We start from the raw sequence: 56,717 nt of genomic DNA on the forward strand, positions 1-56,717 counted from the left end.
ACATCCCGTATCCGTACGTCCACCAGCTCCACGCCCTGGAGCGGCTCGGGCTCGGGCAGGCCTGGCTGCGGGCGGTGTGCCACGACAACGGTGCCCGGCTCTTCGGCCTGGGCGCGAGCGGGGAGTCGTCGGCCTCCTGAGGCCCCGTACCTCCCGGGGCCGGGAACGGGAACGGGGAACCGGGAACCGGGAACGGGGAACGGGGAACCGGAGTTTCTCAGGGAAATCACAGACTTCCGCAAGGGCGCTCTCAGAGGTCCCCGCGACGGTGTGGAGCATGACCACGACCTCGCCCCAGGGGCGCGCCGAACTGCTGAGGACGGACGGGAGTCCCGTCCGGGTGCTTGTGGTGGACGACGAGCAGTCGGTCACCGCACTGCTGTCCATGGCCCTGCGCTACGAGGGCTGGCAGATCCGCAGCGCGGGGGACGGCCAGGGCGCCGTCCGTGCCGCGCGCGAGTTCCGGCCCGATGCCGTCATCCTGGACATGACGCTCCCGGACGTGGACGGGCTGTCCACGCTCGGGCGGCTGCGCCGCGAGCGGCCGGACGTCCCCGTCCTCTTCCTCACCGCCAAGGACGCCGCCGAGGACCGGGTCGCGGGCCTGACCGCGGGCGGCGACGACTGCGTGACCAAGCCGTTCGGCCTGGAGGAGGTCGTCGCGCGGCTGCGCGGGCTGATCCGGCGCTCCGGCGCGGCCGACCGCCGGCCGGAGTCCGTGCTGATGGTCGGCGACCTCACCCTCGACGAGGACAGCCACGACGTCACCCGGGGCGGGAAGCACATCCACCTCACCGCCACCGAGTTCGAACTGCTGCGCTTCCTGATGCGCAACCCGCGGCGCGTGCTCAGCAAGGCACAGATCCTCGACCGGGTCTGGTCCTACGACTTCGGCGGGAAGGCCAACGTCGTCGAGCTGTACATCTCGTATCTGCGCCGGAAGATCGACGCGGGCCGGGAGCCGATGATCCACACCCGGCGCGGCGCCGGGTACCTGATCAAGCCCGCGGTCGTGTGAGCGGACGGCGACGACCGCGCCCGCGCACCCCGGGGACGCGGCGCGTCGTCGGTTCCGTGCGTCAAGAGCGGTGGCCGGCACCGTGACCCCGCGCGCTTCGGCCGGACTCGGACCGCCCGACTGTACGCCGTATAAGGGGTGTTCTACGGTGTACGGCATGACGACGTCCCCGTCCCCCCAGGAGCAGACCCCCGACCGGGTCGCGGACGACCGGGTGCCGCGCACCCAGGGGCACCCCCGGCGCTGGCTGATCCTCGGTGTCATCTGTCTCGCGCAGCTCACCGTGCTGCTCGACAACACCGTCCTGAACGTGGCGATCCCCTCGCTCACCCGAGAGATGGACGCGTCGACCGCCGACATCCAGTGGATGATCAACGCGTACTCGCTCGTGCAGTCGGGTCTGCTGCTCAGCGCGGGCAACGCCGCGGACCGCTACGGCCGGAAGAAGATGCTGGCCACGGGCCTGGTCCTGTTCGGCGCCGGTTCGCTGGTGGCCGGACTGGCCGATTCGTCGGGCCAGTTGATCGCGGCGCGGGCCGGAATGGGGATCGGCGGCGCCCTGTTGCTCACCACCACGCTGGCCGTGGCGATGCAGATCTTCCCGCCCGAGGAGCAGACCAGGGCCATCGGCATCTGGAGCGCGGTCAACGCGCTCGGCTTCGCCACCGGCCCGCTCCTCGGCGGCTTCATGCTGAACCACTTCTGGTGGGGCGCGATCTTCCTGATCAACCTGCCGATCGCGGCGCTCGGCCTGGTCGCCGTCGTGGCGCTCGTCCCGGAATCGAAGAACCCGGAGGGCGAGCGGCCCGACCTGCTCGGCGCGCTGCTCTCCACCGTCGGCATGGCGGCCCTGGTGTACGCGATCATCTCCGGGCCCGAGCACGGCTGGACCTCGGCCCGCGTCCTGATGACCGCGCTCAGCGCCGTCGCCGTTCTCGGCGTCTTCGCCTGCTGGGAGAGCCGGATCCCGTACCCCATGCTCGACCTGAACTTCTTCGGGAACCGCCGGTTCACGGGCGCGGTCGCCGGGGCGACGCTGATCACCTTCGGCATGGGCGGCGCGCTGTTCCTGCTCACCCAGCATCTGCAGTTCGTGCTCGGCTACGGACCCCTGGAGGCCGGCCTGCGGACGGCTCCGCTGGCCCTGGCCGTCGTCGCGCTCAACTTCACCGGACTGGCCGCGAGGGCGACGGCGAGCATGGGTGTGCCGGTCTCCATCGCCCTGGGCATGACGCTGATGTCCGGCGGGCTGGTGTCCATCGCCACCCTCACCGCACACGGCTACCCGGGCACCCTGCTGGGACTGGTCCTGATCGGGGTGGGCACCGCGATCGCCAACCCGGTCATGGCCCACGCGATCATGAGTTCCATCCCCCAGGAGAAGGCGGGCGTCGGGGCCGGGATCAACGGCACGCTCGCCGAGTTCGGCAACGGTCTGGGGGTCGCCGTACTGGGCGCGGTGCTGGGCGCCCGTTTCGCCGCGCTGATCCCGGTGGAGGCCGGCTCGCTCCCGGCGGCGCTGGCCGCGGCGGACTCGGCGAGTGAACGGGGCCGTGTCACCGAGGCGTTCTCCTCAGGACTGGAGACCAGCCAGCTGGTGGGGGCGTCGGCCGTGCTGCTCGGCGGGCTGCTGGCGGCGGCGCTGCTGCACCGGGCGGGCAGGGCGGACGCGGGGGCGAAGGCCGGACAGGACCCCGCGTGTGCGGGGCCCTGCGGGGACCCGGACAGGACCTAGCATGAAACGGCTTCGGAAAGTCGAGGAAGGTGCGCCATGGCGAGGGCAGCCCAGCGGTCCGGGGGCTCGGCACGCCCCAGCGTCTGGCTGACGGACAGGGCCCGGCACGGCGGACGCGGCGGCGGACAGCCGTCGGGGCTGGACCGGGAGCGGATCACGGAGGCCGCCGTGCGGCTGCTGGACGCCGAGGGCCTGGACAAGTTCTCCATGCGGCGGCTCGCGGCCGAGCTGAACGTCACGGCGATGTCCGTCTACTGGTACGTCGACACCAAGGACGACCTGCTCGAACTCGCCTTGGACACGGCCTACGAGGGTCTCGCCCTGCCCGCCCCGGACGCCGACGAGGACTGGCGCGACCAGGTGCGCGCGCTGGCCGGGGAGTACCGGGCCATGCTGGTGCGCCACCCCTGGCTGTCGCCGCTGGCCGGGAGGTTCCTCAACATCGGGCCCCGATCGCTGTCGTTCTCCGGGGCCGTGCAGCAGGTCATCCGCAGGACGGGGCTGCCGGCGCACGGCATCACCGGTGCCATCTCGGCCGTCTTCCAGTTCGTGTACGGATACGGCACGATCGAGAGCCACTTCCACACCCGGGTCGCCGCGACCGGGATGACCCCCGACGCATACCACCGGCACGCCATGACCGAGGTGGCGCGGTGGCCGGGTGCCGCCGGGGTCATCGAGGAGTCGACGAAGGCCATGGAGGCCCGGGGCGGCGACACGGTCGAGGAGATGATGGAGCGGGACTTCGCCTTCGCCCTGGACCTGCTGGTGGCGGGTATCGAGGTGATGGTGGCGCGGAGCCGGGACTGACCCGCCTCCGCGCTCTCCCCTCGTGCTCCCGGCTCCTTACTGCTCGCCCTGCTCGCCCTGCTTCCCTTCGACCAGCCGCGCCGGGAATCCGCCCGTCGCCACCGGCCCCCACCGCTCGGGGGTGATCCGGATGACCGACTTGCCCTGCTTGACCATGGCCGCCCGGTACTCGTCCCAGTCGGGGTGTTCCCCGGCGATGTTCCGGTAGTACTCCACCAGCGGCTCCACCGACTCGGGCAGGTCCACGACCTCGGCCGTGCCGTCGATCTGCACCCAGGGCCCGTTCCACTCGTCGCTGAGGACGATCAGGCTCACCCGGCTGTCCCTCTTGGCGTTGCGCGTCTTGGCGCGTTCCGGGTAGGTGGAGACCACGATCCGGCCCGAGTCGTCGACCCCGCAGGTCAGCGGGGAGCCCTGGGGACCGCCGTCGGCCCGCCGGGTCAGCAGGATCGCGCGGTGCCGGGGGCGTACGAAGTCCAGCAACTCGTCGAGCGAGACACGGGTGTTCGTCGCGATGTTCGGTGCCATGGGGGCAGCCTAGGCGGATTCGGGGTCCGGGGAGCGGCGCGACTCCGGGCCGGGGGCCTCGACCGTCGCCGCCGTGGTCGGAGCCGTCCCCGGTCCCGTCGCCGCCGCGGTCGTCGCCGGTACCCGGGCCTCGACGGCCTGGGTCAGCGCGCCCGTGGTCCGCAGCGGGACCTCCTTGATGAACAGGGTCACCAGGAAGGCGAGGAACGCGACCGGGGCGACGTACAGGAAGATGTCGGCGATGCCGTGTCCGTAGGCGCTCTCCAGCCAGGTGCGGATGCCCGCGGGCAGCAGGTCCATGTCCGGCAGTTCACCGGAGCCGAGTGCCTTGGCGGCACCGGCCTGCTCCTGCGGGCTCAGCGTGCCGATGGTCTCCTCGGCGTAGTGGCTGATCCGGGTCGTCATCACGGAGCCGAGCACCGAGACGCCCACCGCGCCGCCGAGCGACCGGAAGAAGGTGACGACCGAACTGGCGGCACCGAGGTCGCTCGGGGCGACCTGGTTCTGGGTGGCCAGCACCAGGTTCTGCATCATCATGCCGACGCCGAGGCCCATGAGCGCCATGAAGACGCCGATGTGCCAGTACGGGGTGTCGTAGCGCATGGTGCCGAGCAGTCCCAGGCCGGCGGTCAGCAGCGCACCGCCGGAGACCAGCCAGGCCTTCCACTTGCCGGTCCGGGTGATGATCAGACCGGAGACGGTCGAGGACACGAACAGGCCGGCGATCATCGGGATGGTCAGGACGCCCGACATGGTCGGGGACTCGTTCCGCGCCAGCTGGAAGTACTGACTGAAGAAGATGGTGCCGGCGAACATCCCGATACCGACGAACAGCGAGGCGACCGAGGCCAGCGTGATGGTGCTGTTGCGGAACAGCCGCAGCGGGATGATCGGCTCGGAGGCCTTCGTCTCGGTGAAGAGGAAGACCAGGGTGAGCAGGAACGCGCCCCCGAGCATCACGTACGTCTGCCAGGACAGCCAGGCGAACCTGTTGTCCGCGAAGGTGACCCAGATCAGCAGCAGGCTGACGGCCGCGGTGATGAAGAAGGCGCCGGCCCAGTCGACCTTCACCTTGCGCCTGGTCTCCGGCAGGTGCAGCGTCTTCTGCAGGACGACCAGGGCGATCAGCGCGAACGGCACACCGACGTACAGGCACCAGCGCCAGCCGAGCCAGGAGGTGTCGGTGATCACGCCGCCGACCAGCGGGCCGCCCACGGTCGCGACCGCGAAGACCGCGCCCAGGTAGCCGGAGTAACGGCCGCGTTCCCGGGGGGAGATCATCGCGGCCATGATGATCTGGGCCAGCGCGGTCAGCCCGCCGGCGCCCAGCCCCTGGACGACCCGGGCCCCGATCAGCATGCCGGAGTTCTGCGCCATGCCGGCGAACACGGAGCCCAGGAGGAAGATCACCAGGGCCAGCTGGACCAGCACCTTCTTGCTGACCAGGTCGGCCAGCTTGCCCCACAGGGGGGTGGACGCCGTCATCGACAGCAGCGCGGCCGTCACGACCCAGGTGTAGGCGCTCTGGCCGCCGCCGAGGTCGGTGATGATCTGAGGCAGGGCGTTGGAGACGATGGTGGAGGACAGGATCGCGGCGAACATGCCGAGCAGCAGGCCCGACAGTGCCTCCAGGATCTGCCGGTGGGTCATCGGGGCAGTGCTGTCCGTGGAGCCTCCCCCGTGCTTGGCATGATCCCGCACACCGGTCGGTGTGGTCGTTGCCATGGGCTTCCTTCTCTTAGACGTGCGCGGGCGTGTACGTGGTCTCCGCGGGGCCGGGAGGCGGCGTCGCACGGGGCGTGGGGCGGCAGTCACCGAAGCTGTCCCTGAGCCGGGCCATGAGCTGGGTGAGCTGTCCGATCTCCTCTTCGGACCAGTGGTCCAGGCGCTCGGCGAGCAGGTGCGTGGTCTGCCGGAACAGCTCGTCGAGCCGGGCGTGGCCCGCCGGGGTGACACGCAGGATGCGGGAGCGCTTGTCGGCCGGGTCGGGGGAGCGCTCGATCCACCCGCGCTCGACCAGATGGGCGACGTGGCGGCTGGTGACCGACAGATCGAGGACGAGCAGCTCGGCGAGCCTGCTCATGTGCATGTCGCCGTGGCGGCCGAGTGCCGTCAGCACGGCGGCGGAGCCGCTGTGACAGTCGGCCGGCATGTTCCGGCGGAGCTCCCGCTTCACCGCGCTGAAAGCACTGAGCTGCCGTACGAGCTCCTCGTACTGCGCCTGCCCGGCCATCACACCTCCCATTTGTTGCTTAGGGCAACGATAGAAGTGGATGGTTGCCACAGACAAGTAAAACGGGGGTCGGGCGCCTTAAAACTTGGCAAAGGCAAGTATTGCGAATCGTAAACCTGCAGGTGAGTGCCCTGTCGCCGCGTGCTCAGGAGCGGGCGTCCCCCGCCCGAGGCCGGGCCGGCCGACGGCGGACGCGGTCAGGCGCGTTATGTACGCCCCCACTTGGGGCCCGCGTCGGCAATTCGCTAGTGTCTCGGGCCATGGCTAACTCCCAGGCCCCCCAGGGCAACCACGACCCCGCCGGCAGCACGCAGATGTTCCGCGCGTTCGTCGACGACGCCCCTCAGGGGCAGCAGGCCGCCGCGACGAGCGGTGGCGGTCCGCGTATCGGCCTGATCATCGGTGTCGTCGCCGTGGTGGCGATCGTCGCGGCGGTGGCCTGGCTGGCACTGACCTGACGACCGGACACGCGGAGGCCGCCGTCACGCCCGCGAGGGGCGTTCCGGCGGCCAGAGGTCCGCGTTCCCGGGGCTGAGGCTCCGGGACGGCGCGGCGGCGGTCGCCGACGCGCCGCCGACCGGTGGCTCAGCCGTGCTCAGTCGTACTCAGTCCGAGATGAGGCCCTCACGCAGCTGGCCCAGGGTCCGGGTGAGCAGCCGGGAGACGTGCATCTGGGAGATGCCGACCTCCTCGCCGATCTGCGACTGGGTCATGTTGGCGAAGAACCGCAGCATGATGATCCGCCGCTCGCGCGGCGGCAGCTTGGCGAGCAGCGGCTTGAGCGACTCCCGGTACTCCACGCCCTCCAGTGCCGTGTCCTCGTAGCCGAGGCGGTCCGCGAGGGAGCCCTCGCCGCCGTCGTCCTCGGGGGCCGGGGAGTCCAGTGAGGACGCCGTGTACGCGTTGCCGACCGCGAGGCCGTCGACGACGTCCTCCTCCGACACGCCCAGCACCGCGGCGAGTTCGGGAACCGTCGGGGAGCGGTCGAGCTTCTGGGAGAGCTCGTCGCCGGCCTTCGTGAGCGCCAGGCGCAGCTCCTGCAGCCGGCGCGGCACCCGTACCGACCACGACGTGTCGCGGAAGAACCGCTTGATCTCGCCGACCACCGTCGGCATCGCGAACGTCGGGAACTCCACGCCCCGCTCGCAGTCGAAGCGGTCGATCGCCTTGATCAGCCCGATGGTGCCGACCTGGACGATGTCCTCCATCGGCTCGTTGCGCGAGCGGAAGCGCGCTGCGGCGTACCGCACCAGCGGGAGGTTGAGTTCGATCAGGGTGTCCCGGACGTAGCCGCGCTCCGGGCTGTCCTCGTCGAGTGCGGCGAGCCGCAGGAACAGGGAGCGGGACAGGGTGCGGGTGTCGATGGCCGCCGTGTCCGGAAGCTGTGGAGCGGGCGCGGCCGCGAGGGCCGGGACGTCATCGATGGGGCCGAGTGAGTCGAGAGCATTGGGAGCTGTCTCGCTCTCCGCGAGCGTGAGCACCTTCGAGCTGCCCTGGTCTGCGGACATGCCACCCCCTTTGGGTCGCGGGACGGTCGGGGCGAACGTTCCCGTCCGAGGAACGCAGCCCTCACCTGAATACCGGAGCCGGAGCCTCGGCAAACGCGCTTCCCGCAGAATGTCACATGTCGGCAACGCGCTGTAGTGACATGTCGACATCCGAGTGACGAACCAGCCCTGAAAACAAGGGAACTGGCGGTGTTTCAGCCTGGAAGCGACCGGATGGGCACTAGTGAGCGATTGTCCCCTTTGGGGTTACGCGTCGATCCTGTTCGCGGACCGCAGCCGCTGAAAGCTGCGCGCGAGCAGCCGGGACACGTGCATCTGCGAGACGCCGAGCTCCACACTGATCTGCGACTGGGTGAGATTGCTGTAGTACCGCAGCAGCAGGATCCGCTGCTCCCGCTCGGGCAGTTGGACGAGCAGGTGCCGGACGAGGTCGCGGTGCTCGACGCCGTCCAGCGCCGGATCCTCGTAGCCGAGCCGGTCCAGCAGGCCGGGGAGTCCGTCGCCCTCCTGTGCGGCCTCGAGGGAGGCCGCGTGGTACGACCGCCCGGCCTCGATGCAGGAGAGCACGTCCTCCTCGCTGATGCGCAGCCGTTCGGCGATCTCGGCGGTCGTCGGGGAGCGTCCGAAGGCGGTCGTGAGGTCCTCGGTGGCGCTGTTGACCTGCACCCACAACTCGTGCAGCCGGCGCGGCACGTGGACGGTGCGGACGTTGTCGCGGAAGTACCGCTTGATCTCGCCGATCACCGTGGGCATCGCGAAGGTCGGGAACTGCACGCCCCGCTCCGGGTCGAAGCGGTCGATGGCGTTGATGAGCCCGATGGTGCCGACCTGGATCACGTCCTCCATCGGCTCGTTGCGGGAGCGGAAGCGGGCGGCGGCGTAGCGCACGAGCGGCAGGTTGGCCTCGATGAGCGCCGTGCGCACCCGGGTGTGCTCCGGCGTGCCCGGCTCGAGATCCTTGAGCTGGGCGAACAGCACCTGGGTCAGGGCCCGGGTGTCGGCACCGCGACGCTTGGCTGGCGACAGTGCGGGCGCGGGCGGGGCTGCGGGGGGCTGCGTGGAGGGGGGAGTCGGGTTCGGGGCCGGGGCGGTCGAGTCCGGGGACTGAGCCGGAGCCGGGGTCAGGGCGGACACCTGGTCCTGGGGCGGCGCAGTACTGGCCGACACGGTCAACGCCACCTCTTCATCGGTCGACTCATCCGTCAAAAGCGGTCATAGCATCACAAGACATGCTCACTGTGTGCAAGCACCGCATATTCCGTGTTGAGGGGCGGTTCATTCCCAAGGGCGCGCAAAAGCCCTCCACCGTCATGGTGGAGGGCTTTCGGGGCGGAGGCTCAGAACGCGTAGTCGGCGATCACCCACGTGGCGAACTCGCGCCACAGCCCGACGCCCGCCTGATGCTTCGGGTGCTCCACGTACCGGCTCAGCGCCTCGGCGTCCTCGAACGCCGAGTTGATGGCGAAGTCGTAGGCGATGGGCCGGTCGCTGATGTTCCAGGCGCACTCCCAGAAACGGATCTCCGGGATCTCGCCGTCGAGCGAACGGAACGCCTCCACGCCCCGCACGACGCGCGGATCGTCGCGCTCGACGCCCTCGTTCAGCTTGAAGAGGACCAGGTGGCGGATCATCAGCCTCCTCCGTTCGCGATCCAGGTCATGAAGTCACCGACGGCGTTCGCGGCGTCGGAGACGCCCTCGAACGCTATCCGGACGTAGTCGACCGCCTTGTCGGTGTCCGTGATGATCACATACAGCGCGAAGACCGCGAGGACATAGACGGCGATCCTCTTCGCGTTCACCGCCATCGCGGCCCTCCCCCTGTCACTGTGGTGCACCGGCGTCACCCGTACGCGCCGAGCGGGCCCATGATCGCACGAAGGGCCCCGTCTGACGACGGGGCCCTTCACCGGCGGTAGCGGTGGGATTTGAACCCACGGTGACTTGCGCCACACTCGCTTTCGAGGCGAGCTCCTTCGGCCGCTCGGACACGCTACCGAGGGAGACCTTACAGCACGGGGCGCGATGGTTTGAAATCGGTATTCAACGGTTCCGGAAGAACGCCGTGAGCAGGTCGGCGCACTCCTCGGCGAGCACTCCCTCGACGACTTCCGGCCGGTGGTTGAGCCGCCGGTCGCGGACGACGTCCCAGAGGGAGCCGACCGCGCCGGCCTTCTCGTCCCGGGCGCCGTAGACGACCCGGTCCACCCGCGACTGCTGGATCGCGCCCGCGCACATCGTGCACGGCTCCAGCGTCACCACGAGGGTGCAGCCGGCCAGCCGCCACTCCCCCAGCTTCGCGGCGGCCCGCCTCAGGGCGAGCAGTTCCGCGTGGGCCGTGGGGTCGGGGCCGGCCTCGCGCTCGTTGTGCCCGGAGGCCAGCACGGTGCTGCCGTCCGGTGCCAGCACGACCGCGCCGACGGGCACGTCCCCGCCCCGGACGGCCAGTTCGGCCTCGTCCAGGGCGAGCCGCATCGCGGCCCGCCAGGGGTCGCGCACCGGGTCGGTCGGGCGGGTGTTCCCGGTCAGCGGACGGTCTCCAGGACCTCGGAGACACCCAGGACCTCGGCGATCTCGCCGAGCGCGTCCCCGGACAGCGAGCGCAGCTCCTTCTCGCTCACGCCCAGGTCGTCCAGGACCCGGGCGTCGCCGACCGGCCCGTGCGGCACGGGCTCGCCGGAGCCGGAGTCCGCGACGGCCTCGTCGGCGCTGTCAGCGTCGTCGGCGTCCGGTTCACCGTCCTCCGTGCCGTCGAGGTCGAGGGCGTCCAGGTCGGGGCCGTCGTCGCCGGGCTGCCGGCCGAGCAGTTCGTCGGTGAGCAGGATCTCGCCGTAACTGCTGCGGGCGGCGGCCGCGGCGTCGGACACGTAGATGCGAGGGTCCTCCTCGCCGTCCACGCGGACGACGCCGAACCAGCCGTCCTCCTGCTCGATCAGTACGAGCACCGTGTCCTCGTCGGGTGCGGCCTGCCGGGCCAGGTCGGCCAGATCCGACAGGGTCTCCACATCGTCGAGTTCCGTGTCGCTCGCTTCCCACCCGTCTTCGGTGCGCGCGAGCAGTGCGGCGAAGTACACCGTGACTCTCCCACTGGTCTTAGGTGTGCCGGTCGGGGGTCCCCCCGGCGGAGGTTGCGGACGGGGACTGCTCTTCGAGCCCGCCCCCGCCCACTCGGAATCGTGGCAGAAACAAGGCCGTCAGGGGATGTCTTCGGCCCCCTGTGTCCGGCAGTTTTGCACCCACGCCGCCGAGGTGTTCCCGCAGGGAACCCGCCGACGTGCTCGCCCTCGCCATACGCGGATCGTACGCGGCTCTGCCCGTCCAGCCCGTAGGGCCACCGCGGTAAACACCCGCATGCATCGTGCGCTTCCCGCACCCGGCTCACCCGTTCGGTGCCGTGCCCACCGGGGGGCCTGGCGGGGGATCCCCTGCGGGGGCGCTACCAGCGGAAGGAGCGCATGCGCATCGCGTGCCGCAGCCGGGCCGCCTTGGCGCGGCGCGGCTGGACCCGGTTGCGCAGTTCCTTGGCCTCGGCGAGTTCGCGCAGGAACCGGGCACGGCGCTGCCGCCGCTCGGCCTCCGTCTCGTCCGCCCCGGGCGGGCCGGTCATGCCGGGTACCCCGGACACCCCGGACACCCCGGACACGTGGGACCCCTCCGATCCGCCGGCCGTACCGGTCATGCCGGATGCGCCGGATACGCCGCGCGTGCTGCCGGCTGCCCCGCCGCTTCCGCGCGTGTCGGATGTACCGGGTGCCCCGGGTGCCCCGGGTGCCCCGGGCGTTCCGGATGGTCCGGTTGTCCTGCGTGTCGACGGCTCGTCTCGGGAATCCCGCTCAGGCATTGCTTCATCACCCCAGTCCGTCCCTCCCACTTTCCCCCGGACAGGCGGTTTGACGCCAGCGAAGGAGTGGTGGCGGGCCGAAGGGCTTGCCCCCACGGGGAACAGGGCCCGGCTCGGCCCGGTTAATGTGGGGACATGCGTCTCCACGTCGTCGACCACCCCTTGGTCGCACACAAGCTCACCACGCTGCGCGACCAGCGCACCGACTCCGCGACCTTCCGCCGCCTCGCCGACGAGCTGGTCACCCTGCTCGCCTACGAGGCCACGCGTGACGTGCGCACCGAGCAGGTCGACATCCGGACGCCGGTGCAGCCGACCACGGGTGTCAAGCTGTCCCACCCGCGCCCGCTGGTGGTGCCGATCCTGCGGGCCGGTCTCGGCATGCTGGACGGCATGGTCCGGCTGCTGCCGACCGCCGAGGTGGGTTTCCTCGGCATGATCCGCGACGAGGAGACGTTGCAGGCGGCGACGTACGCCAGCCGGATGCCGGAGGACCTGTCCGGCCGCCAGGTGTACGTCCTGGACCCGATGCTCGCCACCGGCGGCACGCTGGTCGCCGCGATCCAGGAGCTGATCAAGCGGGGCGCGGACGACGTGACCGCCGTGGTGCTGCTGGCCGCGCCGGAGGGCGTCGAGGTCATGGAGCGCGAGCTGGCCGGCACCCCGGTGACCGTCGTGACCGCGTCGGTCGACGAGCGCCTCAACGAGCACGGCTACATCGTGCCGGGCCTCGGCGACGCGGGGGACCGGATGTACGGGGCGGCTGAATAGCCGGACAGCCGAATCCAGACCGGGCGGTGGCCCGGTGGCACGCGTGGACCCTCGTCGGTACGCGCGTGGGTCCCTGCACCGCGGCCGTCCGGGAGCCGCTGCTCCCGTGCGGCCGCCGCGGTTTCAGCAGCTCTTCTTCGCGGTGGGCGTCGGCTTGGGGGCGGTCAGTGCGGTCAGGGCCCGGTCGGCGTCCGCTGTCGCCGTCAGCCGGGTGAAGCCGTCGCCGATGATGAGGTCGAGCTCGCCGCCCTTGCGGGAGGCCTCGGTACGGCGTTCGGCGTCGGTGAGCTGAGCGCCGAGCACCGGCAGCGAGGACGTGAGCGCGGACGTGGGTCCGAGCAGCACACCGGTGCCCTTGACCTTCTTGTCGTACTTCTCGGTCGCGTTGCCGATGTCGCCGATCTTGAAGCCGCGCTTCTTCAGCTCGTCGGCGGTCTTCTGGGCCAGGCCGCTGCGGGTCGTGGCGTTGAGGACGTTGACCGTGATCCGGCCGGGTTCGGGGAGCGCGGTGCTGCGGGCGGGGCTCGGGCTCGGCGAGGGGCTCGCCTTGGGGACGCAGCCCGCCTTGACGCCGACGGCGGAGGCGGGGTTTCCGTCGCCGGTGAAGACGTCGAAGAGCTGCAGTGTGCCCCAGCCCGCCACGCCGAGCACCGCGACGGACGCGGTGGTCAGGGCGACGAGCCTGCCGCGGCGACGGGGTCGGCGCATCCGCGGGTACCTGTCACCCCGGATCCGGTACTGGCCGCCCATGCCGGGAGGAGTCAGCATGCTCATGGGCGCAGCGTAGTGCGCTCCGACGGTAATGCCTACCAGATGATCATCGGATGCCGCACAGTCCAACCCGAAAGGGCCAAAGCGGGCTCGGCCAGGTTTCATCCGGGAACGCGGGCGGGTCGAGCGCGGGCGGGTCGACCGGGGGAAGCCGAAGGGGCCCGGCGGCACACCGCGGGCTTCCGGGCCGGGGCCGGCTCCGTACGGACGGACCGGCGGGGATCCCCTCCGGCTGGAGTCCGGGGAGGGTCAGTTCAGCTCGAGGACGCGGGCGTGCAGGACCTGGCGCTGCTGGAGCGCCGCCCGCACCGCGCGGTGCAGTCCGTCCTCCAGGTAGAGGTCGCCCTGCCACTTCACGACGTGCGCGAAGAGGTCGCCGTAGAAGGTCGAGTCCTCGGCGAGGAGGGTCTCGAGGTCGAGTTGCTGCTTCGTCGTGACGAGCTGATCGAGGCGGACCGGGCGCGGCGCGACGTCCGCCCACTGCCGGGTGCTTTCCCGGCCGTGGTCGGGGTACGGCCGGCCGTTTCCGATGCGCTTGAAGATCACACGGAAAGCCTACCGGTCGAGACGTTCCGGGCGCAGCCTCACGGCTCGGACACGTGGGCAAGTCCGGGCGGGTCATGGTCGATTTCCGTCAAAGGGGGTGGGTGTGGCCGGGTTGCCGACACGTTTCTCCCGCGGATGCTCCCCGTGATACCCGTCACCTGGGGCGGGGCGCGCGGCTGACGCCGTGACCACGCCGCGGTCGCCTTCGCGGACTCCGCGGTCCCACCGGCCCTCCCGGCCCCGCCCTCTCGTGTACTCACCCTTCGCGTACGATTCCGCCCACGGTTTACTTAGGGAAGCCTAACCTTAAGAGAATGGGGGCGCGGTGACCGGTGAGATCTTTCGGGACGATTGGGGAATCCCGCATCTGCGCGCGGACGACGCGGTCGAACTCGCCCGTCTCCAGGGCCGGGTCACCGCCCTCGACCGGGCCTGGCAACTGGAGGTCGAGCGGCACAGGGCACAGGGCACCTCGGCGTCCTTCCTCGGCCCCGAGGCCCTCCCCTGGGACCGCTTCGCCCGTCGTGCCCGCCTGGCCGACACGGCCCGCCGCTGCTTCGCCGAGCTGGAACGGCGGGAACGGCGGGAACGGCGGGACACAGGGACGGCGCACTGGCTACGGGCGTACGTGGCGGGCGTCAACGAGGGGCTGCCTTCCGCCACCGCCCCCGAGTTCGCCCGGGTGGGCCTCACGCCCGGCCGCTGGGAGCCCTGGACACCGCTCGCGGTCTGGATCGCCACGCACATCCTGTTCGCCGGCTTCCCCGCGAAGCTCTGGCGCGAGCGGGTCGCCGCGCACCTCGGCGCGGACGCCGTCGGACTGTTCGCCGCCGACGGCCCCGGCACCTCCGGCAGCAACGGCTGGCTGGTCGCGGGGGAGCGGACGGTGACCGGGCGGGCCGTCATCGCGGGGGACCCGCACCGCTTCATCGAGGAACCCGGCGTCTACCAGCAGATCCACCTGTCCTGCCCGGAGTTCGACGTCGTCGGCCTCGCCGTGCCCGGTGTCCCCGGCATCGCCCACTTCGGTCACACCGGCACGGTCGCCTGGGCGATCACCAACGCCATGGCCGACTACCAGGACCTCTACCGGGAGCAGCTGCGGCGCACCGATGGGGGTGCCCCCTGCTCGAGCGAAGCCGAGAGCTTGGGGGACGGGGTGGAGGCGCTCGGTCCGGACGGGGTCTGGCGGCGGGCCGCCCGGCACACCGAGACCATCGAGGTCGCCGGCGAGGAACCGGTCGGGGTCGAGGTGATCGAGACCGATCGCGGGCCGGTGGTCATCGGCGGTCCCGAGGGCCTCGACGACGGCGTGCCCGAGCCCGGCGCGCCCCCGGTCGCCCTCGCCCTGCGCTACCCGCCGCGGGTCACCGGGGACCTCGGCTTCGGTGCCCTGCTGCCGCTGCTGCGGGCCCGCCGGGTCGCCGACGTGGACCGGGCCGTCGACCTGTGGGCCGAGCCCGTCAACGTGATCCAGGCCGCCGACACCGAAGGCGGCACGCTGCACCGGGTGGCCGGCCGGGTGCCGGTCCGGGCCGAGGCCAACGGGATCCGCCCGGTGCCCGCGTGGGAGCCCGGCCACGACTGGCGGGGATGGCACGAGCCGCCGCGCGCCGGGCTGACCGACGGTGTCGCCGTGATGGCGAACCAGCGCGGCCCGGCCTCCCCCCTCGGGGTCGAGTTCGCACCGCCGCACCGCGCCGACCGCATCGCCGCCCTGCTCGCGCGGAAGGAGCACTGGTCCGCGGCCGACATGCCCGCCCTCCACAGGGACACCCACCTTGCCTCCGCCACCGCCCTGCTGGACCACCTCGCCGCCCTCGACGGCCTGAGTGGACCGGCGGCCGGTCTGCGCGACCGGCTGCTGCGCTGGAACCGGCGGATGGACGCGGACAGCGCCGACGCGGCCGTCTTCGCCGCGGTGCGCGGCGCGGTCGTACGGCGGCTCGCGGAGCACCCCGCGTTCGCCGCACTGACCACGCCCCCGGCCTGGCCGGAGGTCTTCCTGCCCTGGCTGGCGCTGCTCCCCCGCATCGGCTTCGCGCTCGAACACCTCCTGACCGCAGAAGAGTTGTACGGCGTCGACCGCCCGGCCGCGGTCCGCGCGGCACTGGAGGAGGTGGCCGTCCGGCCCCCTGCCGGTACCTGGGGCGACACCCACCGGTCGGCGCCCTGGCGGGCGTTGCCGCCCACGACGCCGTACGACGAGCCCGGTCTGTCGGGCGACCACGACTGTGTGCTGTGCACCTCCTCCGTGCCCGGTCTCACCGACCTCGCGGCGCGCGGCCCGGCCGCGCGGTACGTCTGGGACCTGGCCCGCCGTGAGGACAGCCGCTGGGTGGTGCCGTTCGGCGCCTCGGGCGTCCCGGAATCACCTCATCACCGAGACCAACTGGCCCTGTGGCTCGCGGGAGATCTCGTCCCGGTCGTCACCGACTGGGCGCGGTTGCGGAAGGAGACCGATGTCTGACCCGTACGACTCCCGTGCGGCCGTCCACGAGCAGGTGGTCGACGGCTTCGGCGCTCTGCGCGTCCTGCCGCTCGACCCGTCGGCCGACGCGCCCGTGCTGCACCGCTGGGTGAGCGGGGAACGCGCCGTCTTCTGGGGCATGAACGGCCTCACCGAGCGGCAGGTGGCCGAGATCTACGCCCACATGGACACGCTCGACACCCACCACGCGTACCTCCTCGTCAAGGACGGTGAGCCGGCCGCCCTGTTCCAGACCTACGAACCGGAGGCCGACCGGGTCGGTGAGTGCTACCCCGTCGAACCCGGCGACATCGGCCTCCACCTGCTGCTCGCCCCCGCCTCCCCGGGAGGCGCGCGCTCCGGGTGGACGGCCGCGCTGCTCGCCACCGTCGTCGGGTTCGTGCTGCGGGGCCCGGACCGCGAGCGGGTGGTGGTCGACCCGGACGTGGCCAACGAGAAGGCGATCACCCGCTTCCTGCGGCAGGGCTTCACGGCCGGCCCCGCGGTCGTCCTGCCCGAGATCGACCTGCCGGACGTGTACCTGCCGGAGAAGCGGGCCCGACTCGCCTTCCTCACCCGGGAGGCGGCCTTCGGCGGGTGACGACCCCGCCCGTACCGTGGTGATCTCTGCCGGGGAGGTGAGTGTTCGGTGCCTCCCCTCCGTACTCAGTCTGAAGCCGGATTGCCGGAAGGCGGGAAAACGACGTGCAGCGACGGCGCAGTGGAGCGGCGGGCGAGGGCGGACGCGACGGAGGAACGGTCCGCGGAACCCGGCGACTTCAAGGGCTGGTGCTGCTGGGCACCGTGCTGGTCCTGCTCCTCCTCGGCAGCGCCGGCCCGGCGAGCGCGCACGCGGCCGTCCGCGAGGCCGTCCCCGAGGACGGAAGCGTCGTCAAGACCGCCCCGCAGCACGTCACCATGACCTTCACGGAGTCCGTCGCCCTGCTCGACGACTCGTTCCGGGTCTACAGCCCCGACAACCACCGGGTGAAGCTGGGCGAACCGCGGCACGCCGACGACAGGTCGGACACCGCGCGGGTCGACCTGCCCGACGGGCTCGACGAGGGCACCTACACGGTCGCCTGGCGGGTGGTCTCCGCGGACAGCCACCCCGTCTCCGGCGCCTTCACGTTCTCCATCGGCAAGCCCTCGCCCTCCGCACCCGCCGCGCCCGAGGACCCGGCGGAACACCCGGTCACCTCGAGCCTCTACAACACCGGCCGCTACCTCGCGTACGTCGCCGCCGCCCTGCTCATCGGCACGGTGGCGTTCGCGGCCCTGTGCCGCCCGCCGGACACCGCCCCGCTGCGGATGCCGCTGGTCACGGGCTGGTGGACGCTGCTGACGGCCACCCTGGCCCTCCTCGTCCTGCGGGCCCCGTACGAGAACGGCTCGGCGCCCACGACGGCGTTCGACCTGGCGGCCTTCACCGGCATCCTCACCGGGCGGCCGGCCATCGCCCTGCTGGCCCGGGTGGCGCTGCTGGCACTGACGGCGGCCGTCCTGCTGCGGCTGTCCCGCGTCGCGCACCGCGGTGAGCCGGATGTCGGCGACGGCGAGCCGGGCGACCGGACACCGCCCGCCCAGCTCGCCGTGGGCGGCGTCCTGGCCGTCGCGCTGGCGCTGACCTGGGCGGCCGCCGAGCACGCCTCGGCCGGTATCCAGGTCCCGCTGGCGATGACGTCGTCCGTGCTGCACCTGCTGGCGACGGCCTGCTGGCTCGGCGGCCTCGTGGCCCTGCTCACCGTCCTGTTCAGCGCCGGGACCCCGCTGCCCGTCGCCACGGTCGTCCGCTTCTCCCGCCTCGCCTTCCTCTCCGTGACGGTGCTCGTGGTCACCGGCGTCTACCAGTCCTGGCGGGGCCTCGGCTCCTGGACGGCGCTCGGGGACTCGGCGTACGGGAGGGTCCTGACCGCCAAGCTCGTGATGACGGTCGTCCTGCTCCTGGCGGCGGCCCTGTCCCGCCGCTGGACCATCCGCCTGGCGACGACGGCGGCGACGCCGGTTGCGGCGGACGCGGCGGACGCGGCGGACGGGGAGACAGAGGGTACGGCGGGGGCTGCGGTTGCGGCTGCGGTTGTGGGGAAGGCGTCGGCGGCGAGCCGGCAGCGGGTTCCGGAACTCGTGACCGCCCCCGTCCCGGGCGAGACACCTCCCGCGCCCCCCGCACTCCTGCCCCCCGACACCCGGACGTCACCCGAACCGGCTGCCCCCGCCCCTGAGACATCCGCCTCCGAGGCGTCCGCTCCCGACCGCTACCGGCGAGGTCTGCGCGTCTCCGTCCTGGCGGAAGCGGCCGTGGCGGCCGTGGTGCTGCTGATCACGTCGGTGCTGACCAGTACCCTCCCGGCCCGTGCCGAGGCCGAGGCGGCAAAGGCGGCCGAGAGCGCCCCGATCGCCGGACTGCCCGCGGCGACGGTGATCACCATCCCCTACTCCGTCGGCATCCCCGGCGGGAGGGGCAGCGTGCAGATCACCCTGGACCCGGGCCGGGTCGGGGAGAACGGCATCCAGGCGGTGGCGTTCGCCCCCGACGGCGCCCTGGACTCGGTCCCGGAGCTCCGCCTGTCCTTCACCCTCGAGGAGAAGGACGTCGGCCCCATCGACGCGGGCCTGACCGACCGTGGCGGCTACTGGGCCACCAGCGATCTCACCCTCCCCCTTCCCGGCACCTGGACGATGAAGGCGACCATCAGGGTCTCGGACGTGGACCAGGTGACCGAATCCCACTCCCTCCGTATCGACCCCTGAGGCACCCTCGCCGGGACCGCACCGGAACCGCACCGGTGACGGGAAGGGGCCTGCACGGCACCGGCGAGGAAGCCGGGAGGCCCCGGGCTTCCGCCCGGGGAGCCGGTCAGAGCTTGCTCATCTTGGCGTACGGGCTCAGGATCCGTTCCTGCGCCGAACCGAAATCCACGAGTGCGGCGATCCCGTCCTCGATGCCGATCACGCGGCCGAGACCGTACATGTCGTGTGTGACCTGGTCGCCCACCGTGAAGTGCTTGGGGGGCGGCGCGACCGGTGCTTTGAAGGGGCTGGTGGGCAGAATGCGCTTCGGTGCAGCTGGCTTTGTCATCACCACCAGTATGGGCCTGCGCGCCCGTTCGGCATCGCGCCCGGTGAGCAACTGCCCGAGGCGGACGGCACCAGAACCGCAGCCGCCGGAACCCAGCCCCTGCTCACGCCCTGTGCCGGGCGCTGAGCAGTTTCCCGGGGCCGTACGCCGCCTGGAGTCCGGAGGAGCAGCTGATCCCGTTGCGGGAGACCGCCACGAGCGGTACCGGCTCGTCGGTGATCGCCGCCCGGTGCTTCCGCAGCGCGGCCAGGTCGTGACCGTCGAACGTGGAGCTCTCCGGCCGTTCGCCCGAGCCGAGGAAGAGCAACCGCCGGGCCACCGGCTGCCGGTCGGCGCCCACCAGGTCGATCTCGACGTCGTTGCAGCGGGTCCGGTACCCGCCGATCGCCGGGGCGGCGGGCCGGAGCCCGTCCGGTAGGAGACGGGCGAGGGATTCCCGGACCAGGGGCTCGATCGCACGGACCCGCCGGCTCGTCCACCGCTCCTCGATCCGGCTCAGAGTGGGATCCCCCCACATCCGCTCGATCTCCGCCGTGTGCGGATCCGGAAACGCGAGCCAGAACCGCAGGCAAGGGTCGGCGACCCGGTGGCGGCGTTCCCCGGCGCGCCGAGCAACAAGGCCGGGAGCGGCGTCGGAAACGTCGAAGGGCCCCACCGCGAACGGTGGGGCCCTTCGACTTCGTGCCCGGTGAGGCACTGGCGGAGGATAAGGGATTCGAACCCTTGAGGGGTTGCCCCCAACACGCTTTCCAAGCGTGCGCCCTAGGCCACTAGGCGAATCCTCCGCGAGGAACATTACATGACCGGGAGGAGTGCTCGCGAACTCGTTCTCTCCCCGCGACATGGGGTAGCCTTTGCGCAGCCCCTCACGCGGCGCTATCTGACTGAACTCCCCCAGGGCCGGAAGGCAGCAAGGGTAGGTCGGCTCTGGCGGGTGCGTGGGGGGCGCTCGCGTTTCCGGCTCGCACGTGTGGGGGCGCCCCGAGGGCGGGGCCCGATGTCGGTGGACGCCTATAACCTCGTAGGTGTGTCGTCTCTCGCGCTGTACCGCCGCTATCGCCCGGAGTCGTTCGCCGAGGTCATCGGGCAGGAACATGTCACCGACCCGCTGCAGCAGGCGCTGCGGAACAACCGGGTCAATCACGCGTACCTGTTCAGCGGTCCGCGAGGCTGCGGCAAGACGACCAGCGCGCGCATCCTGGCCCGGTGCCTGAACTGCGAGCAGGGCCCCACGCCGACGCCGTGCGGCGAGTGCCGGTCCTGCCAGGACCTCGCGCGCAACGGGCCCGGCTCGATCGACGTCATCGAGATCGACGCGGCCTCCCACGGTGGTGTGGACGACGCCCGTGACCTGCGTGAGAAGGCGTTCTTCGGGCCCGCCCACAGCCGGTACAAGATCTACATCATCGACGAGGCCCACATGGTCTCCCCGCAGGGCTTCAACGCCCTGCTCAAGGTCGTCGAGGAGCCTCCGGAGCATCTGAAGTTCATCTTCGCGACCACCGAACCCGAGAAGGTCATCGGGACGATCCGCTCGCGCACGCACCACTATCCGTTCCGGCTGGTGCCGCCCGGGGTCCTCCGGGAGTACCTGGGCGAGGTGTGCGACAAGGAGAGCAGCTCCGTCGAGGACGGCGTGCTGCCGCTCGTCGTGCGGGCCGGTGCCGGATCCGTGCGTGACTCCATGTCCGTCATGGACCAGTTGCTCGCCGGCGCCGGACCCGACGGTGTGACGTACGCCATGGCGACCTCCCTGCTCGGGTACACCGACGGCTCGCTGCTCGACTCCGTGGTCGAGGCGTTCGCCACGGGGGACGGTGCTGCGGCCTTCGAGGTCGTCGACCACGTGATCGAGGGTGGCAACGACCCCCGGCGGTTCGTCGCCGACCTGCTCGAGCGCCTTCGCGACCTGGTGATCCTCGCCGCGGTCCCGGATGCCGCGGAGAAGGGGCTCATCGACGTTCCCGCCGATGTCGTCGAGCGGATGCAGGCCCAGGCCGGTGTCTTCGGCGCCGCCGAACTCAGCCGCGCCGCCGACCTCGTCAACGAGGGGCTCACCGAGATGCGGGGCGCCACCTCGCCCCGGCTCCAGCTCGAGCTGATCTGTGCCCGCGTGCTGCTGCCTGCCGCGTACGGCGACGAGCGGTCGGTCATGGCCCGCCTGGACCGGATCGAGCGGGGCGTGAACTTCTCGGCGGGCGCTCCCGCCGCCGGCCTGCCGACCATGGGGTACGTGCCGGGGGACGGCGCCCATGGGGGGGCCGAGAGTGCCCCGGTTCCGCCGGGGGGCGGTCCGGCCGCGGCCCGGGCCGCGGCGCGGGGGCAGGTCCCGCCCTCGCTCCCGCCTTCGCCGGTGCAGCCGCCGGCTCCGGTGCCTCCGGTGCCTCCGGTCGCCGCGCCACCGGTCGCCGTGGCTCCGGTCCAGGCCCCCGTTCAGCCTCCGGCCGCGGCTTCGGTGGCTCCGCCCGTTGCGGGGCCGGGCGAGCCCGTGTCCGGTGCCCCCGCCCCGGGGGCCTGGCCCACCGCGGCCTCCGCCGGAGGCGGTCGCCGGCCCGGTGGCTGGCCCACGGCCGCAGCGGCGGGCGGCGGGCGGCCCCAGGCCGCCGCTCCGGGCGCTCCCGCCCCCGCTCCCGCTCCCGTTCCCACGCCTGCTTCTGCGCCCCAGGCACCCCAAGCGCCCCAGGCGGGCCCCGGGCCCTCCGGTGGCGGTGGCGGCGGGCTCGATCCCCGCACGCTCTGGCCGAACATCCTCGAGGTGGTCAAGAACCGCCGTCGATTCACCTGGATCCTGCTCAGCCAGAACGCCCAGGTGACCGGTTTCGACGGTACGACCCTCCAGATCGGCTTCGTGAACTCCGGCGCGCGGGACAACTTCCTGAGCAGCGGCAGCGAGGACGTGCTGCGGCAGGCCCTGGGTGAGCAGTTCAACGTGCAGTGGAAGATCGAGGCCGTCGTCGACCCGTCCGGGGGCGGTGCGGCGGCCCCGGCCCCCGGTGGTGGCCGGAGCGGTGGGGGCGCTGCGGGCTACGGCGCGGGCGGCGGCGGTGGCTCGGGCGGTGACGGTGGTTACGGGGGTGCAGGCGCCGGTCAGCGTTCCGGGGCCGCCCAGCCGTCGGGGATGTCCGGCCCGTCCGGTTCCTCTGCGTACGCCTCCACGCAGCAGGCGCCCTCCGTGCCCGCACCGGCACCGGCGACTCGGCCCTCCGCTCCGGAGCCGCCCCCCGTCTCCCCCGAGGACGACGTCCCCGAGGAGGACGACCCCGACCTGGACGAGTCCGCCCTCTCCGGCAAGGAGCTCATCGTCCGGGAACTGGGTGCGACCGTGATCGAGGAGCTCACGAACGAGTAGGAGCGGACGAGCGGAAGCGAGCGAGCGCACCCGGACGAGCGCACCCGGACGGATGGAGCGGCCGGGCGGGTTGGAGGAACGCACGAACCCGCCCGGCCCGCTCCTTCGGAAGCCCGCACAAGGCGAACGCCTCCGGTCCCGTTAGGCTGACCCCGTGAAGGTCCTCGTCATCGGCAGCGGTGCCCGCGAACACGCCCTGTGCCGTTCTCTGTCCCTCGATCCCGACGTCACCGCGCTCCACTGCGCTCCCGGCAACGCCGGTATCGCCGAGGTGGCCGAGCTGCACCAGGTCGACGCCCTGGACGGCGCGGCCGTGTCCGCGCTGGCCGCACGGCTCGGCGTGGACCTCGTGGTGGTCGGCCCGGAGGCCCCGCTCGTCGCCGGTGTCGCCGACGCCGTGCGCGCGGCGGGCATCGCCGCCTTCGGCCCCTCCAGGGAGGCCGCGCGGCTCGAGGGCTCCAAGGCCTTCGCGAAGGACGTCATGGCGGGGGCGGGCGTGCCCACGGCACGGGCATACGTCTGCACCACCCCCGCCGAGGCCGCCGCCGCCCTCGACGCCTTCGGTGCTCCCCACGTCGTCAAGGACGACGGGCTCGCCGCCGGCAAGGGTGTGGTCGTCACCGACGACCTCGAGGCGGCCCAGGCGCACGCCGAGGCGTGCAGGCAGGTGGTCATCGAGGAGTACCTGGACGGCCCCGAGGTCTCCCTCTTCGCCGTGACCGACGGCGAGACCGTGCTGCCGCTCCAGCCCGCCCAGGACTTCAAGCGCGCGCTGGACGGCGACGAGGGTCCCAACACCGGCGGCATGGGGGCGTACTCCCCGCTGCCGTGGGCCGATCCGAAGCTGGTCGACGAGGTCACGCGGTCGGTCCTGCAGCCGACCGTCGACGAGTTGCGGCGGCGCGGCACCCCCTTCTCCGGCCTGCTCTACGCCGGTCTCGCGATCACCTCGCGCGGTGTGCGCGTGATCGAGTTCAACGCCCGGTTCGGCGACCCGGAGACGCAGGTCGTGCTGGCCCGGCTGAAGAGCCCGCTGGCCGGGCTGCTGATGGCCGCCGCCACCGGGAACCTCGCCGACCTGGAGCCGCTGCGCTGGAGCGAGGACGCCGCCGTCACGGTCGTCGTCGCCTCGCACAACTACCCCGGCCCTCCGCGCACCGGCGACCCGATCACCGGCCTGGACGAGGTCGCCGCCCAGGACGCCCCGCACGCGTACGTGCTGCACGCGGGGACGAAGCGGGTGGGCGAGGAGACCGTCAGCGCGGGCGGCCGGGTGTTGTCCGTCACGGCGACCGGCGCGGATCTCACCGAGGCCCGCGACCGTGCCTACCGCGCGGTCTCCCGGATCCGCCTCGACGGCTCCCAGCACCGCACGGACATCGCGGCGGAGGCGGCCAAGGGCGCATGAGCCCACGCCCCCACCGATGAACCCCACGGGCCCCGATCCGCCTCAGGATCCGGGGCCCGAACTTTGCCGTCCGTCACTCACCTTTGCCCTGAGCCATTCCATCGAGTGACCGATACGCCATCCGGCTGACGAGGGCCGGGGCCCCAACTAGGGTGCCGCGCAAGCGTTCCGGCATGCTCCGGCACTTGGCTCACCGGCATTGCGATGTCAGTGACGGGTGTCACAGTGGGGAGTGGGCAACGCCAGGAGAGCGTCCGGACCGTCGGGAGGGGGTGAGGCAGGGACATGAGCATGAGCGGAGGTGTCATGGGCAGGGACGCGGGTGCGCAGTCGGCGCGTTCACGGGCACTCGCGGTGCTCCGCCTGCGCAGCAGGGCACTGGCCGTCGCCCTGCTGCCCGCGGCCGTCGCGGTGATCCTGCTCGTCGGCGGCTCCACCGGCCATTTCGTCGGCACCGGCTGGGACGTCGTCCGCTGGACGCTCACGCCGCTGGCGGTACTGGCCCTGCTCGCCGCCGCCGGAGTCGCCCTGGTCGTCGCCCGCGCCCGGCCCGCCATGAGCCCGACGGTCCCGATCGCCGAGCGGGCGGCCCCGGACCTGTACCGGATGGTGCGCGACCTCGCCGACCGGCTCGACGTCCCCGCTCCGTCCGCGATAGCGCTCACCCCGGACTGCGACAGTTGGCTGGAGGACCGCACCCACCCGGCGCACGGCCCCCCGCCCCTCGAGGAGCCCGCCGAGGAGCACGGGGACACAGCGGGCTCGGGCCGGCCTCCGCACCGCCGGACGACCGTCGCCGCGCCCGTGCTGGTGATCGGCTCCCCGTTCCTGTGGTGGATGCGGGTCGGCGAGTTGCGCGCGGTCCTCGCCCCGGTCGTGGCCGGTACGGGACCCTCGGCACACCCGGACATAGCCGCCGCCCGGCGTTTCGTCCGGGGTCTCGACGCCGCGGTGGCCGTGACCTCGGAGCCTCGGCGCGGACCGGTCTTCCGGGCGGTGTTCGCCGGCGTCGGCTGGGTCGCGCGGTCGTTGCTGCGCGGCTGCCGGGTGCACACCGCCGAGATGGAGCGCGGGGTCGCCGCGGCGGCGGCCGACCGCGCCCAGGCCGTGGACTACGGGCTGAGGATCGTCGCCCAGGAACAGGTGGGACTGGCGTACGCGGGCTGGGACCGGCTGCTCACCCGGGTGGCGCTGCCCGCCTGGCGGATGGGCCGCTGGCCCTCGCGGCTCAACGCCGGGGTGGTGGCCGCGCTCACCGAGCTGTCCCGCCGGGACCGGCTGGCCGAGGGGTTCGCCTCCCGCCTCGGTGAGCGTCCCGCCTGCGACCTGCTCGAAGAGCCCGGAGCGGTGGATGAGGCCACCTCCCTCCTCGCCGCCCGCCTCTTCCACGGCGGCCCCGCCGGGAGCGGGCCCGAGTGGTCGCCGGTCCACTGGGGCGACTACCCGGAGGAGGTCGTCGACCGCAAATGGCGTACGGACGCGGCCCGGCTCCACCGCGTTCTGGACGCCCTCGGCGTACGCCCCGCCGACAGCGGGGAGGGCCTGGGCTCCGACGGCCCGACCCTCTCCCGCGTCCTCGACCACCTGACGGACCCGGTGCCGGTCCCACGCGCGGAACCGCCCGTGCACACGGGACCGGGAAACGGTGCCGACGCCGTCGGCCATGACGAGGACTCCGACGACGAGGAACCCGACGACGAGGACCTCTCCGGAACCACCCCGCGCAGTGCCGCCCTGGCCGCCCGGATCAGCGCCGAAGTGGCCCGCGAGGGCGCCGCGGCCACCGAGCGGGCCGCGTCCGCCTCCATATCCATACCTGCCTCATCCATACCCGCTTGCGGAACCGCCTCGGCCGAGAGCGCCCCGAGCGCTCCCCCCGCACCGGCCGACCTCGCCTCCCTCTGGGACGACAGGGCGTTGCCCCTGCTTCCCCTCCAGCCCCCGCGCACCGGCCGCGAACTGCTCGCCGACCACATCATGGCGATGGTCTGCTGCGCGGCCATGGACACCGCGGGCGCGGCCCCCGGGCTCGACTGGCTCGACGGCCCGGCCCTCCTCATCGGCGGCGTCCGTGTCACGGACCTCCCCGCCCAGGTCATGACGCTGATCGAGGACGGCGACCCTGCGGCCCTGCGCCTGTGGCTGACCCGGCAGGGCATACGCCCGGAGAAGCCCGTACGGCTCGTCTGAGCCGGACTTCCCCCACCTCCTGCCCCCTCACCCGGAGTTCCGGCTTCCGCTTTTGACCGGTTCGCGACGAAGGGTGATGGAATGCGTGCTCCATGTGATGTGCTTGGCCTGTTCGTGCTCCGTGACCAGGGCTTGCGCCGTACGACAAGCGCATCGCCGCCCGTCGGCAACGGGGCCGGCAGGGCCAGTGGGGCCAGTGGGGGCCGACGGGGCCGGGGAGGGGAGCGACCATGGGGCCGGAGCAGGGCCGCCGCCGGATCGAGGGGTTCAGTTCCACCGGCGGGGTGGCACCCGGAGGGACGATCGACTTCCACGTCTCCGTCGACCCGCCCCAGGAGTTCGGCGTCGACGTCCACCGCGTCGGCCACTACGACGGGCGGCGCACCGCCCGGATCGCGTCCGGCCCCCGCCTGGCGGGCATCGCACAGCCGCCGCCGCTCACCGCCGACCGTACGGTCTCCTGCCACCACTGGTGGCTGTCCTGGCGACTGCGGGTCCCGTCGGACTGGAGCGTCGGCGCCTACGTGGCCGTCCTGACCACCGCCGACGGCCGCCACCGGTCCCACATCCCCTTCACGGTGCGCGACGACCGCCCGGCGGACCTGCTCCTGGTGTTACCCGACATCACCTGGCAGGCCCACAACCGCTACCCGTGGGACGAGGACGGGCAGCCGCTCGACGAGGCCGACGCGGCGGCGACCACCGTCTCCTTCGACCGCCCGTACGCGGACACCGGCCTGCCGCCGTACGCCGGTCACACCTACGACGTCATCCGCTGGGCCGAACGCTACGGCTACGACCTCGCCTACGCCGACGCCGGCGACCTGCACGCCGGCCGGGTCGATCCCACCCGCTACCGGGGAATGGTCTTCCCCGGACCCGACGTGTACTGGTCCCAGGCCATGCGCGGCACCGTGGAACACGCCCGCGAGCACGGCACCTCCCTCGTCTTCCTCTCCGCCCGCACCATGTACGGGCAGGTGGAGCTCGCCCCCTCCCCGTCCGGAGCCCCCGACCGTCTGCTGACCCACCGCAGACGCCGGGCCCCGGAACGCCGGACTCCGGGCAGACCGTCGCTGTGGCGGGAGACGGACCGCGCCGAGCAGCAGCTGCTCGGCATCCAGTACGCCGGTCAGGTCCCCGCACCGCATCCGCTGATCGTGCGCAACGCCGACCACTGGCTGTGGCAGGGGACGGGGGCGTCCGAGGGCGACGGGATCGAGGGGCTGGTCGCGGTCGGGGCCGACCGTTACTTCCCGCGCACCCCGCTGCCCGAGCACGAGGAGCGGATCCTGCTCGCGCACTCCCCGTACACCGACCGGGCGGACGGCAGACGGCACCAGGAGACCTCCCTGCACCGGGCGCCCTCCGGCGCGTGGGTCTTCGCGTCGGGGACGCTCGCCTGGTCCCCGGCCCTGGACGGCCCCGGCCGGAGCGACCCCCGCATCCAGCGCGCCACGGCCAATCTCCTCGACCGCATCTGCAAACACGTCTGACCGGCTCCGGCCCGTGGCCCCCGCGGCCGCCCCCGAGCGGCGGGGGCGGCCGTCCGTACGGGACAATTGGCGTCACTGTCCCGCCGTCTCCCCCGCCGTCCTGCGCGAGTGGAGCGAGCCCCGCGGGGTGTCCTGCTGTTCCGAGCCACGCGGAGGAACCGTGTCCGGATTCGTCGAGAAGCCCGAGCCGATCCAGGTTCCGGGCCTGGTGCACCTGCACACCGGAAAGGTGCGCGAGCTGTACCGGAACGAGGCCGGCGACCTCGTCATGGTCGCCAGTGACCGCATCTCCGCCTACGACTGGGTGCTGCCGACCGAGATCCCGGACAAGGGCAGGGTCCTCACCCAGCTCTCCCTCTGGTGGTTCGACCAGCTCGCCGACCTGGTCCCGCACCACGTCCTGAGCACCGAACTCCCCGCGGGCGCCCCCGCCGACTGGGCGGGCCGCACACTCGTCTGCACGTCCCTGCGGATGGTCCCCGTGGAGTGCGTGGCCCGCGGCTACCTCACCGGTTCGGGCCTCGCCGAGTACCGGGAGTCCCGTACGGTCTGCGGCCTGGCCCTCCCCGAGGGGCTGGTGGACGGATCGGAACTGCCCGGCCCGATCTTCACCCCGGCCACCAAGGCCGCCGTCGGCGAGCACGACGAGAACGTCTCCTACGAGGAGGTCGCCCGCCAGGTCGGCGCCGACGTCGCGGCGCAGCTGCGGCAGACCACCCTCGCCGCGTACACCCGTGCCCGGGACATCGCCCGCGACCGGGGGATCATCCTCGCGGACACCAAGTTCGAGTTCGGCTTCGACGGCGACACCCTGGTCGTCGCGGACGAGGTGCTCACCCCGGACTCCTCCCGCTTCTGGCCGGCCGATCAGTGGGAGCCGGGCCGCGCACAGCCGTCGTACGACAAGCAGTACGTGCGGGACTGGCTGACCTCCGCCGAGTCGGGCTGGGACCGTGCGAGCGAGCAGCCCCCGCCGGCGCTGCCGCAGCCCGTCGTCGACGCGACCCGGGCGAAGTACGTGGAGGCGTACGAGCGTTTGACGGGCATGAGCTGGAGCTGAGGGAACGGCGAAGGCCCCGGTCGATGACCGGGGCCTCGGTGTGGAGCGGACGACGAGGTTCGAACTCGCGACCTCAACCTTGGCAAGGTTGCGCTCTACCAGCTGAGCTACGTCCGCATTGCGCCGTGGCGCGAGGCCAACTATACCCAACCCCGCTCGCGGGCGAGGCGTACCGCGGCATGACGGTTCTCCGCACCGAGTTTCGAAGCGGCCGACGACAGGTAGTTGCGCACGGTCCCCTGGGACAGCGCGGCCCGCTCCGCGATCTCCGCCACGGGCGCCCCGTCGGCCGCGAGTTCCAGCACCTCGGCCTCGCGCACGGTCAGCGGCGAGTCGCCCGCGGCGATCGCGTCGGCGGCCAACTCGGGATCCACGTAACGGTTTCCCGCGTGCACCGCGCGGATGATCTCTGCGAGGCGCTGTGCGCTGACGGTCTTGGGGACGAAGCCGCGCACCCCCGCCGCGAGCGCCCGCTTCAGGTGTCCGGGCCGTCCGTGGCTGGTCACGATCAGCACCCGGCAGCCGGGGAGTTCCGCCCGCAGTGATGTGGCGACGTTCACGCCGTCGGCGCCGGGCATCTGCAGATCCAGTACGGCGACGTCGGGGACGTGCGCCCGGGCCATCGCCAGTGCCTCCGGACCGGAGGCCGCCTCGGCGACGACCAGGAGGTCGTCCTCCAGGGACAGCAGCGCGGTGAGCGCACCCCGGATCAGATGCTCGTCGTCGGCGAGCAGCAGCCGGACGGGGTGCGCGGGCCGGGGTGTCGTCACGGCGTGACCTCGCTCACGTTCGTACGGGACGCGGGAGCCGCGGTGGACGTGGCGGACACGGGGGACGCGGTGGGTTCCCCCGAGGGGAACGTTCCGGAACCGGCGGCCGACGGCAACGGGACCTCGGCCGTCAGCAGGAACCGCCCGTCCCCGGTCGGGCCGGCCCGCAGGGTGCCGCCGATCTCGGCCAGCCGCTCACGCAGCCCGACCAGTCCGGCCCCCCGGCCCGAGCCGCCGTTCTCCGGCACACCGTCGTTCTCCACCGTCAGTACCGTCCGCACCGTCTGCCCCTTCAGCACCCGTATCCCCACCGCACACCGCCGTGCGTCCCCGTGCCGCAGCACGTTGGTCACCGCTTCCCGTACGACCCAGCCCAGCGCGGACTGCACCTGCGCCGGGAGCCCGGTCGCCGAACCGGTGACCGCGCAGTCGATGCCGGCCGCTTCCAGGACGCCCTTGGCGCCCGCGAGTTCGCTGCCCAGGTCGGCCTCGCGGTAGCCGCGGACGACCTCGCGCACCTCCCGCTGCGCCTCGTGCGCCAGCCGCTGCACCTCGACCATCTGCGTCACCGCCTCCGGCCTTTCCCGCTGGGCCAGTTGGACGGCCAGCTCGCTCTTCAGCGCGATCACGGCGAGGTTGCGGCCCATGACGTCGTGCAGATCCCGTCCGAACCGCAGCCGCTCCTCCGCGACGGCGAGCCGGGTACGGGTCTCCCGGGCCTCGTCGAGTTCGTACACGGTGTGGAGCAGCCAGGACGAGATCACCGAGGTGAAGGCCATGACCCCGCAGCCGACCAGCATCACCACCGCGAAGAGCAGCGCGTCCGGGGCGGGCACACCGAAGGACAGCGACACCAGTCCCGTGCCCACCGCGAAGCCCACCACCCAGCCGAACACCCGCGGTCGGCTGCGCACCCCGAGCGCGACGATCCCGACGCCGAAGCACGGGAGGAACAACAGGATCCCGGCGACCGCTTCGGCGACGTCGCTGCTCGCCGGCCCGTGCTCGACGATCGCCATGGCCGCCACCGTGACGGCCGCGGAGACGGCCCCGAGCGCCCACAGCAGCCGGAGCGGCTGCTTCCGCTGCCCGCGCACCCAGTCCAGTGCCCGCGAGGCGGTCACGGCGCACAGCACGCAGTGCACGGCGATCACGAGCAGCAGGGGAACAGCGAGCCTCGGCCCGAGGTGCCCGAACCGCCCGACCATCGGGCTGCCGGCCGCCATGAACTCGACCAGGGCGAAGGAGTGGAACGACCACCGGGTGTACGTCTCCACCTTGTCCGGGGTGCTCTTGCTCCCCCACCAGCCGCCCGGCCTGCCCGGGCCACCGCCTCCCGCCGTCGGCACGTCAGCGCCTCGGGTCCCAGCGGAACCACCGGCGGACGGCGAACACCGACAGCAGCGCCCAGGCCGCGCCGGTCGCCAGGGCGAACAGTGTCTCGGAGCCGGACAGGCTGCCGGTGAAGCCGCCGCGCAGCAGGGTCATCACGGGGGCGAGGGGCAGCAGTGCGCAGAAGGAGGCCAGCCGGTCGGGCAGCACCTCCAGCGGGACCATCACCCCGGAGCCGGCCATCGACACCAGGATCACCGGCATCGCGGTGACCTGCGCGCTCTCGGTGGTCCGGGTGAAGCCCGCGGTGACGGCGGCGAGCGCCGCGCACAGCCCCAGGCCCAGCAGCAGCCCCAGCACGGACAGATGGACGGCTTGCGGCGCGGCCATGTCCAGGAGCAGTGCGCAGCCCCCCGCCAGCAGCAGCGACTGCACCAGCCCGATGGCGACGGACGGGAGCGAGGCCCCGCAGAGGATCTCGGCGTCCCGCAGTTCCCCGGTGCGCAGCCGCTTCAGCACCAGTTCCTCGCGCCGGGTGACGAAGACGCTGACGAGCGACGTGTAGACGGCGAACAGCAGAGAGAAGCCGATCGCGCCGGGCAGGACCACCGCGCCGAGATCGAGACCCACCTCGTCGAGGTCCATCCCGTCGGCCACCGAGTACAGGCTGAGCGGAAGCACCAGCGGCACGAAGAGCGCGGCGAAGAGCGTGCCCCTGCTGCGTCCGAGCAGCGCCAACTCGGCTCGGGCGAGGGCCCGCATGCGTCCCACGGGGGTGCTTGCCGCGGTGTTCCCGCCGCTCACGGCCTCCGCCGTTCCCCCGGTCGACCCCTCGGCCGAATTCTTGGTCGTGCTGACCGTCCCGCTCATGCCGCGTACTCCTTTCCCATGGTGGTGCTCTCCCCCTGCTCGAGGGTTTCGCGCGCGGAGGCTTCCCGGGCTATACCCAGGAACGCCTCCTCCAGCGACGCCGAGCGCACGTCCAGCCCCTTCAGTTCCACACCGGCCTGCTCCGCCCACACCAGCAGGCCCGTGGCCGCCCGTTGCAGCTCACGGGTGTGCAGCCGGACGACCTGTCCGTCCAGTTCGTGCCCGGTCACGCCCAGGTCGTCGAGCGGCGGCAGGTCACCGGGGAAGTAGCCGTGGGGCAGTTCGAAGGTGATCCGCGACGGCTGTGCGGCGGTCACCTCGGCGGGGGTGCCGGTGATGGCGATGCGTCCCTTGTGCATGATCGCGAGGCGGTCGGCCAGGGACTCGGCCTCCTCGAGGTAGTGGGTGGTCAGCAGCACGGTCGTGCCGTTGTCGCGCAGGGCCCGCACCAGACGCCAGGTGTCGCGGCGCCCTTCGGCGTCCAGGCCGGTCGTCGGCTCGTCGAGGAACAGCACCTCGGGGTCGCCGAGCAGCGCGAGGGCCAGGTCGAGGCGGCGCCGCTCACCCCCGGACAGCTGCTTGACCCGTACGCCGTCCTTCCCGGCCAGTCCGACCAGGGGCAGCACCTCCTGCGGGGGACGGGCCCCGCTGACGGTGCCGGCCCACATCCGCGCGGTCTCCATGACGGTCAGGTCGGAGGGGAAACCGCCCTCCTGGAGCATCACGCCGGTGCGAGGCCGCACCACGGCGCGGTCGGTGTACGGGTCGTGACCGAAGATCCTGACCTGCCCGCCGGTCGGCACCGCGAGGCCCTCCAGCAGTTCGACGGTGGAGGTCTTGCCCGCGCCGTTGGTGCCCAGCAGCGCGAAGACCTCCCCGCGCCGTACGGAGAAGTCGATCCCGCGTACGGCCTCGAACCCGCCCCCGTACACACGGCGAAGGTCGGTGACCTCGATCACGTGCTCATGTTCGTTTCCTCGCATGCCCCGATCATTCAGGATCGACCGGCCGGACGGCCGTGCGGGCTGTCACCACTGGGCGTGACAAATGTCAGAACGGCGCCCAAGTCGTCTCGTACGGGCACCGAGAGGGGCACGGCAGCACGAAAAGACCCCGGTCCGATGGACCGGGGTCTGATTCCCGAGCGGACGACGAGGTTCGAACTCGCGACCTCAACCTTGGCAAGGTTGCGCTCTACCAGCTGAGCTACGTCCGCACTGCTCCCGACCGGCTTTCACCGATCGGTGCGAGCACCAGCCTACCTGATCGGATGCGCCGATCGGTACGACTACGCAGAGCGGGTGACAGGAATTGCACACTGCGCCTTCCCCCTGGAAGGGGGATGTTCTACTACTGAACTACACCCGCATGTACTCCGTGAGCTGGGCTTTTCGGCCTGGCCTCGCGGCGTGCTCCAGACTCTAGCTGATCAATAGGGGTGTTGTGCAAGTCGGCTGTCCCGGGCGCCGGGCGGCCGGAGCCCGGATGACCGGGACCCGGACGGCCGGGCGCACCCCGCCGCGCCGCGCGCCCCCTCACGCCCGCCTCGTCACACCCGCCTCACCGTGCCTGCCTCACCGCGCCTGCCTCACCGCGCCGCGGCGAACGCCTCGTAGATCCGCTTGGGGATCCGTCCGCGCGCGGGGACGTCCATCTGGTTCGACAGCGCCCAGGCGCGCACGGCCGCAGGGGCGGGGGCGACCTCCGTCTGCCGGTACGCCCGGCCCGAGCGGGAGCGTTTGCGGCCGGCCTGCACGTAGGGCGCGAGCGCCTTCCGCAGGTCGTCGGCGTTGGCTTCGTTCAGATCGATCTCGTACGACTTGCCGTCGAGTCCGAAGGCGATCGTTTCCGCCGCTTCCGAGCCGTCGATGTCGTCAAAGAGAGTGACCACGACCTTCTGCGCCACGAATAATCGGTCCCTTCGTGCGACGCTTCCGTGTTGACGTCGGTGATGACGCCCCGGGTGTCGCGAAGATGTCGGCGTCCGCCTGTAAACGGGCAAACCATCTGCTAATGACAATTCATTTGTACAGTGCTCGGCAATGCATTGTGAAGTTCGACTAAATCTGCCCGCGTGTCCGGTGCGCAATAGCGATACGTGACAGATCGCGGATCTTTCCCGGATCTTTTCCCGGGCGCCTCCCCCGCGGCGTCGAATCGTGATCGGGGTCACGTAGATTCCTCCAACTCTACTCGCGTAGAAATTTTGTACGGGTAGTCTGAAGGGACCTGCTCAGCACCACACACCGGGAGTGCCAGTGGCACGCGTCGTAGTCGACGTCATGCTCAAGCCGGAGATCCTCGACCCCCAGGGCCAGGCGGTGCAGCGCGCACTGCCGCGGCTGGGTTTCGAGGGGATCTCGGACGTCCGTCAGGGAAAGCGATTCGAACTGGAAGTTGACGGGCCGGTCGACGAGGCCGCGCTCGCCCGCATTCATGATCTTGCGGAATCCTTCCTCGCCAACACCGTGATCGAGGACTTCACCGTCAGGGTCGAGGAAGTCTCGGAGGCCGTGAAGTGACCGCTCGTATCGGCGTCGTCACTTTCCCCGGCAGCCTCGACGACCGGGACTCGCAGCGCGCGATCCGGCTCGCGGGCGCCGAACCCGTGGCGCTCTGGCACAAGGACAAGGACCTCAAGCAGGTCGACGCGGTCGTGCTGTGCGGCGGATTCTCCTACGGCGACTACCTGCGCGCCGGGGCCATCGCCCGTTTCTCGCCGGTGATGGACACCGTCATCGAGCAGGCGAAGGCGGGTCTGCCGGTCCTCGGCATCTGCAACGGCTTCCAGATCCTCACCGAGGCGCACCTGCTCCCCGGCGGCATGCTGGGCAACGACCACCTGCACTTCATCTGCCGTGACCAGAAGCTGCGGGTGGAGAACGCGGAGACCTCCTGGACCACCGACTACACGGCCGGCCAGGAGATCCACATCCCGCTGAAGAACATGGACGGCCGCTACGTCGCCGACCAGTACACGCTGGACGAGCTGGAGGCCGAGGGCCGCGTCGCCTTCCGGTACCTCGACTTCAACCCCAACGGCTCGCTCAACGACATCGCCGGCATCACCAACGCGGCGGGCAACGTCGTCGGTCTGATGCCGCACCCCGAGCACGCCGTCGAGTCACTGATCGGCACCGGTCGCACCGACGGCCTCCCGTTCTTCACCTCGATCCTCAAGAAGCTGGTCAACGCATGAGCCGGACGCCTCTGGACACGGTCGAGCACGCGGCGAAGACCCCCGACGTCGAGCTGCCCTGGGCCGAGCTCGGCCTGAAGAAGGACGAGTACGAGCGGGTGGTGGAGATCCTCGGCCGCCGCCCGACCGGCGCCGAGCTCGCCATGTACTCGGTGATGTGGTCCGAGCACTGCTCGTACAAGTCCTCCAAGGTCCACCTCCGCCAGTTCGGCGAGAAGGCCCCCGAGTCCGACGCGATGCTCGTCGGCATCGGCGAGAACGCCGGGGTCGTCGACGTCGGCCAGGGCTACGCGGTCACCTTCAAGGTCGAGTCGCACAACCACCCGTCGTACGTCGAGCCCTACCAGGGCGCGGCCACCGGCGTGGGCGGCATCGTCCGCGACATCATCGCGATGGGCGCCCGCCCGGTCGCCGTCGTGGACCCGCTGCGCTTCGGCGCCGCCGACCACCCCGACACCAAGCGCGTCCTGCCCGGCGTCGTCGCCGGCATCGGCGGCTACGGCAACTGCCTCGGCCTGCCCAACATCGGCGGCGAGGTCGTCTTCGACGCCTGCTACCAGGGCAACCCGCTGGTCAACGCCGGTGCCATCGGCGTGATGCGGCACGAGGACATCCACCTCGCCAAGGCGTCCGGGCCCGGCAACAAGGTCATCCTGTACGGCGCCAGGACCGGCGGCGACGGCATCGGCGGCGCCTCGATCCTGGCCTCCGAGACCTTCGACGACGCGAAGCCCTCCAAGCGCCCCGCCGTCCAGGTCGGCGACCCCTTCCAGGAGAAGCTCCTCATCGAGTGCACCCTGGAGGCCTTCCGGGAGAAGCTGGTCGTCGGCATCCAGGACCTCGGCGCGGCCGGCCTGTCCTGCGCCACGTCCGAGCTGGCCTCCAACGGTTCCGGCGGCATGCGCGTCGTCCTCGACGACGTACCGCTGCGCGACTCCACGCTCTCGCCCGAGGAGATCCTCATGAGCGAGTCGCAGGAGCGCATGTGCGCGGTCGTGGAGCCGGAGAAGGTCGACCGCTTCCTCGAGATCTGCGAGAAGTGGGACGTCATCGCCACCGTCATCGGTGAGGTGACCGACGGCGACCGCCTGGAGATCTTCTGGCACGGCGGCAAGATCGTCGACGTCGACCCGCGCACCGTCGCCCACGACGGCCCGGTCTACGAGCGCCCCTACGCCCGCCCCGACTGGCAGGACGCGCTCCAGGCCGACGACGCGAACAAGCTGCCCCGGCCGCAGACCTCCGACGAGCTGAAGGACCAGGTCCTGAAGCTGGTGGGCTCGCCCAACCAGGCCTCCAAGGAGTGGCTCACCCGGCAGTACGACCACTTCGTGCAGGGCAACACGGTCCTCGCCCAGCCCGAGGACTCCGGCATGATCCGCGTCGACGAGAAGACCGGCCTCGGTGTCGCCATCGCCACCGACGGCAACGGCCGGTACGCCAAGCTCGACCCGTACACGGGAGCGCAGCTGGCCCTGGCGGAGGCCTACCGCAACGTGGCGACGACCGGTGCCACGCCGCTCGCCGTCTCCGACTGCCTGAACTTCGGCTCGCCGGAGGACCCCGCGGTCATGTGGCAGTTCGCGGAGGCCGTGCGCGGTCTGGCCGACGGCTGTCTGCAGCTCGGCACCCCGGTCACCGGCGGTAACGTCTCGCTCTACAACCAGACCGGCGAGGTCGCCATCCACCCGACCCCGGTGGTCGCGGTCCTCGGTGTCATCGACGACGTGGCGCGGCGCACTCCGGTCGCCTTCCGGGAGGAGGGCCAGCTGATCTACCTCTTGGGCGACACCCGTGAGGAGTTCGGCGGCTCGGCCTGGTCCCAGGTCGTCCACGACCACCTCGGCGGCCTGCCGCCGCAGGTCGACCTCGACCGGGAGCGCCTGCTCGGCGAGATCCTGATCTCCGCCTCCCGCGACGGCATGATCGACTCCGCGCACGACCTGTCCGACGGCGGTCTGATCCAGGCCGTGGTCGAGTCGGCGCTGCTCGGCGGCAGGGGCGCGCGTCTGGTCGTACCGGACGGGCTCGACGCGTTCACCTTCCTGTTCTCCGAGTCGGCCGGCCGCGCGATCGTCGCCGTGCCGCGTTCGGAGGAGGTCCGCTTCACCGACATGTGCGGCGTGCGCGGCCTCCCGGCGACCCGCATCGGAGTCGTCGACGGGGACACGGTGGACCTCCAGGGCGAGTTCGCGCTCACCCTCGAGGAGCTGCGCACGGTCCACGAGGAGACGATCCCGGCCCTGCTGGCCTGATCCGCCCGCCGCTTCCGTACGCGGCACGAAGCCCCCGCCCGGTTCCTTCCGCCGGTCGGGGGCTTCGTCGTGTCACGGGGTGGATGCCGGCACATTGCCTCTTGCGCGGGATTACGTAGTTACGTAATATCGAAGATGTGGAACTCGAAGAACGCATGACCGACCTCGAGCGCCGCCTTGCGGCACTGGAAGCCGCCGGCCGTGCCGCCCCCGGGCTGGGCGAAGGTGACTTCTGGGCCCTTGAGGGGCTGAAGGAGCAGCTCGCCGAGCTGAGGGCGGCCGACGGGGGCGTGCTCTTCACCGGTGCGGTCCGGATGCCGACCGGCGAGCAGTACGAGTGGCAGCACGGCGCGCTCACCCAGGGGCTGCTGGCCTGCGAGTGGCCGGACGCCGCCGAGGCGCTCGCCGCGCTCGGCCATCCGGTACGGCTCCGGCTGCTCCGCGAGATAGTCGGCGGCCGGCGCACCGCGGCCGAACTGGCGGAGCTGGAGGAGATCGGCACGACCGGCCAGATCTACCACCACCTGCGCCAGCTGACCGGTGCGGGCTGGCTGCACACCACCGGCCGGGGCCGCCACGAGGTACCGGCGGGCCGGGTCGTACCGCTGCTGGTGACGCTGTCGGCTGCGCGTCCCTGACCGGCCGGCGCCGTACCCACGACGACCAGGGGGAACCATGTCCGCACGCAAACTCGCCATGAGGACCTTCCGAGGACTGCAGCTGGGTTTCATCGCCCTGGTGGCCGCCCACATCTGCCTCGGCTGGGACTACCCGATCCTGTGGAACCTGCTGCCGCTGCTCCTGGCCTACGTCCTGATCACCGTGGTCAACCGGTGGGGCGGCGGCGCCCCGGACCATCCGCGCCGCGCGCGTGAACCGGTCGAGGTCGACCCGCCCGTGACCGGCCGCTGGTCCGCGCTGAACAGTCCCGCCGACCGCACCCCGAGCCACGGCACCCATGCCTACGGCCAGACGTACGCCATCGACATCGTCGCCGAACCCGAGCCGGGCGCCCGTCCCGCGTTCTCCGCGCTGTGGCCGCTCGCCCGCCGCCCCGACGCCTTTCCCGCGTTCGGCGCTCCGCTGTACGCGGTCGCCGATGCCACGGTCGTCCGCGTGTCCGACGGACAGCGCGACCACCTCAGCCGTGCCTCGCTGCCCGGACTGCTGTACCTGATGCTCGTCGAGGGCTCGGTGCGCGAGATGAGCGGGGTCCACCGGATCGTCGGCAACCACCTGGTGCTCGACCTCGGCGACGGAACGCACGCCGCCTACGCACACGTGCGGCGCGGCTCGTTCACCGTCCGCGAGGGCGACCGGGTGCGGGCCGGACAGGTGCTCGCCCGCTGCGGCAACTCGGGCAACTCCTCCGAGCCGCACCTGCACTTCCAGCTGATGGACGGCCCCGACCCGGACACCGCGCGCGGCATCCCGTTCACCTGGCGGGGCGCCGGCGTCCCCCGCAACGGCGAGGTGTTCGACATACCGGCACCGGAACCGGTCACCCCCGCCTGACCTCCTAGGCTGCCCTCATGCCCCCGGCCAAGAAGCGCACCCGCTCCTACGACCCCGCCAGGACCCGCACCGCCGTCCTGGCCCAGTTCGGGAACGTACGGCAGGCGGTACGCACCCTGGACGCGCACCACCTCGCCCTGCCCACCCGTCTCGGCGACTGGACCGTACGGGACCTGCTCGCGCACCTCGCTCTGACCGTCGGGAGCGTCAGCCGGGCCCTGGAGCGGGACGAACCGGCGAAGCCCGGGACGGCGCTGCTGGACCACCCCGCCACGACCGCGGCCCACGCCGATGCCGTCGCCGAGAAGGCCCGGGTGCTCGCCGAGGCCACCCCCGACCTCGGTGCCCTCGGCGCCTTGCTCACCCGCACCGCGCGGGACCTGGCCCGGGACCTCGACGACGCCCCGCCCACCCGGGTGCTCGCCCTGCGCGCCGGGGCCATGAACCTCACCGACTACCTGGTCACCCGCACCGTCGAGCTCGTCGTCCACACCGACGACCTGAACGCCGCCGTGCCCGGCCTCGACGTTCCCCACGACCGCCAGGCCCTCGCCGCCTGCACCCGGCTGCTGGCCGACACGCTCGCCGCGCAGGCGCCCGGAGGCTCGACGGAGGTGCGCATCCCGCCGTACGCGGTCGTGCAGTGCGTGGCGGGGCCGCGGCACACCCGGGGCACCCCGCCCCACGTCGTCGAGACCGACCCGCTGACCTGGATCCGTCTGGCCACCGGGCGCACGGTGTGGCAGGACGCGGTGGCCGACGCCAAGGTGAGCGCGAGCGGTGAGCGGGCGGATCTGGGGCCGTACCTGCCGCTGATGACCTGAGGCGACGGCGGTCGACGTGAACGGCTGCGACAGTCCCCCGGGGCGCCACCGTCCGCGACGGCCATATCACCGTCGGCACGCGCGGCACGACCCGAATGGTGTGCGAAGACTCACTCATGAAGGCCGAGAAGACGCCGCTGAAGCTTTTCGGTACCACGCTCGACCATCGTGCCGATCACCGGAGCGCGACGCTGACCAGCGCAAACGGAAGGGCTGTCCACGCGTTCGCCGCCGAGTGGGCCACGGCCGGGACCCCGTCCCCAATTCGGACCAGCACTCGACCTCGCCTACACTCGGTGGCGTGCCACGTGGTGACGGACGACTCAACCACGACCTGCTCCCCGGAGAGAAGGGCCCCCAGGACGCTTGCGGCGTCTTCGGTGTCTGGGCTCCGGGCGAAGAGGTCGCCAAGCTCACGTACTTCGGGCTGTACGCCCTCCAGCATCGGGGCCAGGAATCCGCGGGTATCGCGGTCAGCAACGGCTCCCAGATCCTCGTCTTCAAGGACATGGGCCTGGTTTCCCAGGTCTTCGACGAGACCTCGCTCGGTTCGCTCCAGGGTCATATCGCGGTCGGTCACGCCCGCTACTCGACCACCGGTGCCTCCGTGTGGGAGAACGCCCAGCCGACGTTCCGTGCCACCGCGCACGGCTCGATCGCGCTCGGCCACAACGGCAACCTGGTCAACACGGCCGAGCTCGCCGAGCTGGTGGCCGAGCTGCCCAAGGAGAACGGCCGCGCCCCGAAGGTGGCGGCCACCAACGACACCGACCTGATCACCGCCCTGCTGGCCGGCCAGCGTGCCGCCGACGGCGAACCGGTGACCGTGGAGCAGGCCGCGCACGTGGTCCTTCCGCAGGTCAAGGGCGCCTTCAGCCTGGTCTTCATGGACGAGAGCACGCTGTACGCCGCCCGCGACCCGCAGGGCATCCGCCCGCTGGTCCTCGGCCGGCTCGAGCGCGGCTGGGTCATCGCCTCCGAGTCCGCCGCCCTCGACATCTGCGGCGCCAGCTTCGTCCGCGAGATCGAGCCCGGCGAGTTCGTCGCCATCGACCAGAACGGACTGCGCTCTTCCCGATTCGCGGAAGCGAAGCCCAAGGGCTGTGTCTTCGAGTACGTGTACCTGGCCCGCCCGGACACCGACATCGCCGGCCGGAACGTCTACCTCTCGCGCGTCGAGATGGGCCGCCGCCTCGCCCAGGAGGCGCCCGCCGAGGCCGACCTGGTGATAGCGACCCCGGAGTCCGGCACCCCGGCCGCCATCGGCTACGCGGAGGCCTCCGGCATCCCCTTCGGCAACGGCCTGGTGAAGAACGCGTACGTCGGCCGTACGTTCATCCAGCCCTCGCAGACCATCCGCCAGCTCGGCATCCGTCTGAAGCTGAACCCGCTCAAGAACGTCATCAAGGGCAAGCGCCTGGTCGTCGTCGACGACTCGATCGTGCGCGGCAACACCCAGCGCGCCCTGGTCCGCATGCTCCGCGAGGCGGGTGCCGCCGAGATCCACATCCGGATCTCCTCGCCGCCCGTGAAGTGGCCGTGTTTCTTCGGCATCGACTTCGCGACCCGCGCCGAGCTGATCGCCAACGGCATGTCCACCGACGAGATCGGCACCTCGCTCGGCGCCGACTCCCTGGCGTACATCTCCATCGACGGCATGATCGAGGCGACGACCATCGCCAAGCCGAACCTGTGCCGCGCCTGCTTCGACGGCGAGTACCCGATGGAGCTGCCCGACCCGGAGCTCCTCGGCAAGCGGCTCCTGGAGTCGGAGCTGGCCGCCGGTACGGCCGAGCCGGCCGCGCTCGACGCGATCCGCCGCCCGTAAACCCCTGTCCTGCCGTAACGAGACGAAGGCTCTCCCAGTCATGTCTGAGAACACTGGCGCCGGCCACGCGGCGGCGTCGTACAGGACCGCGGGCGTCGACATCGACGCGGGTGACCGAGCGGTCGAGCTGATGAAGGAGTGGGTGAAGAAGGCGCGGCGCCCCGAGGTCCTCGGCGGCCTCGGCGGTTTCGCCGGCCTCTTCGACGCCTCCGCCCTGAAGAGGTACGAGCGTCCCCTGCTGGCCTCCGCCACGGACGGCGTCGGCACCAAGGTCGACATCGCCCGCCGGATGGGCGTCTACGACACCATCGGGCACGACCTGGTCGCCATGGTGATGGACGACATCGTGGTGTGCGGCGCCGAGCCGCTGTTCATGACCGACTACATCTGTGTCGGCAAGGTCCACCCCGAGCGGGTCGCCGCCATCGTCAAGGGCATCGCCGAAGGCTGTGTACTGGCCGGCTGTGCCCTGGTCGGCGGTGAGACGGCCGAACACCCCGGCCTGCTGGGCGAGGACGACTTCGACGTCGCCGGCGCCGGTACGGGCGTCGTGGAGGCCGACCGGCAGCTCGGCCCGGACCGCATCCGCAAGGGTGACCGGGTCGTCGCCATGGCCGCCTCCGGGCTCCACTCGAACGGGTACTCGCTGGTCCGGCACGTCCTGCTGAACCAGGCCGGGCTCGCCCTGGAGAGCCGGATCGACGAGCTGGGCCGCACCCTCGGGGAGGAGCTCCTGGAGCCCACCCGGATCTACTCGCTGGACTGCCTGGCCCTGATCCGCACCACCGAGGTGCACGCCTTCAGCCACGTCACCGGCGGCGGCCTCGCGGCCAACCTGGCCCGCGTCGTCCCGGACGGGCTGCACGCGGTGGTGGACCGCTCCACCTGGAGCCCGGCCCCGGTCTTCGACCTCGTCGGCCGGACCGGTTCGGTCGAGCGCCTGGAGCTGGAGCGCACCCTCAACATGGGCGTCGGCATGATCGCGATCGTGCCGGAGGAGTCCACGGACGCGGCGCTGACCACACTGGCCGACCGTGGCGTGGACGCCTGGGTGGCCGGCGAGATCACCGACCGTGGCGAGCACAGCACGGGAGCGGCACTGGTGGGTGACTACGCGAGCTGATGCAGGACGAGCACGCCGAGCAGCAGGCCGAGCACGGTGACTCCCGCGCGGACCGGGGCCGATGGACCCGGTACCACCGGGCAGGGCCCGGGACCCGGGCCCTGCGGGCAGCACAGAACCCGGTCGGTGACCGGAGTCACCGACCGGGCTGATGAATCAGTGCAAGGTCAAGCGCCACGACGTTGGGGAGAGGACTGGCCGTCCTCGTCCTCGTCGTCGTCCTCATAGAGGTCGGCGTACCGTGCGTACAGGTCGTCATCCTGATCATCGTCCTCGACCGGGTCACCGTTGATATTCGGTGATGTGTTCGAAGGCGATGCACCCAGCTCCTCGGCCAGACGTGCGAGATCCGTCCCGCCGCTGTTGTACTTCAGCTGGCGGGCGACCTTTGTCTGCTTGGCCTTGGCCCGGCCGCGCCCCATGGCTCGACCCCCTCAACGACGGGGCTCGACGGCCCCAGAGTCTTGACACGCGTTCATGGTCCGGAACGGACTCTCCGTGGAGAGGCCGGTCCGTAGGGCTCCCACGGTACCTGAGCCCACGCCCATACGGTACGTCGCCCGCATGACGTGCCCCCTCCCGTGACCCTTACGGCACCCTGTTCTCGCAGGTCAACTGCGATTTCAAGCACTTGTCGAGGGGCGACCCGCCGGGAGAAGTGAGAGTTCTCTCGAAGTGCCCCGCCGCGGGTACCGGCCAAACGTACGAACAACGACGGGGGGTGGGGCGGGAGCGGACCCACTGGTCCGCCCCGCCCCACCCCCCGTGTCCGCGTTCCTGTCTCCGTTTCCGATCTCCGTTGGTGGCTGCGGTTCCGACTGCGGTTCCGACTGCGGTTCGAGTTGCGGTGCGGGCCGCGTCGGTGTCTGCGGTGGTGCGGCCCGTCTCAGCCCGTCTCAGCGCGCCGCGCGGGCCTCCGCCATCCGCTGCTCGGCGATCCGGTCGGCTGCCGCGGCCGGCGGAATCCCGTCGGACTTCGCACGTGCGAAGATCGCGAGCGTGGTGTCGAAGATCTTCGCAGCCTTCGCTCTGCACCGGTCGAAGTCGAAGCCGTGCAGCTCGTCGGCGACCTGGATGACACCGCCGGCGTTCACCACGTAGTCCGGCGCGTAGAGGATCCCGCGGTCGGAGAGGTCCTTCTCCACGCCCGGGTGGGCGAGCTGGTTGTTGGCGGCGCCGCAGACCACCTTGGCGGTCAGCACCGGCACGCTGTCGTCGTTCAGCGCACCGCCCAGCGCGCAGGGGGCGTACACGTCCAGTCCCTCCGTCCGGATCAGCGCCTCGGTGTCGGCGACGGCCGTGACACCCTGCGGGTGCCGGTCCAGGACCCGCCGCACGGCGTCCTCGCGCACGTCGGTGACCAGGACCTCCGCGCCCTCCTTGAGCAGGTGTTCCACCAGGTGGTGGCCGACCTTGCCGACGCCCGCGATGCCGACCTTGCGGTCGCGCAGCGAGGGGTCGCCCCACAGGTGCTGGGCGGCGGCCCGCATGCCCTGGTAGACACCGAAGGAGGTGAGCACCGAGGAGTCGCCCGCGCCGCCGTTCTCCGGGGAGCGGCCCGTGGTCCAGCGGCACTCGCGGGCCACGACGTCCATGTCCGCGACGTAGGTGCCGACGTCACAGGCGGTGACGTACCGGCCGCCCAGGGAGGCGACGAACCGGCCGTAGGCGAGCAGCAGCTCCTCGGTCTTGACCGTCTCGGGATCCCCGATGATCACGGCCTTGCCGCCGCCGTGGTCGAGACCGGCCATGGCGTTCTTGTACGACATCCCGCGGGCGAGGTTCAGCGCGTCGGCGACGGCCTGCTCCTCGGTCGCGTACGGGTAGAAGCGCGTACCGCCGAGGGCGGGGCCCAGAGCGGTGGAGTGGAGGGCGATGACGGCCTTGAGGCCACTTGCACGGTCCTGGCAGAGCACGACTTGCTCGTGACCGCCCTGGTCCGAATGGAACAGGGTGTGCAGGACGCCGTCAGATACGTCGGTCACGGTGGTGACTCCTGAGTAAGTAGCGGCGGGTGGACGCAGATCCCGAAAGCTCCCCCGCCGCTTGTGGCGAGGGGGAGCCCGCGGAGGCTGTGAGCACGAGATTAGGCCCTGCCATGGCCGAGAGCGGCTCCGTGTCCAGGATCACATTCCCGTGGTCACCCCCGGGGTGCCGCCGTGCGACCATTTGCCTGGATTGCCCGTGTGCCCGCATCGCCCGCGCGCGCGTGAGCGGGCCCGCAGGTTTTCGCGCCGGTGCGCGGGGGAGGGAGCAGGCGTGCCCAAGGTCTCCTCGGTGGTCGTCCCCTACGCGACCTATCTGCGCGTCTACGAACCGCTGGCCGCCTTCCCGGAGCCGGAGCGCGGTCGCTGGGCCCGCTACGCCCGCCGTACCGACCTCCCCTCCTACCAGGACGAACTCCGCCGGGCCCTGGCCGACGTCGTGCCCACCCCGCCGGTCCCGGTCCCGGTGCGGGAGAGCGACGACGCGTTCGTGCTGGAGGTCGACGGAGTGGTCTGCGTCTGCCCCTGGCGCACCCGGCTGCGCGGCTGGCAGGCCCTGGGCGAACTCGCCGAGGAATTTCCCCTGCCGGTCCTGGACGCGCTCCTGCCCCCGTTCGTACGGCGCCAGGCCGCCGAGGACTACGAGCGCTGGCTGACCGCCCACCCCGACGCCCGGCCGTGGATCCGCACGGCGACCTGGCAGGTGCCGATCAACTGGTTCGTACTGGTCTCGGACGAGGAGCGCGAGTACGACAAGGGCTCCGCCGCCGGGGGCTCCACCGGGGCTCCCGTGCTGCGCTACCGGACGCCCATGGTCGAGGCGCGGCGGCGGGTGGCGCGCGGGCTGCGGGCGCTGAAGGACACCATGGACGAAGGGCCGCTGATCGACGGCCTGGTGGACGTCGGGCGCTGGCTGGAGGAGTTCCACCCGCGCTCACTGGTCGAGCTGGACTACGGCGGCCTGGTGCACGCCCTGCCGGCCGGTGCCCTGGAGGGCGACCACTCGGCGGCCGACGTGGCCGAGGGGATCGCGGCCCTGCGCCGCGGCGACGGGGTGGCCGCGGGGGAGGCCTACGGGCGACTGGTGGAGCGGTGGCGTTCCGTACGGGACCTGCGGTCGGCCAACTGAGGCCCGCCGCACGGCCAGGGTGGCGAACGGGTGTTTGACCAAACGCTCTTCTTGGGGTTTTGTCGTCGCCCTGAGGTTGCGTCACCCCGGACCCGACAACGGACGTAGGCGCCGATCCGGGCGTATGTCTCAAGCGGGTCAAGCGTGACGGACCGCACGTACGCGGCCCTTGCGCCCCTTGCACCCCCTCGTGCCAAAATAGGACAAGGAGTCCGGGAGGGCTCCTCCGTCCTGCTGTGCTCCACTATGGGCGGAATCTCAGCATTGCACGCTTTGGGGGGTCGAGTGGCTCCTGATCTCGCCTGTGACTGATCGTCACAAGCGGGTAACTGTCCGCTATGGCATGGTCCATCGGCTTCCGCGGCTGATGGACACCTGGGAGGGCAATTCCATCGGTTTGGCCGACGCGGCTGGACGGATGGTGTAGTTGTAGTGCCGAGGACAAGCCGTTCGTCCTATAACCGACTCGACCCGCGTCCGCCATTTCGGGCAACGCGGGTCAAGGTGCAGAATTTAGAGGAAAGAACCGAGAAGGTTCGGTTCTCCCGAGGAGGCCGCTCATGACCGCTCGCACCCCTGATGCCGAGCCGCTGTTGACCCCGGCTGAGGTTGCCACCATGTTCCGCGTGGACCCGAAGACGGTCACGCGTTGGGCGAAGGCCGGCAAGCTCACGTCGATCCGCACGCTCGGCGGGCACCGCCGCTACCGCGAAGCTGAGGTCCGCGCTCTGCTCGCGGGCATTCCGCAGCAGCGCAGCGAGGCCTGAACAACTGGATAACCCGGACGAACCGGCCGACCCCAACTGGTCGAGGCGTCCGGAACCACGGCTCCACACGACGCGGGGACTGCCCCAACAGGCCCCTCTCCCACGCCGGACAGAACTTTCCCGGCAGCTGCACAGGGTGCGTCGTCGATCGCGCTGGACTCCGCCGAGTCCAGCGCGATTTTTTTGTGCGGTGGGCCGCCGGCCGGTCGGCGTGAACGCTCGGTGATCGGTGCTGGCTGCGGCCCCGGAAAGGCCGTTCCGGCGGGCCGGTGGGTGCTTCGTGCGCGAGCCTGTCCGACTCCGGGGGCGACTGTGGGGCCATCTGTGCGGAGACCTGTGCGGGTCCCCGAGGGTAGTGCAATTGCACATATTAAATTGACTTGGCGTAGGGCGGGGGTAAGTACCGCACATTCCAAAACTCATGCGGTGACACCCGTCACATGTCGGCTGGGTTGTTGGGCCACCGGCATATGCGCTAGAGGGGTCGGGTGTGGGGAGCGAGGTGAGCAACTCGGCGGCGGGGCCCGGCAACTGGGCGGCCGGGGCGCTGCGCGGGACGGTGGGCAGGACGGTGGTCCGGGTGGTGGGCTAGGTGGTCGCGGTGGGCTGGGCGGTCGCGGTGCTCTCGTCCTCGACGGGCTCCGGTGGCCGCTCGGTGCGCTCGGTGCGCTCGGTGGATTCCGTGTGTGCGGTGGGGCGGGGCGTGGAGTCGTGGGGAGCGGAGTCCAGTGCCAGCCGCAACAGGCGGTGGCAGACGGGACAGTGGCGGGTGAGATGCCCCCCGAACGACGACGCGGCCGACAGGTGCGCGCGGAGTAACGCCCGCGTTTCGTGCCTGGCTGGTGCGGTCATGTGTCACCTCCAGGGGGCCGCACGGAGAGCGGCCTGCCCTGCTGTCCGGGGTACCCAGGGAATCCCGTCCCGTCAAGGCGCAGGGAGTTCCGTCGGGAAGCCTCAGAGGCGCTCGGCGCGGGACGCGGGGTTCGACGCGCGGGACCACCTGAAAGGCCCTCACGCCGCCGGTGAGGACTTCCGGGGTGACCGGGCCGGACCGGACCGGGACGGCGGGCACGGGCGCGGTCCCGGTCCGGCCTGGCCCGGCCTGATCACCCCATGACGGAGGGGCCCGCACCGTATGGGCACGGGCCCCTCCGTGAACGCGGTCCTGACGGGATCTGCTGTGTTCGACGGCGGCTGCCGACGCGGGCGCGGCCTCTGCTCTGGCCTGGCTGCCCCATGGGGAAGGGGCCCGCACCGTATGGTGCGGGCCCCTTCATGATGCGGTCCTGACGGGATTTGAACCCGCGGCCTCCACCTTGACAGGGTGGCGAGCACTCCTAACTGCTCCACAGGACCAGGCTTCGCGGCGCTATTACCGTCTTGCGCTGCGAAAAGAGACTGTACAGGAGTCCTGGCCCGCTGGTCGAATTCACCCTGCGTGCCGCTCCGGTCACGGAGCAGCGGCGTCGATCGCCTTCACGATCCGCTTGTCCGACACCGGGTACGCCGTGCCGAGCGCGTGGGCGAAATAGCTGACCCGGAGCTCCTCGATCATCCAGCGGATGTCCAGCACCTGCTGAGGCACCGGCCGCCCCTGCGGCATCTGCTCCAGCAGCCAGGCGTACTCGTCCCGCATCTCCCGGACCTTCTCCATGCGGGTCGTGTCCCGCTGGACGTTCGCCGGCATCTGCTGCAGACGACGGTCCACGGCCACCAGATACCGCATCAGGTCCGGCAGCCGCCGCAACCCCGTCTCCGTCACGAACCCCGGCTTCACCAGGGCGTCCAGCTGCCCCCGCACATCCTGGAGGTTCGCCAGCAGCGCGGGACTGCGCACGCTCTTCAGCCGGCGCTCACACGCCTGCCAGGCGGCGAGTACCTGCTGCACCTGACCCACCGCACGGACGGTCGTGTCCACGATCTCCGCGCGCACCTTGTCGTACAGCTTGCGATACGACTCCTCGTCCCACACGGGCCCACCGAAGTCCGCGATCAGCCGGTCCGCCGCCGCCATCGCGCAGTCGTCGAACAGCGCCTGGATCGAACCGTGCGGATTCGCCGACAGCGCGAGCTTCTGGGGATTCGTCAACTTTTCGGATGCGAACTTCGCGGGACTCACCGGGATGTTGCGCAGGATCAGCCGACGCGTGCCCTTCCACATCGCCGGCTGCTGCTCCGCCTCCGTGTCGAAGAGCCGTACGGAGACCGTGTCGCCGTCGTCGACCAGTGCCGGGAACGCCTTCACCGGCTGACCGGCCCGCCGTGTCTCGAAGACGCGGGTCAGTGTGCCGACGGTCCAGTCGGTCAGCCCCGTACGCTCCAGGGACTCGCCGCCCCGGCGTTCGGCCGTGGCGGCCGCCGCCCGCGAGAGCGCCTGGCGGGCCTTCGGCTTGAGCCGGAGCCGGAGCGCTTCGAGGTCCTTGTCCTCGTCGAGCTTGCGGCGACGCTCGTCGACGATCCGGAACGTGACCTTCACATGGTCGGGGACCTTGGACCAGTCGAAGTCGTCCGCGTCGAAGGGCACCCCGACCATGCGCTTCAGCTCACGCGCCATCGTCGTGGTCAGCGGCTCCTGCAGCGGAACCGCTCTCTCCAGGAACGCCTTCGCGTAGTTCGGCGCCGGCACGTAGTTGCGGCGGATCGGCTTGGGCAGGGAACGGATCAGCTCCGTGACGACCTCCTCCCGCAGACCCGGGATCTGCCAGTCGAAGCCCTCCTCCGTGACCTGGTTCAGCACCTGGAGCGGGACATGGACCGTCACCCCGTCCGCGTCCGCACCCGGCTCGAACTGGTACGTCACCCGGAACGTGAGGGCACCCTGCTGCCAGGAATCCGGATAGTCGGCCTTGGTGACGGCTTCCGCCGACTCACGGATGAGCATCTCGCGCTCGAAGTCGAGGAAGTCCGGCTGCTCGTGCCGCTTGCGCTTCCACCACGAGTCGAAGTGGGCCCCCGACACGACGTGCTCGGGAACCCGCTGGTCGTAGAAGTCGAACAGGGTCTCGTCGTCGACCAGGATGTTCCGGCGCCGCGCCCGGTGCTCCAGCTCCTCGACCTCGGTGAGCAGCCTGCGGTTGTCCGCGAAGAACTTGTGGTGCGTGCGCCAGTCTCCCTCGACCAGCGCGTTGCGGATGAACAGCTCGCGCGACACCTCGGCGTCGATCCGGCCGTAGTTCACCTTGCGGTGGGCGACGATCGGGACGCCGTACAGCGTGACCTTCTCGTACGCCATCACCGCGGCCTGGTCCTTCTCCCAGTGCGGCTCGCTGTACGTGCGCTTCAGCAGATGCCCGGCGAGCGGCTCGACCCACTCCGGTTCGATCTTCGCGTTGACCCGGGCCCACAGCCGGGACGTCTCGACCAGCTCCGCCGACATCACGAACCGCGGTGGCTTCTTGAACAACGCCGAACCGGGGAAGATCGCGAACTTGGCGTTGCGCGCCCCCACGTACTCGTTGCGCCCGCCGCCGTCCTTGCGCCCGGCCGCACCGGAGTCCTTCGACTCCTTCACGTCCTTCATCCCGATGTGGGAGAGCAGCCCCGCGAGCAGCGAGACGTGGATACGGTCCCCGGGCGCGTCCTCCTCGTTGAGGTGGATGCCCATCTGCTTGGCGACCGTGCGCACCTGCGTGTAGATGTCCTGCCACTCGCGGATCCGCAGGAAGTTCAGATACTCCTGCTTGCACATGCGCCGGAAGGACGACGAGCCGCGCTCCTTCTGCTGCTCGCGCACATAGCGCCACAGGTTCAGGTAGGCGAGGAAGTCGCTGGTCTCGTCCCGGAACCGGGCGTGCTGCTGGTCCGCCTGGGTCTGCTTGTCGGCCGGCCGCTCACGCGGGTCCTGGATGGACAGCGCCGCCGCGATCACCATCACCTCGCGGACACAGCCGTTGCGGTCCGCCTCCAGCACCATGCGCGCCAGCCGCGGGTCGACCGGCAGCTGGGCCAGCTTCCGCCCGGTCTCCGTCAGCCGCTTGCGGGGGTCCTTCTGCGCCGGGTCCAGCGCGTTGAGCTCCTGCAGCAACTGCATGCCGTCCCGGATGTTCCGGTGGTCCGGCGGATCGATGAACGGGAACTTCTCGATGTCGCCCAGGCCCGCCGCCGTCATCTGCAGGATGACCGACGCCAGGTTCGTGCGGAGGATCTCCGCGTCCGTGAACTCCGGGCGGGCCTCGAAGTCCTCCTCGCTGTACAGCCGGATGCAGATGCCGTCCGAGGTGCGACCGCAGCGGCCCTTGCGCTGGTTGGCGCTGGCCTGCGACACCGGCTCGATCGGCAGCCGCTGCACCTTGGTCCGGTGGCTGTACCGGGAGATACGGGCGAAGCCCGGGTCGATGACGTACTTGATGCCCGGCACCGTCAGCGACGTCTCCGCCACGTTGGTCGCGAGAACGATCCTGCGGCCGCTGTGCTTCTGGAAGACACGGTGCTGCTCGGCGTGCGAGAGCCGCGCGTACAGCGGCAGCACCTCGGTGAACCTGTACTGCTTCTTCGTCAGCGCGTCCGCCGTGTCCCGGATCTCCCGCTCACCGGAGAGAAAGACCAGGATGTCGCCCGGCCCCTCGGCCACCAGCTCCTCGACCGCGTCCGTGATCGCGGTGATCTGGTCGCGGTCGGCGTCCTCCGAATCCTCCTCGAGCAGCGGCCGGTACCGCACCTCGACGGGATACGTACGACCGCTGACCTCGATGATCGGAGCGTCACCGAAATGCCGGGAGAACCGCTCCGGGTCGATGGTCGCCGAGGTGATGACGACCTTCAGGTCCGGACGCCGCGGCAGCAGCTGAGCCAGGTACCCCAGCAGGAAGTCGATGTTCAGCGACCGCTCGTGGGCCTCGTCGATGATGATCGTGTCGTAGGCGCGCAGCTCCCGGTCCGTCTGGATCTCGGCGAGCAGGATGCCGTCGGTCATCAGCTTCACGAAGGTGGAGTCCGGACTCACCTGATCGGTGAACCGCACCTTCCAGCCGACGGCCTCCCCGAGCGGAGTGTCCAGCTCCTCGGCGACACGCTCCGCCACCGTGCGGGCGGCGATCCGGCGGGGCTGCGTGTGCCCGATCATCCCGCGGACGCCCCGGCCCAGCTCCATACAGATCTTCGGGATCTGCGTGGTCTTGCCGGAACCCGTCTCGCCCGCGACGATCACCACCTGGTGATCGCGAATGGCCTCGGCGATCGTGTCCTTCTTCTGGCTGACCGGCAGCTGCTCCGGATACGTGATCGCCGGAACACGCGCACGCCGCCCGGCCATCCGCTGCTCGGCCTTCGTGACCTCCACCGCTATCTCGTCGAGCACGGCGGCCCGGGCCTCCGGCTTGCGGATCTTGCGTGCGCCTTCGAGCCTGCGCCCGAGCCGCTGCGCATCGCGCAGGGAGAGCTCGGTCAGGCGGGGGGCGAGGGCGCCGAAGGAGGCGGTGCCGGGAGACGGGGCGCCGGGCGAGGAGGCGGCGCCGGACGAGGAGGCGTCGGAGGAGGACGCGGAAGCGGAGACAGGTTGCGTGGACATACGGGAACCAGGATCTCATCATCGAGAATTTTGTGGCCAACAGTTTTGGCGGTGCGGCGCACGCGAACACCCCCTCCGGGAACCCGGAGGGGGTGTGGTTGTGGCTGGGGCCGGGGTCGAACCGGCGACCTATCGCTTTTCAGGCGATCGCTCGTACCAACTGAGCTACCCAGCCACGAGGTCTCATGTGAAACCTCAGCGGTCCTGACGGGATTTGAACCCGCGGCCTCCACCTTGACAGGGTGGCGAGCACTCCTAACTGCTCCACAGGACCAAGTGGTGCGTGCGTACTGCCGAAGCAAGTGTCGCACACTGTACTGCGTGCCCCCAACGGGATTCGAACCCGTGCTACCGCCTTGAAAGGGCGGCGTCCTGGGCCACTAGACGATGAGGGCGGGCAAACCGATACTGCTTGCTTCACCATCGCCCCAGGGGACGTGAGAAGCATGTGACTCCGCTTTCCCCGAGAGGTTCCGCTTCTCCCTGACCCTGACGGGGTTCGGGACGGTCAAGCCCTGACCGGTGCCCTTGGGCACGACGAGACTGTACTACGGCCTTCCGGGTGCGACCAAACCAAAAAGATGTTGGCCCTCCGCCGATGGAGAAGGCGTCGGTGACGGTGTCGCGCCCGGCTGGTTCTCCTCCGGGAGGTGGCGGCTGACCTCGGCTGTGGTGAGACCCAGGCCGCCCAGCTTGATCGCGTCCCAGGCCTGGAGGCGGCGTGTGTCGCGGTCGAAGTAGAGGATCGAGGTCTCGATCGGGTCGGGGTGTTCGCCCTCGATCGCCCGCAGGCCGCTGCCGCCGGTGGAGCCCTCGGTGCGGAGCCGGGTGCCGTACTGCATGACCTCCGTCTTCTGACGGTGGATGTGCCCGGCCAGGACGAGGGGCACCGTGCCGTCGACCTCGCGGGCCGCCGACGGTTCATGGGCGACGGCCACGTCGACCGGGGTGCCGGCCGCCTTCTGGTCGCGCAGGGCGGAGGCGAGGCGGGCGCCGGCGAGTTCCTGGGACTGCTCGGCTCCGGGTTTCCTGGACCGGTCCGGGGTGAACTGGGGGTCGCCGGTACCGGCGAAGCGCAGGCCCGCGATGGTTTCGGCCCGGCCGTCGTCCAGGACGTGGACGTTCTTGAGGCCTTCCAGATAGCGCTGGGTGACCAGGGAGTCGTGGTTGCCGCGGACCCAGACATAGGGGGCGCCGAGGTCCTCGACGGGATCGAGGAAGCCGTTCTCGGCGGCGGTGCCGTGGTCCATGGTGTCGCCGGAGTCCACGATGACGTCCACCCGGTACTGCTCGACGAGCGAGGCGATGATCGCCCAGCTCGCGGGGTTGAGGTGGATGTCGGAGACGTGCAGGACCCGGATGGTGGTCGGGTCGGGCTGGTAGGCGGGGAGCGTGGAGGTGGCGTCGTAGAGCTTCGTCACGTTGGTGACCAGGCGGGCCAGCTCTTTCTGGTAGACGTCGAACTCGGTGACGATGCTGCGTGCGTTGCCGACCAGGGAGGGCGCGGAGGAGAGCAGCCCGGAGAACTTCGGTTCGAGGACGGAGTCCGGGTTCCAGGTGGCGTACGCGGTGCCGCCGGACGCGGCCAGCAGGGTGAGGGCGAGGCCGCCCGCGGCCAGGGCACGGCGGGGCCGGCGGTAGACGATGAGGCCGAGCGCGGTGGCGCCGGTGACGACGGCGACGACGGAGCGTACGGCGAGGTCGGCGGTGCCGCGGGCGATGTCCTGGGTGACTTCGTCCTGGAGCCCGGAGAAGCGTTCGGGGTGGTCGACGAGGGCCTGGGAGCGGGCGGGGTCGAGCTGGTCGACGTTGACGTCGAGGCGGACGGGGGCGTGGTGGCTGTCGAGGTCGAGGGCGCCCAGGGGGGAGACGTTGATCTTCGTGCCGCCGGTGAGGGAGGGGCGCAGGGTCATGGTCGTGTCCATGGGGCCGACCGGGACCCGGACGTTGCCCACGACCAGCAGGCCGAGCCAGGCGCCCAGCAGTACGACGGCGATGAGTCCCAGGGCCCGCTTCCAGGGGCGGGGGCGGGGGGCGAGCGCGGTGGTGGTCGTCGTCGGAGGGACGGGGCGGCGGTGGCGGCGACTGCGGGCGCGCGGGCCCCCGGGGAGGCGGTGTCGGAGGTTCCTGACTGCGGAGGGGACGCGGACCATTGCTCCCGTATGCCCATGCGGAGCACCCGATATGCGGGGTGTCCGGTGACGCTCGTACGGACGGGTCATGGCCGACAATGACGGTGTGCTGGAGATGACGCGTGGTGAGTTCGAGGAGCTGGTGGCCGAGGCGCTCGACCGGATTCCGCCGGAGCTGACGAGGCTGATGGACAACGTCGCGGTGTTCGTCGAGGACGAGCCCCCGGCGGACGATCCCGAGCTGCTGGGGCTGTACGAGGGAACTCCGTTGACGGAGCGGGGCGAGTGGTACGCCGGCGTGCTGCCGGACCGGATCACCATCTACCGGGGCCCGACCCTGCGGATGTGCGAGTCCCGGGAGGACGTCGTCGCGGAAGCGGAGATCACGGTGGTGCACGAGATCGCGCACCATTTCGGGATCGACGACGCCCGACTGCACGCCCTCGGCTACGGGTAGGTCACCGGTCTGTCACTGGTGCGTTGTTGGCGTGTCCTCTTGCGGGTGGCGGGAGTTGGACACATCGACCCAGCATCGCAACCGGAGGTGGCCTCGTGCGCCCCTTGTACGTACCCGCCCGCCTGGCCGCCACCGTCGTGGCCGTCGCCGCTGCCGCCGGTTGCATGAGTGTCGGTGAGGACGGGGCGGGCGGGGCCGCCAAGCCGTCGCATTCCGCGGGCCGGCCGGGTGGTGAGGCACCCGGTGGAGGGCTGCCGCCGGGGCCGGGAGGCGCGGACGGCCAGGGCGGCGCGGTGGCCGAGGGCGAGCGCGGGGGCCGTGCGGGCCAGGACGGGAAGGGCAAGCGTGAGAAGGGCGGGGCGGGGGCGTCGGCCTCGGCCGAGGCGTCGCACTCCGCGGGGGCGAGCGCTCCGGTGCCGGACGACACCGGGCGGCCGGGCATACCGACGGAGCCGACGACGCCCGACGGCCGGCCCGAGCCGCCGGTGCCGAGCAGACCGTCGGACCCGGAGCCCGCCCCTCCGCCGCCGGAGCCGTCGGTCACACCGGAGCCGACGGTCATGGAGCCGTCCTCACCGGCCGACGAGCCGGTGGAACCCCAGTTGGCGCGGCGGGAGCCGGCGCCGGAGGCGGGGGCGCCGGTGTAACGGCTTCCCCAGTGTTTCCTTGCCGGTATGTGCACTTCTCCTGCCGTCCTACCGATGTGTGGGCCGATTGGCCTTCACTCTGCTGACCTGCGGGTCTGTGGAGTGAAGGGGGTTCGGTTTGCTTTCGGTGGGGGAGGGTGCGTATGGTGGCAGATCGTTTGATCCTATTTGCCCGGCGCCACTGCAGAGCGCGCCGTGTGGCGCGTACTCTCCCCTTACCGTGGTGGACCGCATCGAGGCGGTCGTATTGCGAATTGCGAATCACGGAGTTGACGGGCGCGTGCCGAAGAGACTCCGGAAGGTTTCGCATTCGTATGCCCATCGCCAGTACTGATCACGTCGTCGTGCCCGAGACCCCTGTGACCCCTGAGGACACGAGGAACTCGGTGGACACCGACATCACCGCCGTCATCACCGACGTCGTCGCTGACACCGTCACCGACGTCACCGATGACAGCGACACCACCGACACCGCCGACACCCCCGAGCTCACCTTCGCCGACCTCGGTCTTCCCGAGGGCGTCGTACGCAAGCTCACGCAGAACGGCGTGACCAGCCCCTTCCCGATCCAGGCAGCGACCATCCCGGACGCCCTGGCCGGCAAGGACATCCTCGGCCGCGGCCGCACCGGCTCCGGCAAGACCCTCTCCTTCGGCCTGCCGACGCTGACCACGCTGGCCGGCGGCCGGACCGAGAAGCACAAGCCGCGGGCCGTCATCCTGACGCCCACCCGTGAGCTGGCCATGCAGGTGGCCGACGCGCTCCAGCCCTACGGCGACGTCGTCGGCCTGCGCATGAAGGTCGTCTGCGGCGGCACCTCCATGAGCAACCAGATCTACGCCCTCGAGCGCGGTGTCGACATCCTCGTCGCCACGCCCGGCCGGCTGCGCGACCTCATCAACCGTGGCGCGTGCTCCCTGGCGAACGTGCAGATCGCCGTTCTCGACGAGGCCGACCAGATGTCCGACCTGGGCTTCCTGCCCGAGGTGACGGAGCTGCTGGACCAGGTTCCGGCGGGCGGTCAGCGCATGCTGTTCTCCGCGACGATGGAGAACGAGATCAAGACCCTCGTCGACCGGTACCTGAAGGACCCGGTCAGCCACGAGGTCGACGCCGCCCAGGGTGCCGTCACGACCATGTCGCACCACATCCTGGTCGTGAAGCCGAAGGACAAGGCGCCGGTCACCGCGGCCATCGCCTCCCGCAAGGGCCGCACCATCATCTTCGTCCGCACCCAGCTGGGCGCGGACCGCATCGCCGACCAGCTGCGCGAGGCGGGCGCGAAGGCCGACGCGCTGCACGGCGGCATGACGCAGGGCGCGCGGACGCGGACGCTGGCCGACTTCAAGGACGGCTACGTCAACGTCCTGGTCGCCACGGACGTCGCCGCACGCGGTATCCACGTCGACGGCATCGACCTGGTGCTGAACGTCGACCCGGCCGGCGACCACAAGGACTACCTGCACCGGGCCGGTCGCACGGCGCGCGCGGGCCGTACCGGCACCGTGGTCTCCCTCTCGCTGCCGCACCAGCGGCGCCAGGTCTTCCGTCTGATGGAGGACGCGG

49 protein-coding genes, 9 tRNA genes, 1 other RNA gene and 3 pseudogenes (2 of these 62 cut by a window edge) are annotated in these 56,717 nt (G+C 71.3%); 29 read left to right on the plus strand and 33 right to left on the minus strand.

Annotated features, from left to right (window positions below; genetic code table 11):
* The 4 genes from ACTWJ9_RS17030 to ACTWJ9_RS17045 all read left to right on the plus strand — a co-directional run.
* Positions 1-140 carry the 3' portion of an amidohydrolase family protein gene (locus ACTWJ9_RS17030; protein ID WP_279335104.1) on the plus strand. It extends 841 nt beyond the left edge of the window, so only the last 140 of its 981 coding nucleotides appear in the window; its start codon lies off the left edge, out of view; the stop codon is at positions 138-140.
* A gap of 137 nt (positions 141-277) precedes the next feature.
* Positions 278-1,018, plus strand: a complete 741-nt coding sequence (locus tag ACTWJ9_RS17035) for a response regulator transcription factor (RefSeq protein ID WP_387036517.1) — start codon at positions 278-280, stop codon at positions 1,016-1,018.
* 157 nt (positions 1,019-1,175) lie between these two features.
* The gene (locus ACTWJ9_RS17040; protein WP_387036519.1) at positions 1,176-2,753 is read left to right on the plus strand and encodes an MFS transporter; all 1,578 of its coding nucleotides are present in this window, start codon (positions 1,176-1,178) and stop codon (positions 2,751-2,753) included.
* A 36-nt stretch (positions 2,754-2,789) separates the two neighbouring features.
* The gene (locus ACTWJ9_RS17045) at positions 2,790-3,563 is read left to right on the plus strand and encodes a TetR/AcrR family transcriptional regulator (RefSeq protein WP_279335107.1); all 774 of its coding nucleotides are present in this window, start codon (positions 2,790-2,792) and stop codon (positions 3,561-3,563) included.
* Positions 3,564-3,599: 36 nt separating this feature from the next.
* Here ACTWJ9_RS17045 and ACTWJ9_RS17050 read toward each other — a convergent pair whose 3' ends face one another.
* The 3 genes and pseudogenes from ACTWJ9_RS17050 to ACTWJ9_RS17060 form a co-directional block, all read right to left on the minus strand.
* A complete protein-coding gene (locus tag ACTWJ9_RS17050) occupies positions 3,600-4,091 on the minus strand; it encodes a PPOX class F420-dependent oxidoreductase (RefSeq protein WP_279335108.1) in 492 nt (163 codons plus the stop codon).
* Between the two features lie 51 nt (positions 4,092-4,142).
* Positions 4,143-5,816: pseudogene (locus tag ACTWJ9_RS17055) on the minus strand (MDR family MFS transporter); the annotation flags it as partial.
* A gap of 13 nt (positions 5,817-5,829) precedes the next feature.
* The gene (locus tag ACTWJ9_RS17060; protein ID WP_279335109.1) at positions 5,830-6,324 is read right to left on the minus strand and encodes a MarR family winged helix-turn-helix transcriptional regulator; all 495 of its coding nucleotides are present in this window, start codon (positions 6,322-6,324) and stop codon (positions 5,830-5,832) included.
* A 260-nt stretch (positions 6,325-6,584) separates the two neighbouring features.
* On the opposite strand from ACTWJ9_RS17060, the gene ACTWJ9_RS17065 reads away from it, so the two are divergent.
* Positions 6,585-6,782, plus strand: coding sequence for a hypothetical protein (locus tag ACTWJ9_RS17065; protein WP_279335110.1), 198 nt, complete (start codon positions 6,585-6,587; stop codon positions 6,780-6,782).
* A 147-nt stretch (positions 6,783-6,929) separates the two neighbouring features.
* Here ACTWJ9_RS17065 and ACTWJ9_RS17070 read toward each other — a convergent pair whose 3' ends face one another.
* The 8 genes from ACTWJ9_RS17070 to ACTWJ9_RS17105 all read right to left on the minus strand — a co-directional run bounded on the left by ACTWJ9_RS17070 (position 6,930) and on the right by ACTWJ9_RS17105 (position 11,438).
* Positions 6,930-7,832 carry an RNA polymerase sigma factor SigF gene (locus ACTWJ9_RS17070; protein WP_279335111.1) on the minus strand — a complete coding sequence of 301 codons (903 nt, stop codon included), beginning with the start codon at positions 7,830-7,832 and terminating at the stop codon, positions 6,930-6,932.
* Positions 7,833-8,078: 246 nt separating this feature from the next.
* Positions 8,079-8,999, minus strand: a complete 921-nt coding sequence (locus ACTWJ9_RS17075) for an RNA polymerase sigma factor SigF (protein ID WP_279335112.1) — start codon at positions 8,997-8,999, stop codon at positions 8,079-8,081.
* A 170-nt stretch (positions 9,000-9,169) separates the two neighbouring features.
* Positions 9,170-9,463, minus strand: a complete 294-nt coding sequence (locus tag ACTWJ9_RS17080; protein ID WP_279335113.1) for a Dabb family protein — start codon at positions 9,461-9,463, stop codon at positions 9,170-9,172.
* Positions 9,463-9,639: a hypothetical protein gene (locus tag ACTWJ9_RS17085; protein WP_443294387.1), complete on the minus strand. Its 177-nt coding sequence runs from the start codon at positions 9,637-9,639 to the stop codon at positions 9,463-9,465. Before ACTWJ9_RS17085 ends, ACTWJ9_RS17080 begins: the two co-directional genes overlap by 1 nt.
* Positions 9,640-9,744: 105 nt before the next feature.
* A tRNA-Ser gene (locus ACTWJ9_RS17090) sits at positions 9,745-9,829 on the minus strand.
* Positions 9,830-9,874: 45 nt separating this feature from the next.
* Positions 9,875-10,306, minus strand: a complete 432-nt coding sequence (gene tadA, locus ACTWJ9_RS17095) for a tRNA adenosine(34) deaminase TadA (RefSeq protein ID WP_109376666.1) — start codon at positions 10,304-10,306, stop codon at positions 9,875-9,877.
* A 50-nt stretch (positions 10,307-10,356) separates the two neighbouring features.
* Positions 10,357-10,905, minus strand: coding sequence for a tRNA adenosine deaminase-associated protein (locus ACTWJ9_RS17100; protein ID WP_279335115.1), 549 nt, complete (start codon positions 10,903-10,905; stop codon positions 10,357-10,359).
* A gap of 362 nt (positions 10,906-11,267) precedes the next feature.
* Complete coding sequence (locus ACTWJ9_RS17105; RefSeq protein WP_279335116.1) at positions 11,268-11,438, minus strand: hypothetical protein; 171 nt, start codon at positions 11,436-11,438, stop codon at positions 11,268-11,270.
* Positions 11,439-11,807: 369 nt separating this feature from the next.
* On the opposite strand from ACTWJ9_RS17105, the gene upp reads away from it, so the two are divergent.
* The gene (upp, locus tag ACTWJ9_RS17110; RefSeq protein ID WP_279335117.1) at positions 11,808-12,443 is read left to right on the plus strand and encodes a uracil phosphoribosyltransferase; all 636 of its coding nucleotides are present in this window, start codon (positions 11,808-11,810) and stop codon (positions 12,441-12,443) included.
* Between the two features lie 123 nt (positions 12,444-12,566).
* Here the strand turns inward: upp and ACTWJ9_RS17115 are convergent, their stop codons facing one another.
* On the minus strand, positions 12,567-13,193 hold the full coding sequence (locus tag ACTWJ9_RS17115; RefSeq protein ID WP_279337994.1) for a LytR C-terminal domain-containing protein: 627 nt from the start codon (positions 13,191-13,193) through the stop codon (positions 12,567-12,569).
* A 270-nt stretch (positions 13,194-13,463) separates the two neighbouring features.
* Complete coding sequence (locus ACTWJ9_RS17120; RefSeq protein ID WP_279335118.1) at positions 13,464-13,760, minus strand: type II toxin-antitoxin system VapB family antitoxin; 297 nt, start codon at positions 13,758-13,760, stop codon at positions 13,464-13,466.
* Between the two features lie 325 nt (positions 13,761-14,085).
* On the opposite strand from ACTWJ9_RS17120, the gene ACTWJ9_RS17125 reads away from it, so the two are divergent.
* The 3 genes from ACTWJ9_RS17125 to ACTWJ9_RS17135 all read left to right on the plus strand — a co-directional run bounded on the left by ACTWJ9_RS17125 (position 14,086) and on the right by ACTWJ9_RS17135 (position 18,981).
* Positions 14,086-16,230 (plus strand): penicillin acylase family protein, encoded by a 2,145-nt coding sequence (locus tag ACTWJ9_RS17125; RefSeq protein WP_443294388.1) that lies wholly within the window; start codon positions 14,086-14,088, stop codon positions 16,228-16,230.
* On the plus strand, positions 16,223-16,831 hold the full coding sequence (locus tag ACTWJ9_RS17130) for a GNAT family N-acetyltransferase (protein WP_279335120.1): 609 nt from the start codon (positions 16,223-16,225) through the stop codon (positions 16,829-16,831). Before ACTWJ9_RS17125 ends, ACTWJ9_RS17130 begins: the two co-directional genes overlap by 8 nt.
* 188 nt (positions 16,832-17,019) lie before the next feature.
* The gene (locus ACTWJ9_RS17135) at positions 17,020-18,981 is read left to right on the plus strand and encodes a copper resistance CopC/CopD family protein (RefSeq protein WP_279337995.1); all 1,962 of its coding nucleotides are present in this window, start codon (positions 17,020-17,022) and stop codon (positions 18,979-18,981) included.
* A 106-nt stretch (positions 18,982-19,087) separates the two neighbouring features.
* Here the strand turns inward: ACTWJ9_RS17135 and ACTWJ9_RS17140 are convergent, their stop codons facing one another.
* The 3 genes and pseudogenes from ACTWJ9_RS17140 to ACTWJ9_RS17150 all read right to left on the minus strand — a co-directional run bounded on the left by ACTWJ9_RS17140 (position 19,088) and on the right by ACTWJ9_RS17150 (position 20,094).
* Positions 19,088-19,309, minus strand: coding sequence for a hypothetical protein (locus ACTWJ9_RS17140; protein ID WP_279335121.1), 222 nt, complete (start codon positions 19,307-19,309; stop codon positions 19,088-19,090).
* A 103-nt stretch (positions 19,310-19,412) separates the two neighbouring features.
* A pseudogene (locus ACTWJ9_RS17145) lies at positions 19,413-19,913 on the minus strand (ATP-binding protein); the annotation flags it as partial.
* Positions 19,914-20,006: 93 nt separating this feature from the next.
* Positions 20,007-20,094 (minus strand) — tRNA-Ser (locus tag ACTWJ9_RS17150).
* A gap of 72 nt (positions 20,095-20,166) precedes the next feature.
* Between ACTWJ9_RS17150 and ffs the strand changes: the two genes are divergently transcribed.
* From ffs to ACTWJ9_RS17180, 6 genes are all read left to right on the plus strand, one after another.
* Positions 20,167-20,265: signal recognition particle sRNA small type (ffs, locus tag ACTWJ9_RS17155), an RNA gene on the plus strand.
* A 71-nt stretch (positions 20,266-20,336) separates the two neighbouring features.
* The gene (locus ACTWJ9_RS17160) at positions 20,337-22,658 is read left to right on the plus strand and encodes a DNA polymerase III subunit gamma and tau (protein WP_443294389.1); all 2,322 of its coding nucleotides are present in this window, start codon (positions 20,337-20,339) and stop codon (positions 22,656-22,658) included.
* Positions 22,659-22,812: 154 nt separating this feature from the next.
* Positions 22,813-24,066: a phosphoribosylamine--glycine ligase gene (gene purD / locus ACTWJ9_RS17165; protein WP_279335123.1), complete on the plus strand. Its 1,254-nt coding sequence runs from the start codon at positions 22,813-22,815 to the stop codon at positions 24,064-24,066.
* A 285-nt stretch (positions 24,067-24,351) separates the two neighbouring features.
* Entirely contained in the window at positions 24,352-26,256 is a 1,905-nt protein-coding gene (locus tag ACTWJ9_RS17170) for a hypothetical protein (protein WP_279335124.1), read from the plus strand.
* Between the two features lie 230 nt (positions 26,257-26,486).
* A complete protein-coding gene (locus ACTWJ9_RS17175) occupies positions 26,487-27,752 on the plus strand; it encodes a N,N-dimethylformamidase beta subunit family domain-containing protein (RefSeq protein ID WP_387037307.1) in 1,266 nt (421 codons plus the stop codon).
* Between the two features lie 160 nt (positions 27,753-27,912).
* Positions 27,913-28,812 carry a phosphoribosylaminoimidazolesuccinocarboxamide synthase gene (locus tag ACTWJ9_RS17180; RefSeq protein WP_279335126.1) on the plus strand — a complete coding sequence of 300 codons (900 nt, stop codon included), beginning with the start codon at positions 27,913-27,915 and terminating at the stop codon, positions 28,810-28,812.
* 41 nt (positions 28,813-28,853) lie between these two features.
* Here the strand turns inward: ACTWJ9_RS17180 and ACTWJ9_RS17185 are convergent.
* The 8 genes from ACTWJ9_RS17185 to ACTWJ9_RS17220 form a co-directional block, all read right to left on the minus strand.
* Positions 28,854-28,929 (minus strand) — tRNA-Gly (locus tag ACTWJ9_RS17185).
* A gap of 23 nt (positions 28,930-28,952) precedes the next feature.
* Entirely contained in the window at positions 28,953-29,582 is a 630-nt protein-coding gene (locus ACTWJ9_RS17190; protein ID WP_279335127.1) for a response regulator transcription factor, read from the minus strand.
* Positions 29,579-30,931, minus strand: a complete 1,353-nt coding sequence (locus ACTWJ9_RS17195; RefSeq protein ID WP_443294390.1) for a sensor histidine kinase — start codon at positions 30,929-30,931, stop codon at positions 29,579-29,581. The genes ACTWJ9_RS17190 and ACTWJ9_RS17195 overlap by 4 nt, the downstream gene beginning before the upstream one ends.
* A gap of 1 nt (position 30,932) precedes the next feature.
* Positions 30,933-31,676 (minus strand): ABC transporter permease, encoded by a 744-nt coding sequence (locus ACTWJ9_RS17200; RefSeq protein WP_443295894.1) that lies wholly within the window; start codon positions 31,674-31,676, stop codon positions 30,933-30,935.
* 104 nt (positions 31,677-31,780) lie between these two features.
* Entirely contained in the window at positions 31,781-32,767 is a 987-nt protein-coding gene (locus tag ACTWJ9_RS17205; protein ID WP_279335129.1) for an ABC transporter ATP-binding protein, read from the minus strand.
* A 160-nt stretch (positions 32,768-32,927) separates the two neighbouring features.
* Positions 32,928-33,000 (minus strand) — tRNA-Gly (locus ACTWJ9_RS17210).
* Positions 33,001-33,080: 80 nt separating this feature from the next.
* A tRNA-Gly gene (locus ACTWJ9_RS17215) sits at positions 33,081-33,152 on the minus strand.
* Between the two features lie 220 nt (positions 33,153-33,372).
* Positions 33,373-33,690 carry a histone-like nucleoid-structuring protein Lsr2 gene (locus tag ACTWJ9_RS17220; protein ID WP_279335130.1) on the minus strand — a complete coding sequence of 106 codons (318 nt, stop codon included), beginning with the start codon at positions 33,688-33,690 and terminating at the stop codon, positions 33,373-33,375.
* A 352-nt stretch (positions 33,691-34,042) separates the two neighbouring features.
* Between ACTWJ9_RS17220 and purS the strand changes: the two genes are divergently transcribed.
* The 9 genes and pseudogenes from purS (at position 34,043) to purM (ending at position 42,528) form a co-directional block, all read left to right on the plus strand.
* Positions 34,043-34,306 (plus strand): phosphoribosylformylglycinamidine synthase subunit PurS, encoded by a 264-nt coding sequence (gene purS / locus ACTWJ9_RS17225; protein ID WP_202275301.1) that lies wholly within the window; start codon positions 34,043-34,045, stop codon positions 34,304-34,306.
* Positions 34,303-34,983, plus strand: coding sequence for a phosphoribosylformylglycinamidine synthase subunit PurQ (gene purQ / locus ACTWJ9_RS17230; protein WP_202275303.1), 681 nt, complete (start codon positions 34,303-34,305; stop codon positions 34,981-34,983). The genes purS and purQ overlap by 4 nt, the downstream gene beginning before the upstream one ends.
* Positions 34,980-37,238: a phosphoribosylformylglycinamidine synthase subunit PurL gene (gene purL / locus ACTWJ9_RS17235; protein WP_443294391.1), complete on the plus strand. Its 2,259-nt coding sequence runs from the start codon at positions 34,980-34,982 to the stop codon at positions 37,236-37,238. The genes purQ and purL overlap by 4 nt, the downstream gene beginning before the upstream one ends.
* 155 nt (positions 37,239-37,393) lie before the next feature.
* Positions 37,394-37,876 carry an ArsR/SmtB family transcription factor gene (locus ACTWJ9_RS17240; protein ID WP_279337997.1) on the plus strand — a complete coding sequence of 161 codons (483 nt, stop codon included), beginning with the start codon at positions 37,394-37,396 and terminating at the stop codon, positions 37,874-37,876.
* A 37-nt stretch (positions 37,877-37,913) separates the two neighbouring features.
* Complete coding sequence (locus ACTWJ9_RS17245; protein ID WP_279335132.1) at positions 37,914-38,753, plus strand: M23 family metallopeptidase; 840 nt, start codon at positions 37,914-37,916, stop codon at positions 38,751-38,753.
* Positions 38,754-38,770: 17 nt separating this feature from the next.
* Entirely contained in the window at positions 38,771-39,577 is an 807-nt protein-coding gene (locus tag ACTWJ9_RS17250; RefSeq protein ID WP_443294392.1) for a sterol carrier family protein, read from the plus strand.
* A 56-nt stretch (positions 39,578-39,633) separates the two neighbouring features.
* Positions 39,634-39,792 (plus strand): annotated as a pseudogene (locus ACTWJ9_RS17255) (META domain-containing protein); the annotation flags it as partial.
* 86 nt (positions 39,793-39,878) lie between these two features.
* Positions 39,879-41,405 (plus strand): amidophosphoribosyltransferase, encoded by a 1,527-nt coding sequence (gene purF, locus ACTWJ9_RS17260; RefSeq protein WP_279335134.1) that lies wholly within the window; start codon positions 39,879-39,881, stop codon positions 41,403-41,405.
* 40 nt (positions 41,406-41,445) lie between these two features.
* Positions 41,446-42,528, plus strand: a complete 1,083-nt coding sequence (gene purM, locus ACTWJ9_RS17265; protein ID WP_387037316.1) for a phosphoribosylformylglycinamidine cyclo-ligase — start codon at positions 41,446-41,448, stop codon at positions 42,526-42,528.
* Between the two features lie 167 nt (positions 42,529-42,695).
* On the opposite strand, the gene ACTWJ9_RS17270 is transcribed toward purM, so the two are convergent.
* Both ACTWJ9_RS17270 and ACTWJ9_RS17275 read right to left on the minus strand, forming a co-directional pair.
* Positions 42,696-42,950: a DUF3073 domain-containing protein gene (locus ACTWJ9_RS17270; protein ID WP_279335136.1), complete on the minus strand. Its 255-nt coding sequence runs from the start codon at positions 42,948-42,950 to the stop codon at positions 42,696-42,698.
* Positions 42,951-43,424: 474 nt separating this feature from the next.
* Positions 43,425-44,513: a Leu/Phe/Val dehydrogenase gene (locus tag ACTWJ9_RS17275; protein ID WP_279335137.1), complete on the minus strand. Its 1,089-nt coding sequence runs from the start codon at positions 44,511-44,513 to the stop codon at positions 43,425-43,427.
* A 274-nt stretch (positions 44,514-44,787) separates the two neighbouring features.
* On the opposite strand from ACTWJ9_RS17275, the gene ACTWJ9_RS17280 reads away from it, so the two are divergent.
* Complete coding sequence (locus ACTWJ9_RS17280; RefSeq protein ID WP_279335138.1) at positions 44,788-45,642, plus strand: hypothetical protein; 855 nt, start codon at positions 44,788-44,790, stop codon at positions 45,640-45,642.
* A 560-nt stretch (positions 45,643-46,202) separates the two neighbouring features.
* A complete protein-coding gene (gene bldC, locus ACTWJ9_RS17285; RefSeq protein WP_003949541.1) occupies positions 46,203-46,409 on the plus strand; it encodes a developmental transcriptional regulator BldC in 207 nt (68 codons plus the stop codon).
* Between the two features lie 588 nt (positions 46,410-46,997).
* Here the strand turns inward: bldC and ACTWJ9_RS17290 are convergent.
* The 7 genes from ACTWJ9_RS17290 to ACTWJ9_RS17320 all read right to left on the minus strand — a co-directional run bounded on the left by ACTWJ9_RS17290 (position 46,998) and on the right by ACTWJ9_RS17320 (position 54,068).
* Positions 46,998-47,261, minus strand: a complete 264-nt coding sequence (locus tag ACTWJ9_RS17290) for a DUF6274 family protein (protein ID WP_443294393.1) — start codon at positions 47,259-47,261, stop codon at positions 46,998-47,000.
* 429 nt (positions 47,262-47,690) lie between these two features.
* Positions 47,691-47,765: transfer RNA gene (locus ACTWJ9_RS17295), tRNA-Asp, on the minus strand.
* Positions 47,766-47,859: 94 nt separating this feature from the next.
* Positions 47,860-51,915 (minus strand): ATP-dependent RNA helicase HrpA, encoded by a 4,056-nt coding sequence (hrpA, locus tag ACTWJ9_RS17300; RefSeq protein ID WP_443294394.1) that lies wholly within the window; start codon positions 51,913-51,915, stop codon positions 47,860-47,862.
* Between the two features lie 101 nt (positions 51,916-52,016).
* Positions 52,017-52,090, minus strand: a tRNA-Phe gene (locus tag ACTWJ9_RS17305).
* A gap of 24 nt (positions 52,091-52,114) precedes the next feature.
* Positions 52,115-52,189, minus strand: a tRNA-Asp gene (locus ACTWJ9_RS17310).
* A gap of 48 nt (positions 52,190-52,237) precedes the next feature.
* Positions 52,238-52,310: transfer RNA gene (locus tag ACTWJ9_RS17315), tRNA-Glu, on the minus strand.
* A gap of 153 nt (positions 52,311-52,463) precedes the next feature.
* Positions 52,464-54,068 carry a metallophosphoesterase family protein gene (locus ACTWJ9_RS17320; protein WP_279335141.1) on the minus strand — a complete coding sequence of 535 codons (1,605 nt, stop codon included), beginning with the start codon at positions 54,066-54,068 and terminating at the stop codon, positions 52,464-52,466.
* Between the two features lie 85 nt (positions 54,069-54,153).
* Between ACTWJ9_RS17320 and ACTWJ9_RS17325 the strand changes: the two genes are divergently transcribed.
* From ACTWJ9_RS17325 to ACTWJ9_RS17335, 3 genes are all read left to right on the plus strand, one after another.
* Positions 54,154-54,504, plus strand: a complete 351-nt coding sequence (locus ACTWJ9_RS17325) for a metallopeptidase family protein (protein WP_055593280.1) — start codon at positions 54,154-54,156, stop codon at positions 54,502-54,504.
* Between the two features lie 95 nt (positions 54,505-54,599).
* Positions 54,600-55,151, plus strand: coding sequence for a hypothetical protein (locus ACTWJ9_RS17330; RefSeq protein ID WP_279335142.1), 552 nt, complete (start codon positions 54,600-54,602; stop codon positions 55,149-55,151).
* Between the two features lie 314 nt (positions 55,152-55,465).
* Positions 55,466-56,717: the 5' portion of a DEAD/DEAH box helicase gene (locus ACTWJ9_RS17335; protein ID WP_443294395.1), read on the plus strand. Its footprint extends 968 nt past the window's final position; only the first 1,252 of its 2,220 coding nucleotides appear in the window; the start codon lies at positions 55,466-55,468; the stop codon falls past the right edge of the window.

Source organism: Streptomyces sp. GDS52 (genome assembly GCF_052246875.1).
Classification (GTDB): Bacteria; Actinomycetota; Actinomycetes; order Streptomycetales; family Streptomycetaceae; genus Streptomyces; species Streptomyces cathayae.

Coding starts and splice junctions, on each gene's coding strand:
- tadA (WP_109376666.1), bottom strand. CDS start 10,306: ATGCGGCTCGCCCTGGACGAGGCCGAACTGGCCGTCCGGGGCGGGGAC.
- ACTWJ9_RS17040 (WP_387036519.1), top strand. CDS start 1,176: ATGACGACGTCCCCGTCCCCCCAGGAGCAGACCCCCGACCGGGTCGCG.
- ACTWJ9_RS17320 (WP_279335141.1), bottom strand. CDS start 54,068: ATGGTCCGCGTCCCCTCCGCAGTCAGGAACCTCCGACACCGCCTCCCC.
- ACTWJ9_RS17270 (WP_279335136.1), bottom strand. CDS start 42,950: ATGGGGCGCGGCCGGGCCAAGGCCAAGCAGACAAAGGTCGCCCGCCAG.
- ACTWJ9_RS17060 (WP_279335109.1), bottom strand. CDS start 6,324: ATGGCCGGGCAGGCGCAGTACGAGGAGCTCGTACGGCAGCTCAGTGCT.
- purM (WP_387037316.1), top strand. CDS start 41,446: ATGTCTGAGAACACTGGCGCCGGCCACGCGGCGGCGTCGTACAGGACC.
- bldC (WP_003949541.1), top strand. CDS start 46,203: ATGACCGCTCGCACCCCTGATGCCGAGCCGCTGTTGACCCCGGCTGAG.
- hrpA (WP_443294394.1), bottom strand. CDS start 51,915: ATGTCCACGCAACCTGTCTCCGCTTCCGCGTCCTCCTCCGACGCCTCC.
- ACTWJ9_RS17245 (WP_279335132.1), top strand. CDS start 37,914: ATGTCCGCACGCAAACTCGCCATGAGGACCTTCCGAGGACTGCAGCTG.
- ACTWJ9_RS17035 (WP_387036517.1), top strand. CDS start 278: ATGACCACGACCTCGCCCCAGGGGCGCGCCGAACTGCTGAGGACGGAC.
- ACTWJ9_RS17115 (WP_279337994.1), bottom strand. CDS start 13,193: ATGGGCGGCCAGTACCGGATCCGGGGTGACAGGTACCCGCGGATGCGC.
- ACTWJ9_RS17170 (WP_279335124.1), top strand. CDS start 24,352: ATGAGCATGAGCGGAGGTGTCATGGGCAGGGACGCGGGTGCGCAGTCG.
- ACTWJ9_RS17085 (WP_443294387.1), bottom strand. CDS start 9,639: ATGGCGGTGAACGCGAAGAGGATCGCCGTCTATGTCCTCGCGGTCTTC.
- ACTWJ9_RS17240 (WP_279337997.1), top strand. CDS start 37,394: ATGACCGACCTCGAGCGCCGCCTTGCGGCACTGGAAGCCGCCGGCCGT.
- ACTWJ9_RS17250 (WP_443294392.1), top strand. CDS start 38,771: ATGCCCCCGGCCAAGAAGCGCACCCGCTCCTACGACCCCGCCAGGACC.
- ACTWJ9_RS17050 (WP_279335108.1), bottom strand. CDS start 4,091: ATGGCACCGAACATCGCGACGAACACCCGTGTCTCGCTCGACGAGTTG.
- ACTWJ9_RS17045 (WP_279335107.1), top strand. CDS start 2,790: ATGGCGAGGGCAGCCCAGCGGTCCGGGGGCTCGGCACGCCCCAGCGTC.
- ACTWJ9_RS17200 (WP_443295894.1), bottom strand. CDS start 31,676: ATGCGGGCCCTCGCCCGAGCCGAGTTGGCGCTGCTCGGACGCAGCAGG.
- ACTWJ9_RS17140 (WP_279335121.1), bottom strand. CDS start 19,309: ATGACAAAGCCAGCTGCACCGAAGCGCATTCTGCCCACCAGCCCCTTC.
- ACTWJ9_RS17290 (WP_443294393.1), bottom strand. CDS start 47,261: ATGACCGCACCAGCCAGGCACGAAACGCGGGCGTTACTCCGCGCGCAC.
- ACTWJ9_RS17070 (WP_279335111.1), bottom strand. CDS start 7,832: ATGTCCGCAGACCAGGGCAGCTCGAAGGTGCTCACGCTCGCGGAGAGC.
- ACTWJ9_RS17065 (WP_279335110.1), top strand. CDS start 6,585: ATGGCTAACTCCCAGGCCCCCCAGGGCAACCACGACCCCGCCGGCAGC.
- purL (WP_443294391.1), top strand. CDS start 34,980: ATGAGCCGGACGCCTCTGGACACGGTCGAGCACGCGGCGAAGACCCCC.
- ACTWJ9_RS17205 (WP_279335129.1), bottom strand. CDS start 32,767: ATGCGAGGAAACGAACATGAGCACGTGATCGAGGTCACCGACCTTCGC.
- ACTWJ9_RS17080 (WP_279335113.1), bottom strand. CDS start 9,463: ATGATCCGCCACCTGGTCCTCTTCAAGCTGAACGAGGGCGTCGAGCGC.
- upp (WP_279335117.1), top strand. CDS start 11,808: ATGCGTCTCCACGTCGTCGACCACCCCTTGGTCGCACACAAGCTCACC.
- ACTWJ9_RS17130 (WP_279335120.1), top strand. CDS start 16,223: ATGTCTGACCCGTACGACTCCCGTGCGGCCGTCCACGAGCAGGTGGTC.
- ACTWJ9_RS17175 (WP_387037307.1), top strand. CDS start 26,487: ATGGGGCCGGAGCAGGGCCGCCGCCGGATCGAGGGGTTCAGTTCCACC.
- ACTWJ9_RS17105 (WP_279335116.1), bottom strand. CDS start 11,438: ATGACCGGCCCGCCCGGGGCGGACGAGACGGAGGCCGAGCGGCGGCAG.